This is a genomic window from Anaerobacillus sp. ABA4_114 (assembly GCF_056159065.1).
The window spans coordinates 2,817,470-2,873,153 of sequence record NZ_JBSWUM010000001.1; the positions used below are offsets into that span (position 1 = coordinate 2,817,470).

Annotated in this window: 66 protein-coding genes and 2 pseudogenes (1 of these 68 only partly in view); 16 read left to right on the top strand and 52 right to left on the bottom strand. The window is 43.1% G+C overall.

Annotated features, from left to right (window positions below):
- From ACXAEY_RS14450 to ACXAEY_RS14495, 10 genes are all read right to left on the bottom strand, one after another.
- Positions 1 to 592, bottom strand: partial view of a glycine betaine ABC transporter substrate-binding protein gene (locus tag ACXAEY_RS14450; RefSeq protein ID WP_474812787.1) — the 5' portion only. 317 nt of this gene lie to the left of the window's left edge; 592 of the gene's 909 nt are visible here — the first part of the coding sequence; the start codon lies at positions 590 to 592; the stop codon falls past the left edge of the window.
- Between the two features lie 23 nt (positions 593 to 615).
- Positions 616 to 1,353, bottom strand: coding sequence for an ABC transporter permease (locus tag ACXAEY_RS14455; RefSeq protein WP_270181340.1), 738 nt, complete (start codon positions 1,351 to 1,353; stop codon positions 616 to 618).
- Positions 1,354 to 1,357: 4 nt separating this feature from the next.
- The gene (locus ACXAEY_RS14460; RefSeq protein WP_474812789.1) at positions 1,358 to 2,350 is read right to left on the bottom strand and encodes an ABC transporter ATP-binding protein; all 993 of its coding nucleotides are present in this window, start codon (positions 2,348 to 2,350) and stop codon (positions 1,358 to 1,360) included.
- A 16-nt stretch (positions 2,351 to 2,366) separates the two neighbouring features.
- Positions 2,367 to 3,020: an ABC transporter permease gene (locus ACXAEY_RS14465; RefSeq protein ID WP_474812791.1), complete on the bottom strand. Its 654-nt coding sequence runs from the start codon at positions 3,018 to 3,020 to the stop codon at positions 2,367 to 2,369.
- 365 nt (positions 3,021 to 3,385) lie between these two features.
- Positions 3,386 to 4,237 (bottom strand): arylamine N-acetyltransferase, encoded by an 852-nt coding sequence (locus tag ACXAEY_RS14470; protein WP_474812793.1) that lies wholly within the window; start codon positions 4,235 to 4,237, stop codon positions 3,386 to 3,388.
- A 97-nt stretch (positions 4,238 to 4,334) separates the two neighbouring features.
- The gene (locus tag ACXAEY_RS14475; protein WP_474812795.1) at positions 4,335 to 5,138 is read right to left on the bottom strand and encodes an MBL fold metallo-hydrolase; all 804 of its coding nucleotides are present in this window, start codon (positions 5,136 to 5,138) and stop codon (positions 4,335 to 4,337) included.
- A gap of 98 nt (positions 5,139 to 5,236) precedes the next feature.
- On the bottom strand, positions 5,237 to 6,400 hold the full coding sequence (locus ACXAEY_RS14480; protein ID WP_474812796.1) for an iron-containing alcohol dehydrogenase: 1,164 nt from the start codon (positions 6,398 to 6,400) through the stop codon (positions 5,237 to 5,239).
- A 63-nt stretch (positions 6,401 to 6,463) separates the two neighbouring features.
- Positions 6,464 to 7,423: an HAAS signaling domain-containing protein gene (locus tag ACXAEY_RS14485; RefSeq protein WP_474812797.1), complete on the bottom strand. Its 960-nt coding sequence runs from the start codon at positions 7,421 to 7,423 to the stop codon at positions 6,464 to 6,466.
- Positions 7,410 to 7,754: a PadR family transcriptional regulator gene (locus tag ACXAEY_RS14490; protein ID WP_270181332.1), complete on the bottom strand. Its 345-nt coding sequence runs from the start codon at positions 7,752 to 7,754 to the stop codon at positions 7,410 to 7,412. Before ACXAEY_RS14490 ends, ACXAEY_RS14485 begins: the two co-directional genes overlap by 14 nt.
- 94 nt (positions 7,755 to 7,848) lie before the next feature.
- Positions 7,849 to 9,336: a DHA2 family efflux MFS transporter permease subunit gene (locus tag ACXAEY_RS14495; protein WP_270181331.1), complete on the bottom strand. Its 1,488-nt coding sequence runs from the start codon at positions 9,334 to 9,336 to the stop codon at positions 7,849 to 7,851.
- Positions 9,337 to 9,523: 187 nt separating this feature from the next.
- On the opposite strand from ACXAEY_RS14495, the gene ACXAEY_RS14500 reads away from it, so the two are divergent.
- Positions 9,524 to 10,411: a TetR/AcrR family transcriptional regulator gene (locus tag ACXAEY_RS14500; protein WP_474812798.1), complete on the top strand. Its 888-nt coding sequence runs from the start codon at positions 9,524 to 9,526 to the stop codon at positions 10,409 to 10,411.
- A 181-nt stretch (positions 10,412 to 10,592) separates the two neighbouring features.
- Positions 10,593 to 11,444: an STAS domain-containing protein gene (locus ACXAEY_RS14505; protein ID WP_474812799.1), complete on the top strand. Its 852-nt coding sequence runs from the start codon at positions 10,593 to 10,595 to the stop codon at positions 11,442 to 11,444.
- 37 nt (positions 11,445 to 11,481) lie between these two features.
- On the opposite strand, the gene ACXAEY_RS14510 is transcribed toward ACXAEY_RS14505, so the two are convergent.
- The 6 genes from ACXAEY_RS14510 to ACXAEY_RS14535 all read right to left on the bottom strand — a co-directional run bounded on the left by ACXAEY_RS14510 (position 11,482) and on the right by ACXAEY_RS14535 (position 14,967).
- Positions 11,482 to 11,958 (bottom strand): hypothetical protein, encoded by a 477-nt coding sequence (locus tag ACXAEY_RS14510; RefSeq protein ID WP_474812800.1) that lies wholly within the window; start codon positions 11,956 to 11,958, stop codon positions 11,482 to 11,484.
- Complete coding sequence (locus ACXAEY_RS14515) at positions 11,955 to 12,743, bottom strand: hypothetical protein (RefSeq protein ID WP_474812801.1); 789 nt, start codon at positions 12,741 to 12,743, stop codon at positions 11,955 to 11,957. The genes ACXAEY_RS14510 and ACXAEY_RS14515 overlap by 4 nt, the downstream gene beginning before the upstream one ends.
- 108 nt (positions 12,744 to 12,851) lie before the next feature.
- A complete protein-coding gene (locus ACXAEY_RS14520; protein WP_474812803.1) occupies positions 12,852 to 13,202 on the bottom strand; it encodes a DUF805 domain-containing protein in 351 nt (116 codons plus the stop codon).
- An 88-nt stretch (positions 13,203 to 13,290) separates the two neighbouring features.
- A complete protein-coding gene (locus ACXAEY_RS14525) occupies positions 13,291 to 13,773 on the bottom strand; it encodes a competence protein ComK (protein ID WP_270181325.1) in 483 nt (160 codons plus the stop codon).
- Positions 13,774 to 14,133: 360 nt separating this feature from the next.
- Complete coding sequence (locus ACXAEY_RS14530) at positions 14,134 to 14,643, bottom strand: NUDIX hydrolase (RefSeq protein ID WP_474812805.1); 510 nt, start codon at positions 14,641 to 14,643, stop codon at positions 14,134 to 14,136.
- A gap of 15 nt (positions 14,644 to 14,658) precedes the next feature.
- Positions 14,659 to 14,967, bottom strand: a complete 309-nt coding sequence (locus tag ACXAEY_RS14535) for a hypothetical protein (RefSeq protein WP_474812806.1) — start codon at positions 14,965 to 14,967, stop codon at positions 14,659 to 14,661.
- Between the two features lie 193 nt (positions 14,968 to 15,160).
- On the opposite strand from ACXAEY_RS14535, the gene egtB reads away from it, so the two are divergent.
- Both egtB and egtD read left to right on the top strand, forming a co-directional pair.
- On the top strand, positions 15,161 to 16,444 hold the full coding sequence (gene egtB, locus ACXAEY_RS14540) for an ergothioneine biosynthesis protein EgtB (protein ID WP_474812808.1): 1,284 nt from the start codon (positions 15,161 to 15,163) through the stop codon (positions 16,442 to 16,444).
- Positions 16,441 to 17,402 (top strand): annotated as a pseudogene (gene egtD, locus ACXAEY_RS14545) (L-histidine N(alpha)-methyltransferase). Before egtB ends, egtD begins: the two are co-directional and overlap by 4 nt.
- A 51-nt stretch (positions 17,403 to 17,453) precedes the next feature.
- Here the strand turns inward: egtD and ACXAEY_RS14550 are convergent.
- Genes ACXAEY_RS14550 through ACXAEY_RS14560 form a run of 3 tightly spaced genes read right to left on the bottom strand, consistent with a single transcriptional unit; the run spans position 17,454 to position 19,028 of the window.
- Positions 17,454 to 18,011 carry a DEAD/DEAH box helicase family protein gene (locus tag ACXAEY_RS14550; RefSeq protein WP_474812810.1) on the bottom strand — a complete coding sequence of 186 codons (558 nt, stop codon included), beginning with the start codon at positions 18,009 to 18,011 and terminating at the stop codon, positions 17,454 to 17,456.
- Positions 18,008 to 18,466, bottom strand: a complete 459-nt coding sequence (locus ACXAEY_RS14555) for an NUDIX hydrolase (RefSeq protein WP_474812812.1) — start codon at positions 18,464 to 18,466, stop codon at positions 18,008 to 18,010. The genes ACXAEY_RS14550 and ACXAEY_RS14555 overlap by 4 nt, the downstream gene beginning before the upstream one ends.
- 4 nt (positions 18,467 to 18,470) lie before the next feature.
- The gene (locus tag ACXAEY_RS14560) at positions 18,471 to 19,028 is read right to left on the bottom strand and encodes a GNAT family N-acetyltransferase (RefSeq protein WP_474812814.1); all 558 of its coding nucleotides are present in this window, start codon (positions 19,026 to 19,028) and stop codon (positions 18,471 to 18,473) included.
- A gap of 123 nt (positions 19,029 to 19,151) precedes the next feature.
- On the opposite strand from ACXAEY_RS14560, the gene ACXAEY_RS14565 reads away from it, so the two are divergent.
- Positions 19,152 to 20,936 carry a M3 family oligoendopeptidase gene (locus ACXAEY_RS14565; protein WP_474812816.1) on the top strand — a complete coding sequence of 595 codons (1,785 nt, stop codon included), beginning with the start codon at positions 19,152 to 19,154 and terminating at the stop codon, positions 20,934 to 20,936.
- A gap of 256 nt (positions 20,937 to 21,192) precedes the next feature.
- On the opposite strand, the gene ACXAEY_RS14570 is transcribed toward ACXAEY_RS14565, so the two are convergent.
- Positions 21,193 to 21,564: a VOC family protein gene (locus ACXAEY_RS14570; RefSeq protein ID WP_270181316.1), complete on the bottom strand. Its 372-nt coding sequence runs from the start codon at positions 21,562 to 21,564 to the stop codon at positions 21,193 to 21,195.
- 137 nt (positions 21,565 to 21,701) lie between these two features.
- Between ACXAEY_RS14570 and ACXAEY_RS14575 the strand changes: the two genes are divergently transcribed.
- Entirely contained in the window at positions 21,702 to 21,926 is a 225-nt protein-coding gene (locus tag ACXAEY_RS14575) for a hypothetical protein (RefSeq protein WP_474812819.1), read from the top strand.
- Here the strand turns inward: ACXAEY_RS14575 and ACXAEY_RS14580 are convergent.
- From ACXAEY_RS14580 to ACXAEY_RS14620, 9 genes are all read right to left on the bottom strand, one after another.
- A complete protein-coding gene (locus ACXAEY_RS14580; protein ID WP_474812820.1) occupies positions 21,923 to 24,379 on the bottom strand; it encodes an EAL domain-containing protein in 2,457 nt (818 codons plus the stop codon). The two genes, ACXAEY_RS14575 and ACXAEY_RS14580, sit on opposite strands and share 4 nt — an antisense overlap.
- Before the next feature lie 352 nt (positions 24,380 to 24,731).
- Complete coding sequence (locus ACXAEY_RS14585; protein ID WP_474812822.1) at positions 24,732 to 24,983, bottom strand: hypothetical protein; 252 nt, start codon at positions 24,981 to 24,983, stop codon at positions 24,732 to 24,734.
- Between the two features lie 40 nt (positions 24,984 to 25,023).
- Complete coding sequence (locus tag ACXAEY_RS14590; RefSeq protein WP_474812824.1) at positions 25,024 to 25,470, bottom strand: hypothetical protein; 447 nt, start codon at positions 25,468 to 25,470, stop codon at positions 25,024 to 25,026.
- 20 nt (positions 25,471 to 25,490) lie between these two features.
- Complete coding sequence (locus ACXAEY_RS14595; protein ID WP_474812826.1) at positions 25,491 to 25,727, bottom strand: hypothetical protein; 237 nt, start codon at positions 25,725 to 25,727, stop codon at positions 25,491 to 25,493.
- A 105-nt stretch (positions 25,728 to 25,832) separates the two neighbouring features.
- A complete protein-coding gene (locus ACXAEY_RS14600; protein WP_474812827.1) occupies positions 25,833 to 26,240 on the bottom strand; it encodes a carboxymuconolactone decarboxylase family protein in 408 nt (135 codons plus the stop codon).
- A gap of 186 nt (positions 26,241 to 26,426) precedes the next feature.
- Positions 26,427 to 27,353, bottom strand: a complete 927-nt coding sequence (locus ACXAEY_RS14605) for a helix-turn-helix domain-containing protein (RefSeq protein WP_474812829.1) — start codon at positions 27,351 to 27,353, stop codon at positions 26,427 to 26,429.
- Positions 27,354 to 27,560: 207 nt separating this feature from the next.
- Complete coding sequence (locus ACXAEY_RS14610) at positions 27,561 to 28,091, bottom strand: chromate transporter (RefSeq protein WP_474812831.1); 531 nt, start codon at positions 28,089 to 28,091, stop codon at positions 27,561 to 27,563.
- Positions 28,088 to 28,648 carry a chromate transporter gene (locus ACXAEY_RS14615; protein ID WP_474812833.1) on the bottom strand — a complete coding sequence of 187 codons (561 nt, stop codon included), beginning with the start codon at positions 28,646 to 28,648 and terminating at the stop codon, positions 28,088 to 28,090. The genes ACXAEY_RS14610 and ACXAEY_RS14615 overlap by 4 nt, the downstream gene beginning before the upstream one ends.
- Positions 28,649 to 28,674: 26 nt before the next feature.
- Positions 28,675 to 30,285 (bottom strand): gamma-glutamyltransferase family protein, encoded by a 1,611-nt coding sequence (locus tag ACXAEY_RS14620; protein WP_474812834.1) that lies wholly within the window; start codon positions 30,283 to 30,285, stop codon positions 28,675 to 28,677.
- Positions 30,286 to 30,488: 203 nt separating this feature from the next.
- Here ACXAEY_RS14620 and ACXAEY_RS14625 point away from each other — a divergent pair, with 203 nt between their 5' ends.
- Positions 30,489 to 30,956 carry an Lrp/AsnC family transcriptional regulator gene (locus tag ACXAEY_RS14625; protein ID WP_474812836.1) on the top strand — a complete coding sequence of 156 codons (468 nt, stop codon included), beginning with the start codon at positions 30,489 to 30,491 and terminating at the stop codon, positions 30,954 to 30,956.
- Between the two features lie 9 nt (positions 30,957 to 30,965).
- Here ACXAEY_RS14625 and ACXAEY_RS14630 read toward each other — a convergent pair whose 3' ends face one another.
- Together ACXAEY_RS14630 and ACXAEY_RS14635 are read right to left on the bottom strand one after the other, a co-directional pair.
- On the bottom strand, positions 30,966 to 31,244 hold the full coding sequence (locus ACXAEY_RS14630; protein WP_474812838.1) for a hypothetical protein: 279 nt from the start codon (positions 31,242 to 31,244) through the stop codon (positions 30,966 to 30,968).
- A 247-nt stretch (positions 31,245 to 31,491) separates the two neighbouring features.
- Positions 31,492 to 31,560: pseudogene (locus ACXAEY_RS14635) on the bottom strand (YjcZ family sporulation protein); the annotation flags it as partial.
- 207 nt (positions 31,561 to 31,767) lie between these two features.
- Here ACXAEY_RS14635 and ACXAEY_RS14640 point away from each other — a divergent pair.
- A complete protein-coding gene (locus ACXAEY_RS14640) occupies positions 31,768 to 32,007 on the top strand; it encodes a hypothetical protein (RefSeq protein ID WP_474812840.1) in 240 nt (79 codons plus the stop codon).
- A 187-nt stretch (positions 32,008 to 32,194) separates the two neighbouring features.
- Positions 32,195 to 32,281 carry a YjcZ family sporulation protein gene (locus tag ACXAEY_RS14645; protein WP_270182026.1) on the top strand — a complete coding sequence of 29 codons (87 nt, stop codon included), beginning with the start codon at positions 32,195 to 32,197 and terminating at the stop codon, positions 32,279 to 32,281.
- A gap of 170 nt (positions 32,282 to 32,451) precedes the next feature.
- Here the strand turns inward: ACXAEY_RS14645 and ACXAEY_RS14650 are convergent, their stop codons facing one another.
- The 8 genes from ACXAEY_RS14650 to ACXAEY_RS14685 all read right to left on the bottom strand — a co-directional run bounded on the left by ACXAEY_RS14650 (position 32,452) and on the right by ACXAEY_RS14685 (position 37,645).
- Positions 32,452 to 32,925, bottom strand: a complete 474-nt coding sequence (locus ACXAEY_RS14650; protein WP_474812842.1) for a DUF4489 domain-containing protein — start codon at positions 32,923 to 32,925, stop codon at positions 32,452 to 32,454.
- Positions 32,922 to 33,455: a DUF4489 domain-containing protein gene (locus ACXAEY_RS14655; protein WP_474812843.1), complete on the bottom strand. Its 534-nt coding sequence runs from the start codon at positions 33,453 to 33,455 to the stop codon at positions 32,922 to 32,924. Before ACXAEY_RS14655 ends, ACXAEY_RS14650 begins: the two co-directional genes overlap by 4 nt.
- Complete coding sequence (locus ACXAEY_RS14660; protein WP_474812845.1) at positions 33,452 to 33,940, bottom strand: hypothetical protein; 489 nt, start codon at positions 33,938 to 33,940, stop codon at positions 33,452 to 33,454. The genes ACXAEY_RS14655 and ACXAEY_RS14660 overlap by 4 nt, the downstream gene beginning before the upstream one ends.
- Before the next feature lie 96 nt (positions 33,941 to 34,036).
- Positions 34,037 to 34,243, bottom strand: a complete 207-nt coding sequence (locus ACXAEY_RS14665; protein ID WP_474812847.1) for a hypothetical protein — start codon at positions 34,241 to 34,243, stop codon at positions 34,037 to 34,039.
- A gap of 91 nt (positions 34,244 to 34,334) precedes the next feature.
- Positions 34,335 to 34,802, bottom strand: coding sequence for a GNAT family N-acetyltransferase (locus ACXAEY_RS14670; protein ID WP_474812849.1), 468 nt, complete (start codon positions 34,800 to 34,802; stop codon positions 34,335 to 34,337).
- Positions 34,803 to 34,826: 24 nt separating this feature from the next.
- Positions 34,827 to 35,033 carry a hypothetical protein gene (locus tag ACXAEY_RS14675; RefSeq protein WP_474812851.1) on the bottom strand — a complete coding sequence of 69 codons (207 nt, stop codon included), beginning with the start codon at positions 35,031 to 35,033 and terminating at the stop codon, positions 34,827 to 34,829.
- 360 nt (positions 35,034 to 35,393) lie between these two features.
- Entirely contained in the window at positions 35,394 to 36,947 is a 1,554-nt protein-coding gene (locus ACXAEY_RS14680; RefSeq protein WP_474812852.1) for a flotillin family protein, read from the bottom strand.
- 116 nt (positions 36,948 to 37,063) lie between these two features.
- Positions 37,064 to 37,645: a YdeI/OmpD-associated family protein gene (locus ACXAEY_RS14685; RefSeq protein WP_474812854.1), complete on the bottom strand. Its 582-nt coding sequence runs from the start codon at positions 37,643 to 37,645 to the stop codon at positions 37,064 to 37,066.
- A gap of 187 nt (positions 37,646 to 37,832) precedes the next feature.
- On the opposite strand from ACXAEY_RS14685, the gene ACXAEY_RS14690 reads away from it, so the two are divergent.
- On the top strand, positions 37,833 to 39,641 hold the full coding sequence (locus tag ACXAEY_RS14690) for an LTA synthase family protein (protein ID WP_474812856.1): 1,809 nt from the start codon (positions 37,833 to 37,835) through the stop codon (positions 39,639 to 39,641).
- A gap of 112 nt (positions 39,642 to 39,753) precedes the next feature.
- On the opposite strand, the gene ACXAEY_RS14695 is transcribed toward ACXAEY_RS14690, so the two are convergent.
- From ACXAEY_RS14695 to ACXAEY_RS14740, 10 genes are all read right to left on the bottom strand, one after another.
- Positions 39,754 to 40,110, bottom strand: a complete 357-nt coding sequence (locus ACXAEY_RS14695; protein ID WP_474812858.1) for a hypothetical protein — start codon at positions 40,108 to 40,110, stop codon at positions 39,754 to 39,756.
- A gap of 20 nt (positions 40,111 to 40,130) precedes the next feature.
- Positions 40,131 to 40,553 (bottom strand): FosM family fosfomycin resistance protein, encoded by a 423-nt coding sequence (gene fosM, locus ACXAEY_RS14700; protein ID WP_474812859.1) that lies wholly within the window; start codon positions 40,551 to 40,553, stop codon positions 40,131 to 40,133.
- Positions 40,554 to 40,586: 33 nt separating this feature from the next.
- Positions 40,587 to 40,775, bottom strand: a complete 189-nt coding sequence (locus ACXAEY_RS14705) for a hypothetical protein (protein ID WP_474812861.1) — start codon at positions 40,773 to 40,775, stop codon at positions 40,587 to 40,589.
- Positions 40,772 to 41,275: a GNAT family N-acetyltransferase gene (locus tag ACXAEY_RS14710; protein WP_474814848.1), complete on the bottom strand. Its 504-nt coding sequence runs from the start codon at positions 41,273 to 41,275 to the stop codon at positions 40,772 to 40,774. The genes ACXAEY_RS14705 and ACXAEY_RS14710 overlap by 4 nt, the downstream gene beginning before the upstream one ends.
- A gap of 41 nt (positions 41,276 to 41,316) precedes the next feature.
- Positions 41,317 to 41,874, bottom strand: coding sequence for a 2'-5' RNA ligase family protein (locus ACXAEY_RS14715; protein WP_474812863.1), 558 nt, complete (start codon positions 41,872 to 41,874; stop codon positions 41,317 to 41,319).
- A 9-nt stretch (positions 41,875 to 41,883) separates the two neighbouring features.
- Entirely contained in the window at positions 41,884 to 42,363 is a 480-nt protein-coding gene (locus ACXAEY_RS14720) for an N-acetyltransferase family protein (RefSeq protein ID WP_474812865.1), read from the bottom strand.
- 60 nt (positions 42,364 to 42,423) lie between these two features.
- Entirely contained in the window at positions 42,424 to 42,969 is a 546-nt protein-coding gene (locus ACXAEY_RS14725; RefSeq protein ID WP_474812867.1) for a GNAT family N-acetyltransferase, read from the bottom strand.
- 126 nt (positions 42,970 to 43,095) lie between these two features.
- A complete protein-coding gene (locus ACXAEY_RS14730; RefSeq protein ID WP_474812869.1) occupies positions 43,096 to 43,845 on the bottom strand; it encodes a phosphotransferase enzyme family protein in 750 nt (249 codons plus the stop codon).
- 17 nt (positions 43,846 to 43,862) lie between these two features.
- A complete protein-coding gene (locus ACXAEY_RS14735) occupies positions 43,863 to 44,645 on the bottom strand; it encodes a class I SAM-dependent methyltransferase (RefSeq protein WP_474812870.1) in 783 nt (260 codons plus the stop codon).
- The gene (locus ACXAEY_RS14740) at positions 44,642 to 45,685 is read right to left on the bottom strand and encodes a beta-carotene 15,15'-monooxygenase (protein ID WP_474812873.1); all 1,044 of its coding nucleotides are present in this window, start codon (positions 45,683 to 45,685) and stop codon (positions 44,642 to 44,644) included. Before ACXAEY_RS14740 ends, ACXAEY_RS14735 begins: the two co-directional genes overlap by 4 nt.
- Before the next feature lie 194 nt (positions 45,686 to 45,879).
- On the opposite strand from ACXAEY_RS14740, the gene ACXAEY_RS14745 reads away from it, so the two are divergent.
- The 6 genes from ACXAEY_RS14745 to ACXAEY_RS14770 all read left to right on the top strand — a co-directional run bounded on the left by ACXAEY_RS14745 (position 45,880) and on the right by ACXAEY_RS14770 (position 53,434).
- Complete coding sequence (locus ACXAEY_RS14745; protein WP_474812875.1) at positions 45,880 to 47,955, top strand: helix-turn-helix domain-containing protein; 2,076 nt, start codon at positions 45,880 to 45,882, stop codon at positions 47,953 to 47,955.
- Positions 47,956 to 48,083: 128 nt separating this feature from the next.
- Complete coding sequence (locus tag ACXAEY_RS14750; RefSeq protein WP_270181280.1) at positions 48,084 to 49,109, top strand: TRAP transporter substrate-binding protein; 1,026 nt, start codon at positions 48,084 to 48,086, stop codon at positions 49,107 to 49,109.
- A 67-nt stretch (positions 49,110 to 49,176) separates the two neighbouring features.
- Positions 49,177 to 49,674: a TRAP transporter small permease gene (locus ACXAEY_RS14755; RefSeq protein WP_270182024.1), complete on the top strand. Its 498-nt coding sequence runs from the start codon at positions 49,177 to 49,179 to the stop codon at positions 49,672 to 49,674.
- Entirely contained in the window at positions 49,671 to 50,942 is a 1,272-nt protein-coding gene (locus tag ACXAEY_RS14760) for a TRAP transporter large permease (RefSeq protein ID WP_270181279.1), read from the top strand. The genes ACXAEY_RS14755 and ACXAEY_RS14760 overlap by 4 nt, the downstream gene beginning before the upstream one ends.
- Before the next feature lie 16 nt (positions 50,943 to 50,958).
- Positions 50,959 to 52,143: an amidohydrolase gene (locus ACXAEY_RS14765; protein ID WP_474812877.1), complete on the top strand. Its 1,185-nt coding sequence runs from the start codon at positions 50,959 to 50,961 to the stop codon at positions 52,141 to 52,143.
- Positions 52,136 to 53,434 (top strand): allantoate amidohydrolase, encoded by a 1,299-nt coding sequence (locus tag ACXAEY_RS14770; protein ID WP_474812879.1) that lies wholly within the window; start codon positions 52,136 to 52,138, stop codon positions 53,432 to 53,434. The genes ACXAEY_RS14765 and ACXAEY_RS14770 overlap by 8 nt, the downstream gene beginning before the upstream one ends.
- A 135-nt stretch (positions 53,435 to 53,569) precedes the next feature.
- Here ACXAEY_RS14770 and wrbA read toward each other — a convergent pair whose 3' ends face one another.
- The 3 genes from wrbA to ACXAEY_RS14785 are packed head-to-tail and all read right to left on the bottom strand — an operon-like array spanning position 53,570 to position 55,556.
- Entirely contained in the window at positions 53,570 to 54,235 is a 666-nt protein-coding gene (gene wrbA / locus ACXAEY_RS14775; protein ID WP_474812880.1) for an NAD(P)H:quinone oxidoreductase, read from the bottom strand.
- A 60-nt stretch (positions 54,236 to 54,295) separates the two neighbouring features.
- Positions 54,296 to 55,150 (bottom strand): VOC family protein, encoded by an 855-nt coding sequence (locus tag ACXAEY_RS14780; RefSeq protein ID WP_474812882.1) that lies wholly within the window; start codon positions 55,148 to 55,150, stop codon positions 54,296 to 54,298.
- Positions 55,140 to 55,556, bottom strand: coding sequence for a DoxX family protein (locus tag ACXAEY_RS14785; protein ID WP_474812884.1), 417 nt, complete (start codon positions 55,554 to 55,556; stop codon positions 55,140 to 55,142). The genes ACXAEY_RS14780 and ACXAEY_RS14785 overlap by 11 nt, the downstream gene beginning before the upstream one ends.
- Positions 55,557 to 55,684: the final 128 nt, after the last annotated feature.

A 55,684-nucleotide genomic window follows, 5' to 3' on the forward strand; every position in this document is an offset into this window, starting at 1 on the left:
CGATGTCCATCTGCTTGATTTGACTCGAATCAAATTCAAAGCCATACGTTTTTTCTACGCCAGGAATACCGTCCGGTCGGTTTGCGAACTCTGCATCTGAAGCGATCGAAAGCTCTCCTGGGTTCTCATTGATATACGCTGCGAGATCACTGATCGATTCGATTCCGAGTTTCTTTGCCTTCTCTTCTTTCATCGCAATCGCGTACGTATTGTTCACGTTAGACATGTTCATCCAGTCGATATCATTCTTCTTATCGAGTTCTTTTACTTTTTCGAACGCCTTAACTGGATCAGAGATCTTATCTTGTCCCATGTACGTGATCAGAGCTGTTCCGGTATATTCCCACATCAAATCAACCTGTTCGTTTTCGAGTGCTTTTCGAACAACCGAGCTTCCAAGGTTGTTCATCTGCTTCACATCAAACCCCTCTTTCTCCAAAAGAAACGTCGTCATTTCAGAAAGAAGGTACTGTTCAGTAAAGTTCTTACCCCCAACAGAAACTTGCTTCCCACCGATTCCGAGCGTGGAGCATGAGGTCAGCATCGAAATGATCGCGACGAGAAGGACGCCGCTCATAAATTTTCTCTTCATAAAAACACCTCCTGTCATTACCGTTACAATTCTTGCGGTGGACGAGACCCTTCTGGCACGATCCGTCGCTCGAGTAGACGCAGTAAGTAGTCAACAAAAATGGCGAGTAGCGTGACAGGGATCGCCCCTGATATTAAGTAGCCGTTATCGAAAAGTTGAATTCCAGTGAAGATCCAAACGCCAAGACCTCCGCCTCCAACAACATAGGCAAGGGCTGCCGTACCGATGTTCAATACGATCGCCGTTCGTACTCCAGCTAAAATCGAGTACGCAGCATTCGGAAGTTCGATTCTTAAAAGAATTTGAAGGGGCTTCATCCCCATCCCTCTCGCAGCGTCAATTAAATTCTCATCGATCGAGTCGATGCCAGCTACCGTATTTCGATACATCGGTAACAGTGAATAAACGAACAGGGCGAAAACCGCTGTCTGAAATCCGATACCAAGGATACTGATCATCAAAGCGAGTACAGCGAGACTCGGAATCGTCTGACCGAGGTTCACCGTATTCGAGACGATCCACTCAGCTCGTCGAAAGCTTTTCCTCGTAACAAGAATGCCAACAGGGATCGCTACGATCAAAGCGAGTCCAGAAGAGAGTAAGACAAGCTGCATATGCTGCTTCACAAGTAATAGAAACGTCGATGTTTCACTGAAAATATAGCCGAAATAATTGTTACTGATCGCGTAGAAAAAGAACAAAGCGACCAGTCCATAAACAGAATAGCGAACGATTTGACTAATAACCTTCTTCTTATTCATACCATCACCCTTTCTCTACCAGGGTCGGCTTCGCTTTGATTTCGAAGTGTAGATACTTCTGCACGATATCGATCGTAATCGCACCGAGCTTATCTCCTTCATCATCGACAACGATCACCTGATCGGCTTCCTGGTTTAATAGCATCGAGAGCGTATTACGTAGGTCATGGTTTACATTGATCGTGATCGTATCTGTGATGCCCTCATCAAACTCCGCAAGCCCGATGATGTCTTGCAGCTCACGGATGGTATGGAGGCTCAAGCTCTTGATCGCACGGTCCTTCCCAAAAAATTCTCGCACGAATTCACTCTTCGGTCGAACGAGCATTTCGGATGGCGTGTCGTACTGCATTAGCTCGCCTCCACGTAGTAGCACGATTTTATCCGCCATTCTGATCGCTTCATCGATATCATGACTAACGAACAGAATCGTTTTCTTCACTTCTTTTTGAATCTGTAGAAATTCATCTTGAATCTTTTCACGAATGATCGGATCGAGCGCACCGAACGGTTCATCCATGAGCATAACGGGAGGATCTGCAGCGAGCGCACGGATGACGCCGATTCGCTGCTGCTGACCACCAGAAAGTTCATGCGGGTAGCGCTTACCGAATTTCTCACTATCCATGCTGATCATGTTCATCAACTTTTTGAATCGTTCTTTCTTATCCTTTTTGCTCCATCCTAGAAGATCTGGAACGATCATGACGTTTTCTTCGATCGTCATGTTCGGAAACAATCCGTTACTTTGAATCACGTACCCGATCTTTCTTCGTAATTCGATCGAATCTAGTGACATCGAATCTTCCCCATCGATCATGATCTTCCCATCAGATATCGATTCCAGACGGTTTACCATCCGGAGCAGCGTCGTTTTCCCACACCCAGATGGTCCGAGCAACACAACAATTTCTCCTTTTTCAACTGTAAAATCCACACCTTTAACAGCAGTGACGCCGCCATCGTATGTTTTCGTCGTTTTATCGAAAGTTATCATCTCTGCACCTCACTCTTTAATTCGCAATGCTTTTTGGTGTGTACCTTTTTTGAATCCACATCAAGAATCCATCTGCGATCATTGCTAATATTGCTACTGCAACAGACCCAGTTATGATTAAGTAATTATCTCCACGCGTGATTCCCTGCGTGATCAGAACGCCGAGACCACCTGCACCGATATAAGCTGCGATTACACCGATTCCGATGTTGATTACGACTGCCGTTCGAATACCCGCCATAATGACTGGGAAAGCATTCGGTATTTCGACGCGAAACAGCCTCTGAATCGGTTTCATTCCAAGCCCGATCGCTGCATCCCTCATCTCGGGATCCACGTTACGGATTGCGGTATATGTATTCCGTATAATGGGTAGCTGCGCGTATAACACAAGCGCAACGAATGCTGGCACGAATCCAATACCAAGATTCACAATCGAAAAGATCGGAATCATGACGCCGAATAGCGCGATACTCGGTATGGTTAACATGACTGACGCGATTTGAAGGACCGTCTCAGCCAGATAATCATTCGTTGTTAAATAAATGCCAAGAGGAACTCCGATCAATAGTGCAACAAGGATCGCTGCTCCGACCAAGATGGCATGTTCTATCGTTAAATCAAAGATTCGCGGTGCATTAATCTCAAGAAACTTAAACCATTTATCCAATATAATCCCTCCTTAACCTTTAATTCCCTATAATTACAACAGGTACCATGTTAACATAATAACTGTAATTCGTCTTCTTTCCCAAGAATACGCTCTTTAGAGAACGTAAAAGAGCACATTCCTCAGCTTGGAATGTGCTTTCCTAATCAACTTGTTAAATCTCTTAATAACACGATCAAAAGAGAAGAGGTTACTCTTCTTCACCCTGACTCATGTCCCACTTTTGTCCGGACTTCCCCATGTAATAAAGGAAGCCTGCAGATGATAGGATCGTTAAAAGTGCAATGATGAATCCCACCGCACTCCCTCCTTTCATGCATTGTTTACCATAAATTTTACCACATTCTGGGATTAACATAAACTTCTTAAACTTTCGTCGCGTTCTCTCTATTAAAAACATCGACTCCTAATTCACCTAGGACGTCGATCGCTTCTTTTACAGGAAGATTATTGAGGTGAAACTCTTTCTCCATCACTTCCTTAACTTCTTCAGGCGTAGTTAGCATTACTTCTTCCACACGCTGGTCGTCATACTTGATCGACAGCTTGTTGTTGATGAGAGAAAGCGTCCGGTTTTGTTCTAACTGATAGTGGTGACAGCGCAAATGAGTAAGAAAGAAAGCACCTGGTTTATTGGATTGCTCAACCGTTTCAGTGAACTCTCCAAACTCCTTCCCTTCATCCGGCTTGAAGTCCCAGTCATCTTTCACAACCTTGCCATCTCGATAGCGTACGAAGCGATAAAAGCCTTCTTGGTTAGGGTCCGGAATAATTCTTATTTCCTCGATATCATATGCGGTGAGATTATCATGGTCTTTCTCAAAGTTAACCGGCTTGAAAAAAGGAGAGGCAGAACCAAAATCTGCATACCACCTTTCTCCATCGAGCTCGATGATAATGCCGATATGAGAAGACCCTAACTGTACGTGATAGCCTTTGAATCTTAACTCTTTTAATAGAGTCAATGCATGAGAGTTGTTTGTGTAACATGTGCCGCCATAATCGAACTGAAACATGTTTTCTACGTATACGTCGATCGGCGGAATATGAAAGCCATTCTTCTCAAAATCTCTCAAATACAGAAGCTTACTAATGTTTTCAAAGGGGACAGCGTTTAGGTGTGCTCGACACACTTTTTCAAGAAAAGATAATGTTGGCGGCTCCTGTTCGATCCCTAATCGCTCTAGATATCTCTGTGCCCAATACGGTAATGTCATCGTGTTCCTCCTCTCTGTCTTCTATCTTATTTCAAAAAGACTCATTGTTCAGCCTTCTAAAGGAGGAAATTCATCTTAGACTTTGTATCTAGACATTTCACTTTCCGAGCTCCCGCTTAGCGACCATTTTATTATCATCATGAACACCACTCATAAAATTGAAGAACGTAAACTTCTCCTTCATGTGTTCTCGTAATCCATCATCTTCATTTGGTAGTTGTTGAAGGTAGTGCTTCGTAAAGTCGAGGCGGCTCTCCATTTCACGCTTCTCTTCCGTTGTTCGACCGTGTCCTGGCACATGCAGCTTGATATCGTATCGAGAAAAAATCATCTCAGCTTTCTCGATCGTCCGAACATAATCGAGATAGCTCCCTGTTATGAAAGGAAATTCGACGTCTGATAAGTAATCACCCGAAAGAAAGATGCCATACGGTTCGACGACGGTGAAGATCCCATCGTCTGTGTGTCCCGGCGCTTTGTAAAACGTTAACGTGACGTCTCCCACTTCAAGCTTCTGTTCATCATGTGTTACGACCACATCGACTTCAGGATAAACATGCTCATACGAGCGTTCTAAATAACGCGCTTCATCAAACTCTCGGTTTTCTTGAACGATTTTCTCTTTATCTGGATACGTAGCGAACGTTTCAGAAGCGATTACAACCGCATTAGGAAAGGCACCCGCTCCAATGATATGGTCATAGTCGTTATGTGTGTAGATGATATAAAGTTGCTTGCTGCCGAGAATACTTTCAACGTATTTCTTAATCCCCTCTACCTCAACCGGTAGCCAGTTCGGATCCGTCATGATCACGGCATCATCTGTCTCGATCACTGCTGAGGTCGTCATATATAACGAACTTTGAAACACGGTTACATTCTTCTTCTGGAATTGAATCATACCTTCACGCTCCTATAACTAACATTTCTCTTTCCTATTCCACATTCCCTTCGACAAAAAACGGGTGGTACCTGTGAAAGATACCACCCTTTTCTTCATTACTTCGAACGATTCAATATATCCATTACACTTTCACCATCAAGCTCTTTATACGTCCCTACCCCTGGCTTGATGAACGTCTTTTCTACGATCGTTTCGAACTCACTGTCATCGATGTCATAATCACCTAACGTGCTCGGTGCTCCGATCGAGTTCCAGAACGCTCGAAGTTTGCGCGCTCCTTCACGTGCAACCTCTTCATCGCTCTTGCCTGATGGATCGACATCCAACACGTTAACCGCAAGCTGCTTCACACGAGATGGATCTTCTTCAAGCACATGCTCGAGCCAGTTTGGGAATAGGATCGCAAGTCCTCCACCGTGCGGGATATCGTACACGGCTGAAATCGCATGCTCGATGCGGTGTGTCGCCCAGTCCCCACCGTCAGTACCGTTCATCAGCGTACCATTAAATGCTGTCGTACTGATGTACATCATCGTTTCTCGATGCTCATACGAGTGAAGCTCGTTTACGAGCTTCGGCCCAGTTTCGATCGCAGTACGTAAAAGAGATTCGATGAACCCATCGATCATCGGCGTGTTCTCCGTTCGATGGAAGTAGTGCTCGAGTGCATGAGACATGCTGTCGACAATACCGTACACCGTCTGATTTTCTGGTACTGAGAATGTATTCTCTGGGTCTAGAATCGAAAACGTAGGATAAACAAGCACAGATCCCCAGCCGAGCTTATCTTTCGTTTCCCAGTTGGTGATTACTGATACGGAGTTCATTTCTGAACCTGTAGCGGCTAGCGTAAGTACCGTTCCGATTGGTAGTGCATCCTCAATCGGCGCTTTTTGCGTGATGAGCTCCCATACATCACCATCATACTTCGCACCGATTGCGATTGCCTTCGTGCAATCGATCACGCTACCTCCACCTACTGCTAAAAGAAAATCGATTCCTTCATTTTTACAGATCTCGACCCCTTTACGAACTGTGGTTAACCGCGGGTTTGGCTCTACGCCTGATAGCTCATGAATCTCTGCACCTACAGAATAGAGCTGCTCCATCACTTTATCGTAAACACCGTTTTTCTTAATGCTTCCGCCTCCGTATACGACGAGCACGTTCGATTGCTTTTTGATTTCAGATGATAGCTGCTCCATCTGACCTTTACCAAAATAAAGCTTTGTTGGATTGTATTGTAGAAATGTATTCATTGTTGCACCTCAGTTTTAAGTTTGATTACGTTAGTTAGTTTATCATATTGAAACAGAAAGGAGTCAGGCACGTGCCTGACTCCCTCTTTTGAATCCTTTCCAAGCTTCGTATGCGTTGATCCCAACCACCACAATCGCAGTGATGATGAGAGTACGTTCTAGATAACTTTCCGGTAATGGAAAATAAGTTGCGATCTTGGAATGAATAATGTTGTTATTAAAAATGATCAAGAGGAAGACGGTTGTCGAAAAGGCAAGTTGAAGCGTATTTAGAATCGCCATTCGCTTCGTCCAAACCCCAGCCACTAGCTTATACGCTGCGAGGAGAACCTCACCGATCAAAGCAGCTACGACAAGCGGCCAATATGAAAGCAACACATCGTTATTGAATAGAGGTGCGGCCATTTCTCCATTTTGGATTACACCGATCAGACTCGATGCATTGAAATAAAGTGCCGCAAGTACAGCCGTCCAAAAAAGATCCCAAAAGATCTCCATCTTCTTAACAGCTTTCTCAGTTAAATAACTCGGTGATTTTTTCAAGTCGTCAGGTGACCATTTCTTTATCGTTTCCTTTTTATGCTCTGTTCTTTCGAAAATCACAAACCCAAGCGTCACCCAGAAGAGGACCTGGAGCGTAACATCAAAGAAGACAGCGAACGCATTTCCTATCGCCATCCAGAAGATCTCGATTACCGAGATGACTCCGGAATGCTCGATGAAATCCACGGTTAATAACGAAAGAAAAGAGATGAGGAGGACGATTGGCAGAAGAATTTTCAGTAGCGAAACGTACGACTCAAAATACTTCGGCCCAATAAGATGCATGGGCCAATTTTTATAACCGTTCGCCAACATAAACGGACTTCCAAGTTCACGTAATGCAGCCTTCTCCTCTTCTTCACTGTAATCTTCAGGCAGCGTATCATAGATCGTTGACCTTAGTTCTAGGGCGATATCTTCCCGCTCCTTTTCTGGCAGCCTTCTCGTCACTTCTCCAATATACGCTTCAATCAACTTCACGTGATTCGTCTCCTTTCAGAAGGGAGTGAAGTTCCGCAGAAGTCTTCTCCCACTCTTCCTTTAATTGGCCATAAATTTCTGTTCCAAATTCACTCAGTACATAATACTTTCTTGGTCTCTTCTCCGTCGTATCCCAACTGCTCGTGACAAGCTCTTGCTTTTCTAGCCTTCGTAGAAGTGGATATAACGTGCTTTGTTCGATCGTGACCCCTGACTTTTCAAGAGACTGAACGAGTGAATACCCATACTGCGGAGATCTCAACTGACTGAGCACAGCAAGGGTTAATGTCCCCCTTCTAAGCTCGGTTACTAAAGAATTCAACAACGTCATACCATCACTGCTTTCTATTACTGTATGTCGTACACTATCTATACTATGTATCATACAGTAATGTGTGAGAAACAGCAATAAAAAAAAGAAAGGATCAGGCACGCGCCTGACCCCTTACGATGATTGTTTCGTCTGATTGTTTGTCTGATTGCTCTTCGACTCTTCCTGGTCTCCTAATGAAGAATGCTAACAGCAGTGCGACACCCGCTATAAATGTTGCGACGAAGAAAGCAAAGTTAATCCCTTCAAGCATCGCTTTCATCATGATCTGCTGCTCACTAACTCCCGATACAGCTAGCTCTGAAGCTGTTGATTCGGTTCGAGTCGACATCACCGTAACGAGTAGTGCTGTACCGATCGCACCAGAAACCTGATTCAACGTGTTGTTCATCGCTGTGCCGTGCGGATAGAACTTCGCTGGCAGCTGATTCAGCCCATTCGTTGAGACAGGCATCATCACCATCGACATTCCAAACATTCGTACGGCATGAAGAATCATTAAATACGTGTAGGTCGTTTCGAACGATAGCGTGCTAAATAAGTAAGTAGTCGCTACCGTAATCGTTAGACCGGTCATCGCTAGGATGCGACCACCGTATTTATCAAAAAGTTTACCGGTTATCGGTGACATGAGTGCCATCACGAGCGCACCTGGTAACATCATGAGGCCAGCATCAAACGGCGAGATACCACGAATGGTCTGAACATAAATCGGCAATAGCAGCATGCCGGAAAACAGTGCCATATTGATCACCATCGTAATCGAAGACGATAAGGCGAACATTGGATATTTAAAAATCGTAAAGTTCAGCATCGGTCGTTCTAGTTTCGACTGTCTGACGATAAAGGTAACGAGTGAAATCACGCCTACTGCAAGTGTGACCGTCACGTGCGGGCTTTCCCAGCCTTTGCTGCCTGCAGAACTGAATCCATATAGAATGCCTCCGAAACCTGCACTCGATAGAACGAGTGACAGAAGATCGAGCTTTAACGTTACTTTCTCTTTTTTATCCTTTAATAAGAAGAAACCTAACAGTAACACACTGATTGCGATCGGAGTGACGAAGTGAAACAGCATTCTCCAGTCGTAATGTTCGATGATCCACCCTGATAGCGTTGGGCCGATTGCTGGTGCTGCCATCAAGATTAAGCCGAAAACCCCCATCGCTGCGCCGCGCTTTTCTATCGGAAAGCTAACAAGCATTACGTTCATCAGTAGCGGCATCATGATTGCTGATCCTGACGCTTGCAGCATTCTTCCTCCTAACAGAACAGGAAATACATCTGCCATCCCAGCAATAATCGTTCCAATTGAGAACAATCCCATCGCTACTAGAAACAAGCGTCGTACAGAAAATTTTTCAATTAAAAAAGCTGTGGCAGGAATCAGGATTCCATTCACGAGCATAAATCCAGTCGTCAGCCACTGAACGGTAGCTGTACCGATTTGTAAATCCGCCATAATGGACGGAAGTGCGATATTCAAAAGTGTATTATTTAAAAATGCAATGAACGCTCCGACGATGAGTACAGCAAGAACGCCATACTGTGGACGAGGTGTTTCATTAACTGCTGCATTCATGTTGATCCTCTCCTATACTACCAGTTCATTTTTTATACTACAAGTTCACTACAACTATTTTATACCATCGGTTCATTTTAATCAACACCTTTGTATCTCCTTCTACAAAGGCATTTGTTCTTTATCAGAAAATGATGTATTATCAAATTTATACAGGTAGTACATTAATACACAGGGTGATGATACAGTGAACGATCGAAAACAACAGGTAATCATTAAATCTCATGAACTTTTCATCGACAGAGGCTTTCACGCAACGTCGATTCAAGATATTCTCGACTATACAGGTATTTCAAAAGGAACGTTCTATAACTACTTTTCATCAAAGAACGAGCTTTTGATCGCGCTCTTCAAAACGTTATTGAATGAAATGGAGGCAAAGCGCGATCGCTTATTAACTGGAAAAGATTCTGCAAATATCGAAGTTTTTAAGAAGCAGATCGAAACACAAATGAACACGAATCGAAAGAACCGCCTTCTCACGCTTTTTGAAGAAGTTGTTCTATCACCAGATGAAGAGATTAAAGAGTACATCAAGGAAAGTCAGGCGAGGATGCTGCAGTGGGTTTATCATCGTTTTGAGGACTTGTTCAGCGTGGATGCTAAACCTTACTTACTTGATTGTGCGATTATGTTTCTAGGCATTCTTCATCACAACACAAAATATTACGCGCGTACCCACGGTTCTACCGTGAACATTCAGCTCGTCGTGAACTACACGGTTAACCGAATTGAGAGAATCGTGAAAGAAGTAACTGAGAGCGGTGAACAGTTGATTGAACCAGATGATCTCAAAAACTGGCTTCCTGATGCAGAGCTTAAAGACCAATCTCGGAAAGAGTTACTGAACGACGCGATCCTTTGTATGAAGAAGAAGCTAAAATCTTCAGATGATTATGCGCAGTACAGTGAGCTTCTTGAATTTATTAGAGACGAATTCACGCAGTCGAAAGACCCTCGTCATCACTTGATGAAGAGCGCCCTCACAACACTTCAATCTTCTATTCCCTCCTCTGTTTCTCGCGACCTTGAGAAAGTAGAAAAGATTATTATAGGGAGTCAGGCACGCGCCTAACTTCCTTTTACTATTTAATGTTTGCACTTCTCCATTTTCTTCAGTAACATGAGAAGGAATGATGCAATCTTTTGACGAATGCACGCTCATTTTGTCTTCTATTGAATGATATACCACTGTACATCTAGACCTAAGGTTAAATCAGATACGAGATCGAGAAGGTTTGAGAGGAGAAAATGATATGCAACGGAATATAGAGCTCCATGATTTTCTGTTAAGTAAAGCAGAGCAGCTAAACGAAGAATGGTACCAATCACTTGATAAATCAGATCCAGAGGGCGTTTACTCATCAAATGATCCGAAGGTGATCGAGAACCTTAAAGCTCAGAACATGGCGTTTCATCACCATCTTTGCAAAATATTTGTGATGGAAAAAGAACAGTTTTTCAAAGAATTCGATGAATGGATCATGGAGATTGCTACGGATGCAGAGCACATTAAAACCCCTACCCATTTGATTATGAGGGAGTTTTTAAGGGTTCGTGAGCAGTACCTTACGTACATACAAGAATTTATCAACCAGCAAGACTACCCGATTCCACAAGAAAAGATCGATCTTTGGAAAACGGTGATCTATGACTCGTTTGATATCGTCATGATGCGTGTGTTTGAAGGAAAGGCGGAGCATCTCAACAAGAGAATTGAAGAGCAGCAGAAAACGATCAACGATCTAAGCTCTCCATTGATTTCTCTACAAAAAGGACATGCACTTCTACCAATTATCGGCGACATCGACGATGAACGCGCTTCAGCCATCATCGATAACACGCTGACAGGCTGTATTGAAAAAGGCGTCAATCATTTGTTCTTAGATCTGTCAGGCGTCTACATGGTCGACACGATGGTCGCTCAACAAATCTTCCAATTGCTCACAGGTCTCAAGCTCATCGGTGTATCAACTACACTTTCAGGTATTCGCCCTGAGATCGCTCAAACCGCCGTACAGCTCGGTATCGACTTCGGATCAGTGAACATCACATCGAACCTTGCTCAGGCAATGACAAATAGTACAGAGATGGAAAATGAAGAATAATATTAGGCTGTAGAGAACATCTCTACAGCCTTTCTTGTTACGTTCCACTTTCAACTTTTGCTAGTCCCATCGCAAAATGTTCCCATAAGATCTTCTCTACTTTTTCACTAATGGAAGGCTCACACTCTACGATCAAAATCAAATCCGCTTGTTTCCCCCTCACTCTTTTCTTCCCCTTCTCTGTTTGCCAAAAGATGATTAACCTGATGATAACGCCTAATACGAAACCTGCCCCCGCTCCGATTAGGCCCCAATAGATCGGTCCCCATGCTAACTCAAATCCGATGCTTGCAGTAATGACGGAAAATGCAGTAGCTAACGGTAAGCCAATGTCGATAAGGGATATACCATCAGAGCTGTGAAGTGTATCAAAAAGCTTTTTCGTTTCTGCTCGTTTGTCAAGCGGCACTGCGTATATTTTTTCACTTGGGATGCCCTGCTTTTCAAGGTTTGTAATTGCAATTTCAAGGTAGGAATGATTTTCGAACGTGGAGAATAGTTGCACACGCTTCATGACATCTTCGTTCCTTTCTTAATAATGAAACTTGGAGACTGATACGTATTTAGGAGATATCTCCTTTGTTCTTTTTTATAAAGCTTATTATTTTCAACGGTATTTATATATGCATCGAAAATCGCAAAGCCATAAAGAGAAGGAAGCATCAACAGCCAATCAGGCTTTATTACTGAAGTCGCTTTACTCGTTTCACCTAAGAAAAGTAAGGAGACAGCCTCAAGAGCTTGTGAATAGTAGAAAAACGTTACCCCCCATACAACAATAAAAAAGGCTGTGAAAATGCGGTGTATATACAACTGCCCTAGGCCAGGCATTAAGAAAGACCATAATGCAGCCATGATTGGACTCCGTTTATCCAAATAGTTCACCTCAAACGCACCCATACTAAATGTATTGATTCGATGATCCTCCATATCAGCTAAAATATACACTTTATTCATATCTACGGTCGTTCGGTAAGTATCCCATATCGCAAAAAGGTAGACTGGTATGTAGATAAGTAACCACCTTGTATCCAATACTTCCTTCGCCTGCTGTATTTCACCTTGAAATGAATAAATCATAGCGGTATTGACATGAGCATTCATATTTACGATAACTTCCCAAGCAAATAACATGAACCCTCGTATATATTTTGAAAGCAGCAAATGACCAAACCCGGGAAACGCTGCTGACCACCATGCCATTACATACGGATTCCGCAAATGAAGTTGTGTGGTTCCCCACGTACTCACATGTGCCCTATAGCGCCTTGCTGTATTGTCGTTCGAATAACTGTCCATGTTTTAAACACCTTCTACTTATCAGTCATTCTTTATTTTACTTATATTAGAAAATACTATCCATTTCATAAAAAAAAAACGCCAGCACCGAAGCACTGGCAGTTTTCCTTAAATCTGAGCAAGTTTAGGACTTGAACCGTACTTGTTTTCATCCTCACTATCGAGTACTAGGAAAACGATCAAAATGATCGAACCAATGATCGGGATGAGTGAAATCAGTACCCACCAACCACTTTTACCGGTATCATGCAAGCGTCTAACGGTGACGGCTAACGATGGCAGGAAAACGGCGAGTGTATAGATAGAAGTGAGCGCAACCCCCATATCCGCTGCAGTTTGAATCCATGAAAGAAGAACACAAATGATGACGTGAACAAGAAAAAACATCCAATACTCTTTCCGTCGAGCTCTTCCTTTAAAATTCACATAATCCTTTAGCACCTTCAAATACCAGCTCATCGCGATTCCTCCTCTGTCTCACATTGATGATTTGCAAGCTACAACTAAATGTATATTCGGACAGAGAGGAATGTACGACTTTTTTGTGCTAACAATAGACCGGATTATTTGAGTAGTGACTGATACACCGTCCCATCCTTTCCATTTGTTTCTGAAGCCTCGAAAGCGATACGGGGACTTCTAGCTTTAAACCACTATGAAAATGGACCATCGACGAATTCTTAGTTAGTGATGTCATGTTCCTCACATGGTGATAGAAGATCCAGGAACACTCAAGATTATCAGGGGATTCAGTAGGAAAGGCGCATATTCCGTTTGAGGTAGAGATGACGATTGGCGTTTGGTGCTCATATTTCAGATGATATACCATCGCTTTTCGTCGTCCTTCATATGTAGATCCCCCTTCAAGGCAAGCATCTCGAATCAAATCGATCTGAGTTCGTTTCGATAAATAAACGCCTGATCGATCGTAGATTCTCGTTTCGTTCACAAGTTCTTTTGCCGGTAGCAACGCTTCCGTTGTACGGCTGATTTCGTACTCTAAAACCATTTCTTCGCATAAAATTGTCATTCTCTTTTTATCCCCTTCAGTATATTGTTCAGGAACACCCATTTCAGTTCCACTTATGGTTAAGAAGCGGTATACTTATGAAAGTTGGTTTCTTAAACCAGCGACGCCTCTGAATGTACTCTTACCAGGAACTGCATTCAGAGGTCTCTTATGTACCAGTCCATCCTCCTATCGACATCAAAAATTGCACACTTCAAAACCCTCATGCGAACACGAGGACTGCCAACTCCTTTTTCAATTTCTGGAATATTTTCACACCTCCTAATCCGATTATAATGAACTATCTGAAATTTAGGAATACTTTTTAGGTAGATTTTACCTATTTTATTTTCAGTGTAAAATAAAACAGCTGATAACCGTTCAAAGGTTACCAACATTAAGACTTTCTCTCGATTCATGAATGATTTCTTGGTACACGGCATTCCATTTCGGATAGTAGGCACTTACTTTTTCCGGGGAGATGAAGCGCCTTTCACTTGATTCATACTCACCGCCAAAAGGATGAACGTCCGTGATTTCCATGCTGTAGAACACTTGATAACCTACTTTAGGATAGCGGCTCGACTCATTCCACTGTTCATTTTCACTGTGATCAACGACGATGGAGCCGAGCAGCGTACAGTTTCCAGACACATACCCCTCTTCAAAAGCTTCTCGTCGAAAACATGTCTCAGCTGTTTCTCCCTCTTCAATGTGCCCGCCCGGGAAATCCCATCCTCTATCATTCAGATTCACAAGAAGAAGCTCACCATCCTTAAAACAAAAGCCGTGTACGCTCGTAATGAGCTCACGTTCGGGAAGCTCACTGCCCGGTCTCCACGTTAACGTTAGACGTGACTCTCCCCATGTTACGACCGTAGATGTTAACACCTCATCACCATCCTCTTATCTCGAATCCCGCTTCCCTATCCCAACCGCTAATCCAATGAAAATATACGCATACGAAAGAATGATCATCTCAAGAAATCCAATTCCGAAGAGCATCGGTCCTTCATTATGGCCATCGGTGTAATAACCACCACCAATCATATACATGCCAACAAGAAGATAAATCATTACAGAAATCGAGATGAGAATCTTCCCAGAAAGCGCGAACCGGTATTTCATCACGACCGTCGAAAATACAACAAGGTAACCGATTCCTAACAAAAGCAACAAAATAGGAATATACATTGGCTCATATACATCATTCATACTGTTTCTTCACTCCATCCAAGTTTGGCAATTCCCACTTTATTATTCCAAACTTATCCAACTAGAGCAACAGAATAATAGATTATCGCACATCACACTTGAAAAACAGGATTTTTAAGAGACGGTGTGTAATTGTAAGAATGCAGGAAAGTATTTTCTTTTGATAATCCATAACCGATTCGAGGAGGAACACATGTTACAACACATTGAATCCACTGAGTTACGAAATCATTTGCGAAAGTCTTATAGAGACGTAAGAGAGATGACGATGAAACTCGTTCAACCACTCGAAACAGAAGATTATGTGATCCAGTCGCACCCTGATGTCAGCCCTCCTAAGTGGCATATGGCACATACGACATGGTTTTTTGAAACATTTATTTTAAAAGACTACCGTGAAAACTACGTTTCCTTTCATGAGGAGTTTGAGTATTTGTTCAACTCCTACTACGAAAGCGTCGGCAGCTTCTTTCCGAGACATTCAAGAGGACTATTAAGTCGACCAGGCGTTGAAAAGGTAAAGCAGTATCGGTCTGATATCGATTCCGAGATTTCTCTTTTGATCGAAGAACTCGACGAAAAGAAATTACGTGAAGTAGCGAATTTAATTGAAATCGGACTGCATCATGAGCAGCAGCATCAGGAACTTCTTATGACGGATGTTAAATACAATTTCTCGATCAATCCGTTAAAGCCAGTTTACCTTGAACTCGAAACGACCACAAAAGACGTAGCACCTCCGCTCGAATGGGCACGTTTTGAAGGTGGACTCTTTGAGATCGGAATCGATGAAGGAGAGCGTTTTTCGTTCGATAACGAACGGCCAGTACATAAGGTTTGGCTAAACCCGTTTGAACTAGCGACAAGAACGGTTACGAACGGAGAGTTCCTTGCTTTTATAGAAGACGGCGGGTATGAACGAGCTGAATTCTGGCTGTCAGACGGCTGGGCAACGGTGAAGAATCAACAATGGAAGGCACCGCTTCATTGGGAAGAGCGAAATGGAGAATGGTACACGTTCACACTGCATGGCTTCGTTCCCCTTAACAAAGAAGATCCCGTCACACACGTCAGCTACTATGAAGCAGAAGCATTCGCAAGCTGGGCAGGGAAACGTCTTCCAACTGAAGCGGAATGGGAGGTTGCCGTCCGAGATCAACCGATTTCAGGAAACTTTGTTGAAGACGGTATCTATCATCCTGTCGCTTCTATCAAAGACGACGAAGGCCAGATCAAAAAAGCGTTCGGCGACGTGTGGGAGTGGACGAAAAGTCCATACATGGCGTACCCAGGGAACAAGCCTCTAGATGGCGCGCTCGGTGAATACAACGCAAAGTTCATGAGCAGTCAGATGGTCTTACGCGGCGGGTCTTGCGTTACGTCTGCGTCTCATATACGACCAACGTACCGAAACTTCTTCGGACCTGACAAACGCTGGCAGTTTACAGGTATTCGCCTTGCAGGAGACGAGTCATGATTAAGGCCGGCCTCACAATCATCGACCAGCTCACTACACAGCCCGATCGTTTTCATGAAGCTCTTGAAGGCTTAACAGCACAAAAGAAAACCCTGCATCCTAAGTTTCTCTATGACCAGACGGGATCAGAGTTGTTCGAGGAGATCACGAAACTCGAAGAATATTATCCGACTCGAACAGAACTCTCAATTATGGAAGAATCGCTCGATGAGATGATGTGTCTCATCGGAAGGGGACAATCATCGAGTTTGGTAGCGGCGCAAGTCGAAAGATCCGTCTGTTGCTCGAGTCTGGTATGATTTCTGAATACGTACCGATTGACATCGCAAAATCGTTCCTTAAGGAATCTTCAGAGCAGCTTGCTTCTGATTATCCTAACGTCGACATTACCGGAATCGTGGCCGACTATACCGGAGAGCTGAAGCTCCCTAAAGAAATCCTTGATCCTTCAAAGAAAAAAACCGTCTTCTTTCCAGGTTCGACGATCGGAAACTTTGAGAAAAAAGAAGCGGAAAGCTTTCTATCAACTATCGCGAATCTACTATTGCCAGGAGATGGGTTATTGATCGGAGTCGATACAAAGAAAGATCCTTCCGTTCTCCATGATGCTTATAATGATAGAAAAGGTGTGACATCACGTTTTAACCTCAATATGCTTGAACACGTAAACCGGGAGCTCGACGCCGATTTTAACCTCGATACGTTTAAACACTATGCGTATTACAACGCGCCGATGGGACGGGTCGAGATGCATCTCGTCAGCATGATCGAGCAGATCATTACGATTGGAGACGAAACGATTTCTTTCAAAGAGCATGAGACGATTCATACCGAGAACTCCTATAAATATAGCATCGATGAGTTTAAGAAACTCGCATTGCGTTCAGGGTTCCTGTCTGAAGCGATCTGGACAGATGACGATCAATTGTTCAGCATCCACTATCTTAAGGTTGAATAACTTCTCAATCTAGTAAAAGAGAGCGAATCACATCGATTCGCTCTCTTTTCTCTATAACATAAATCGTTCCTTTATCATTCGTGCAACTTCTTCTGGTTTCAGGTTTTCATTATTGATCCGTAGATAGTGTTGCTGATCGATCTCACCTTCAAACGAATTTAACCTGTTTGTTTTCAACGTTTCAAGCAGGTTATGCTCAGACTGTTCGATGTTTCTTTTCGTAGGCTTTTGTTCAAGACGATACGGAGTACGGTTACGTTTTAACCGCTCGTCAACATTCGCTTCTAATTCTACGAAGTAGAGCTCTGCGCCTTCTGAGGTAAAAAACCCACACATCTTCTCCACGCTATCCCAATCCTTCTTCTCATCGAAGGCCCATACGTATGTAAAGATCATGCCATATTGCTCGCTGCGCGCGAACGTTTTAAATATCTCTTCGCGAAACAATGAGGAGAGTTGCCACATTTCTGAACTGAACCCAAATAGCGGCGCGAGTGGATCGATGGTCATGTGATTATGAAAAAGCTTCAGTCCCGTTTGTTTTGCTAACTCAGCACCGACCGTCATTTTCCCAACGGCCTGCGGTCCGAATATCAAGACAAATTTCATGCGCCTCCTCCCTTCTTTCTTACATACGTTTCAATGTAATGACGGTACTCATTCGTTAAACCATCTGGGAGATTCTCTACGTAAAAATAGCGCATGTCTAAGGACTCCGACTCATCCATCGTGATCGTACCCTTAACATCCCTCGTTACATAAACCGCGGTGACCGAATACAGTTCATCACCGTTTGAAACCTTGAGGTAATAATCCGATCCCGAAAAGACATCCACGAGCTGCAGACTCCCTACCGTTAATCCGGTCTCTTCTTTCACTTCTCTTCTTGCAGTATCTTCAAGACTCTCACCGAGTTCCATGATGCCACCAGGCAGTCCCCATCCTCCATCTGTTCGATGCTGAAGCAGCAGTTCATCCTTATCATTCAGGATAATCACAACAGACCCAGGTAAGATGAGCGGTCTATGACCTACAAGCTCTCTTAATTCTTTTACATAATCCAATGATTCACCTCCTTCCGCGACTCCATTCCTTATTCAAGATCGCATACAAATATTCGCTTCCCCACTCACCTTTAAACCAGATGTTTTGAACAAAGTGACCTTCTCTTCTCATTCCGAGGTTTTCTAATAACCTTACCGACCCTTCATTTTTCACATCCGTAACAGCGAATGCGCGGTGCTTCTTAAGGTCTACAAATAAATAGTCTAAAAGCGTTGTTAACGCTTCGTAAGCATACCCTTTTCCTTGAAACTTGCGTGCTAGTGTAAATCCGATCTCAACCTGACGTGGATCTTCTGCTAAAGGATGCACAACGCAATCTCCGATCAAATCATTCGTTTCCATGAGCTCGAATGCAATTTGATAATACTCACCGGGTGCATCAAAACGAGCATTCGCCATCTCTTCAAAGAACGCGATGCCATCTTCTTTCGTATAATCGTCCCACGATTGATATCGCGCGACGTCAGGATCAGCGCGGTACGCGACGAACTCATCGAGATCGGACTCTTTGAACGGTCTTAATGCCAATCGTGCACTTTGGATCGGACTAAATTCTTTCATACTCTCACCTCACACCTTCATTTTACACTACATACAAAACTATCATAATTTTCTCTCAAATACATGAACTTTTTTCCTTTTTCTAGTAACCTAGTACGTAGAGTGAAAAAAGGGGGATTATCGTTGGAACATACATTAACAAAACAATGGGATTTAGACAGTATTTATCCAGATGGAAAACACTCAGACAAACTACACCAGCACTTCAATGAACTAGAGAGCGAGATACCAGTTTTAATCGATCAGATGCATTGGCCCCTCCCTACAAAAGAGATTGAGCAGCTTTTACAAAAGGTTCAACACATCATCTTGAAGGCTTTTCAAATCGATGAGTACTGCATTTGCCTCTCCTCACAAGATACACAGGATCAAGAATCGATGAAATTAACGGAGCGAAGCACGAAGCTTCAAACGAACGTGAAAACGTTAAAAGCGGAGCTTGATGGCTTGTTCTCGAAACTAAATGAAGAAGAATGGCATCAATTATTGGAATGTGAATCGCTTCAATCCGTTAAGCCTTACCTTTTACAGAAAAAACAAAGCAAAAAGCTGCCACAGTCAATTGAAAATGCGATCAACACGCTCTCGATCAACGGCATTCATGGTTGGGAAAATCATTTCGAACAGCTTTTATACAAGCTAGAAGTGCCTCTTTCTGAAGGAGATGAAACGAAGAATCTATCACTATACGAAGCATTCATCCAATCTCATTTTGATCAAAACCGGGACAAAAGGAGGTCTGCTAGTAAAGCGATCCGTCAGGTGCTCGAGCAACAAAAAGATACATTTGCGTCGATCTTCAATCACTTTGCTGGGTTTCGCCTCGATACATACGCTTTAAAAGGCTGCGAAAAGACGCAAGCTGAATTCTATGAAAAGAATCGGATCGGCGAAGAAGCGATCACAAGCATGATGAATGCTCTTCGAGAACACAATGAGAAGGAACAGCGTTTTTTACAAAGAAAAGCGGAGCTTATGGGCGTTGAGAAACTCAGTTACTACGATATAGACGTCCCGTACTTTTCTTCGAAAGCAAGCATCGACTATGAACAAGCGGCAGAAATCGTGAAAAAACAGTTTCATCTGTTTAGTGAGGATATGGGGAGGTTCGCAGAGCGTGCGTTTGATGAACAGTGGATCGATGCCGAGAAGAGGAAGATGAAACAGTTCGGTGCATTCTGTGCGTCGATGCCGCTTGAAAATCAAAGTCGTATCCTGCTTTCTTTTAACGGTGATTATCAAGATGTCGTAACGCTAGCACACGAACTTGGGCATGCTTATCACAATTCGATTCTACAAATGGAAGAAGCATTTTCACAAGAAACCGGGTCTGCCCTTGCCGAGAGCGCGTCAACGTTCGCTGAAAACCTTGTTCTAGACGCTGCCATCCAACATGCCGTGACAGTAGAAGATCAACTGTCACTTCTCGAAATGAAGATTACGAATGGAAATAAATACATCTCTAACATCCCTTACACATTCGACTTTGAAAAGCAGTTTTATGAAAAGCGCAAATCAAACAAGCTCAGTGCTGACGAGCTTTCAGACCTTATGGTTGAAACGGAAAAGCGCTGGACGAATCATGCGTTAGCTGAATACAATCCATACAACTGGATGACGATTTCACATTACTACTCTCCTGAAAAGCCGTTCTACACCCTTTCGTATACGGTAGGATACCTTTTCAGCAACGGAATCTACGTACAATCGAAGCAAGAGAGCGAAGGTTTTTCCGACGAGTATGTAGAGCTTCTTCGACACACAGGTAAAATGTCGATCGAAGAGCTAGGCGCAACGTTTCTTAACGAGGATCTTACTAAAAGTGAATTCTGGAAACAGTCTCTTCAACCGATCAACAACGCAATCGATCAGTTTATCGAACTAACAGATAAGTATGTGAAGGAGTAACTCCGGCAAAAGAAGCCCCTATGCGAGGGGCTTCTTTCATTCTATTTACGGCGTACTTTCTTATCATAGAGCGATACACCCCATAGAGAGGCAATCCCAATGAAAAAAATACCTAACCCTACAAAAAATGCACCGATGTATAACAAGCCCATCTACTCAACCTCCTATTGGAGTAGCTTTTTTAATAAACGTGCAAATGAAAAGCAGTTCGCAAAGGATACCGCGTACGATATACCTTTTCTGAACTGCTTAGAATTTATCGATGCTGATCGAGAAGAATTGGGTTTCCATCAGGATCTTCAAGGGTGATGCTTGCAGGACCTTCACCAGATTCATCCGCTTCAGAAATCAATTCGATGCCGCTTTCTTTCAGATGCTTCTGCAACTCGCGGATATCTGTGAAGGAATCCAAGTTCTCCGCATTTTCATCCCATCCTGGATTGAACGTGAGGATATTCTTATCGAACATGCCCTGAAATAAGCCGATGATGCAATTACCATTCTTCATGATGAGGTAATTATGAGACATATCTCCGCCCATGTCACTAAAGCCAAGTTTCTCATAAAATGCCTTTGACTTCTCAAGGTCTTTTACCGTTAAACTGATCGAGAATGCTCCTAAATTCATAGTTCCTCCTTATGTAATACGTATTTTAACGATGGTTCACTTCCACTTATTCAATAAAAAGACCGCTACTCCTTCTTGTATTTAGACATGCACCTATACTTCCACTTTCAATAAGATGATGTGAAGGAGTGTTGCGTATGCCTTGGCATCAGAAGATTCAATATTTAATCGGTCACCCTGTTGGCGTCTCATTAACGAATGGACAGGGGACGTCTGGCGTGTTATGCGGTACGTCACAAGGTAAAGTGTTAGTGATGGAATATTTGTATCAAGCTCAATTCGCCCTGAAACAATACGATTTTTCGATGATTCAGGATATCAATGGTTTTCCACCTTGTCAGAACCAACAGCCGTTATATTAACTGGATGCCTCTTGATTGAGAGGCTCCTTTTGTATGTTTAGGCTCAATTCCTTTTTAATAAACTTCGCTGCGATCTGATGCTGCGGCAAAGGCGGACTACACAGATACCCCTGATACTCATGGCATTTACTTTCAATGATCCGATTCAACTGCTCAGGAGTTTCGATACCTTCCGCAATCACATTCAAACCAAGCTTCAGAGCCATATGCACGATTGTCTCCACAACAGCTTTGTCCCTTTGACTCTCATGAATGGCTTGCGTGAACGATCGGTCGATTTTCAACGTATCTAATGGAAAGTCTTTTAAATAACTAAGAGAAGAATAACCAGTTCCAAAATCATCAAGTGATAGCTTGACGCCCATCATTTTCAAACGATGCATGGTAGGAATTGCGCGTTCAGGTTCTTGGACACTACTTTCTGTTAGTTCAAGCTCCAAATAAGATGGATCTAAATTGGTTTCTTTCAAAGTCGCCTTGACGATGTCAGGAAAGTTTGGTTGTTTAAACTGGATGGCTGAAATGTTCACTGAAATATGAGTCAATGTATGATCATCATCTACCCATTCCTTAAATTTAATGCAAGCTTCCCGTAAGATCCACTCTCCCATCGGAATGATTAAGTTTGCTTCTTCAGCGAGAGGAATAAATTCTCCTGGTGAGACGAGACCAAGCACAGGATGATTCCAGCGAACGAGTGCTTCAAATCCTATAACCTTCTGTGTGGCCACATTGACCTGCGGTTGATAATAGACTTCCAGTTCTTCTCGTTCGATCGCCTTACGAAGGCCTGTTTCAATCATCATTTTCCTTGAAATCACTTGGTCGAGCTCGTTCGTAAAAAAGGAATACTGATTCCCGCCTTCCTTCTTCGCTTCATACATAGCGGTATCCGCATGCTTTAACAACGTGTCCGCATCCGTCCCGTCCTTCGGATATAAGCTGATGCCAACAGATGTTGATGTATAGAGTTCTAAATTATCGATAAAGAAAGGTTCAGCGATTGCTTGAATGATTTCCTTCGCAACGTTTCTAACCTGATCCTCACTCGTTTCCGTTAATACGATCACAAATTCATCTCCGCTTTGTCTTGCTAATAAATCGTTTGAAGTGAGGCAAGACTGCGTTCGTCTCGCAACCTTTTTTAAAAAATGATCCCCAACGCGGTGACCGTAAACATCATTTATTTGCTTAAAACGGTCTAAATCTAAAAACATAACAGCGATGGTTTGAGCACGATCAGCTGCTTCTTCAATACATGAAGATAAGTGATCATACAGCATCCTTCTGTTTGGCAAATGCGTTAAGTCGTCACGATAGACGAGCTCTTCAATTCGCTTTTGGCTTTCGATTCGTTCCGTGATATTTCGAATGATACCTGTAAAGTAAACATTCGCTCCATCTTTGATCGTTGATAAAGAAAGTTCGATTGGAAATGCGCGGCCTGATTTATGTATGCCTTCTAGTTCTACGGTTTGACCTGTTCGTTCATCGTTTCCCTCTCCCTGATCCTGGTGCGCATTTTGAAAACCAGTTGGCAAGATTTTCTCAAGAGGTGCCTCGATGACTTCCTTCGAATGATACCCAAAAATTCTCTCCGCAGCTTTATTCCAAGATAAGATGTTCCCATCATGGTCAGCAGTTATGACGGCATCATTCGCGGATTCGATGATCGAACGATGCATACGGTCAATAATCGCGAAACGATGATTGCTATCTTCAATCCTTGCCTGGTATTTAATGACGATGACCGTAAACGCCATGATTAATAAAACGCCACCAACGACTAGATAGCCTAATGTATCTTGGTCGATGCTTGAATCCATTTGAGGAAGAATAGCTACGCTCATTCCGTCAAAGGAAGCCGCTGCCATCCCTGTATAATGCATCCCTGTGATCGCGACTCCCATGACGCACGCACTTGTCCATAGCCTCCACTTGCAACTAGCTGTTTGAGCATAAGAAAGAAAAAGTTTTAACGCAGTATAAGAAGCAATAAATGCAATACAGACAGAGAGCGCTACTAACTTCCCATTGTATGTAATGGCTGCTGGCATCTGCATCGCAGCCATCCCAATATAGTGCATCGAAATGATCCCCATTCCGATAAGACCAGAACCAAGTATATAGGTACTCGTTTTATTAACCTCTAAACTGATCACGTAAAACGCTATCGCACTTGAGACGATGGAGAAAAGAATACTGATAGACATCAATAACGGGTCGTAGGTTACCGTCATGTGGGTGTCATAAGCGAGCATTCCAACGAAATGCATGGACCAAATCCCAGCACCCAGCGTAAAACTCCCTATCGATACCCAAACGATACGATCGTTCCCTTTCGAACCTAGCAAGCGGCTCGCAATATGTAACGATGTAAAAGCAGATAGGACCGCAATTGCGAAAGACAATGATACCAACCAAACATTATACTGACTAAACTGATCCCCCATCATCCATCTCTCCCTAATCCCTAACGACGTTGTTCGATATGTTGTAACCAACCTAACTCCCTTATAAGATGGATGAACGTTCTCCCCTTGTAGGTTGCTAGTAGTTAATATTATCATTAGTTTTGTATAACGACTATTTTGTAGGTGAAGCAAATGTGTTTTCATGTGTTGACGAATCTTCCAATACAAACAATTGGAACGGACTTTATCAAAAACACTCACCAACCCATATTCTACCATACTAAAGCATACAAAAATGCCCTGTATTGATATACAGGACATTTTACATACGTACGCTAAACCCTTTCGCGACGGGGTTCGACATCAATCGAGCTAAACCGGGTGGTACCTGTCACCTGAAGTATAGCGCAACCGATGTCACGATAAGTCCAAATGCAAACATAATTCCTCCAGCGACTATGAAGTTGTTGATGAAGCCCTGGACAGCAATATGGTAATACTCCATATTTGCCCCTCCTTCTTCAGCTAACCAGTTCTCAGCTATCTCTGTACCGAAATCCACACTAAAGAAAAGCATGATGATGCCAATCAATCCTATTAATGGACCTAAAATCAAGGCAGCTCGAAGCTTATCTTGATCCATCGTATACCTCCTAACTTGTCATCGATCACATACCCGAACCCTAGAGTGAATGCTGTATAACGTCCTTAATGTCATTGATGCTCCCAACCAACGTTAAAGTAGGAAATAGCATAAATGCCCCTGCCTGAAGCAAGCTCCTTTTAAGGGAACGCCTTCTAAAAAAGTCGATTCCTGCCCAAAAAATTGCCACGGTCACCGATGTGAAGAAAAAGAAATAGTCTTGTGGCAGTTGATCGATTCGCTCACTCAGGAAAGTAATCTTCCACTCATTTTCTTCTTCCGGGCGGTAGGTGATCTCTTCATCTTTCATTCCCATTATTGTATAAGTTTGTAGGGTCGCTTTGTCTTCTGTTGATTCTATCAATTCGTAACCATTAGGTGCGAACCCAACCGGATATGCAATAAAATAAGACACTGAAACCGCAATAATTAAAAATCCTATGTAGAAAAGAACAAGCCTGATTTTCTTTAAGACATCTTCACTCATGTTTCACCTCACATGCTATCTTACTCACAACGACACTCATACTCTTTGAATGTAAATTCTCTATGAAACGTGATGTTTTTAAAATCACTCGTCTCTGACTCATACACTCTTACAAGTGGTGCAACATCTTGCTTCGAGAAATCCTTTACCTGAGCTTCCATTTCTGATGACGAATGAATAGGATACTGATTCATATCTACAAACAAATCATTATGTTCACAAACATCATAGGTCACAGCAATGTAATACTTTTTCATAATGTTTCTTCCTCATTTTTAATAGTTTTGTAGACCGCATCACTGTTTTCACACCACAGTTCGCGAACCTTGTCATCACAAAAATAAAATAGGTCCCCTCTTCGTTTAAGGCTGCAATTTCATTAACGCTCCGAAATGCTGTTGAGCAGTGGTGAAGCAGATAAACGCGAAGAGCTCGCTTATCTCTTCCTCAGAAAAAGACTCCTTTAATACATTGATTATGGAGGAAGACACATCTCCGTTTTGTTTTAAGTATACTTCAGCAAAGCCGGCCGCAAGAGAGGTTTTCTCATCGAAAAGGGATGGATCTGGTTCCCCTTTCGCTTTACAATATTCACAGCCATTCTGTTGAGCCAACGTTCTTCTTACTTGTTCTTTTAACGTTGAAGTAAGGACACCATCTTTTTCAAGTACATCTCCTAACGATGACCATGCCTTCATCACATCAGGATTATGTCCTAGAAGCTTTTGGAACGGTGTGTTCCCTACATCAGATTTTTGTATGATCGCCATCTTCATCACCTATAAGTTCAATTTATCTTCCAACCACATTTTACCATAATCAAGGATTCTTTTATGAATAAAATAGGAAGTAACCATTAGCAATCTACCAAACTCAAAAAATTACCCTGTGCTAATGCACAGGGCAATAAAACTAGTCGACACCAATCGAGCTAAACCGTGTGGTACCTGTCACCACTACTTCCTCATTTGTTCCTCGATGGCTGTTAGGTCGATGAATGGCATGATGGCATTCACCTCTTTTATGCCTCCATTCGCTATAGCTTCTAACGCAATATGATTTAACAGCTCTTTCTTCAAGAATGGGGCGATTGCTGTGATGGAGTCCACTCCATTTGTTTCAACGCTCCTCTTCGCAAGCTCACTCAAAGCTGATTCACTCATAAATGGTGCGAGTGCCGGTAAGTGTTGTACGCCGCGAAATTCGTATTCCCTTCTAGCGCACTCGTCGATAAACTCTTTGTTTAAAAATGCGGCGACCGTTGATAATGTCTTTATCCCTTTATGCTCAAGTTCTTTCCCTGCTAATTCCTCAAGGACCTCCAGACTTACAAATGGGACGATTGAAGTGATCGATTGAAGACCATCCTGTTCAAAACCCTTTACGGCAATGTAATCAATCGTTTCATCACTTAAATAAGGCGCAACAGAAGACAACCCTTCAAGACCACTAGATTCCATATGCTTCTTTACGAGCGTATCGATAGACGCCTGGCTAATATAAGGGGCGATATGAGAGATATCATCTATTGAAAATTCACTGTTTAGCTGCTGATACACACGCTCTGCTTGATCTGTCGTAAGAAGGGGTGCTGCGTTCAACAACTCTTCTTTTTCCACCGAGTGTATGATGAGGGTGTCATTTTCAGAAATAGTCTTAACTAGTTCCGTTCCAATATCCCCTTGCAAAATGTGATCGATCGAAACACCAAACTCACTAGCCAGCTCCGGAAGTTTTGCGATATCAGGCATCGTTAGCCCTCGCTCCCAGTTACTGATCGCTTGGTAACTTACTCCTAACCTGTCTGCTAGTGCCATCTGTGTGATGTTGCTTTCTTTCCTTAAAAACGCAATTTGCTTTCCTACCTTCTTCATGTCGAACATGTGAATCACCTCTTTGATTAGTATAGATTCATCGTATCGTTTTCATAGAGGTCTGCCTATCAACTTCTGCTTGAGTGATAGACGGTACATAACTCAACTAGAAATTGAGTAGTATTGAAAAAGAGACGATGGAAACAAATATGGAGGCTCTCAAGATGAGAACCTCCTTCAATCCGACATTCTTTGACTAAAACCGTTTGGTACCTGTCACCCTAAGAACACGGCGCCATATACAAGCGAGCCCACGATTACGAAGGCAGGGTGTACCTTCATCCGTTCCATCAGTATGAAGCTGGCGGCGATCAGAAAGATCGTTTGCAATAAGCCCGCTCCTTCGTAAGAGCTAGCAAAAAACTGAAATGCCATAACGCCGAGTAGGATGGCAATCGTAGGTCTGATGAGCGCTGTCATCAGCTTGACCTTCGGTGAATCCTTAAATTTATAGAGAATGCTCAATAAGACGACCATTAAGATGAGCGACGGAGCGACCGTTGCGAATACGCCTACGAACGCACCGAGAACGCCTCCCTGTTGAAAACCGATATAACCTGCCATCTTCGTCGCGATTGGCCCTGGTAATGCATTCGCCATCGCGAGCATCTCACTGAACTCGTTTACACTCATCCAACCGAAGCGTCCGACTACTTCATTTTCGACGAGAGGGATCGATGCAGGGCCTCCCCCATAGCCAAGAATCCCTGGTATGAAAAAGGCGACGAAGATTTCCCAATAAATCATGACTCCTCCCCTCCTTTTTCATCCTTTTTTGAAGGCTTAAGAAGCGCATAAAGCAACAACACCCCGATGACGATTCCAGGGTGAACGCCTGCGATTTCGATTACTACAAACGAAACGAACGTCATCACTAACGTAAGGACCCACCCCAATTTCCCCTGTGCTTTACGAAAGAAGTCATACGTTAATACGGCAAGCATCACACCGACAACAGGAACAACTGCCTGCGTCATTCCCTGAACCCAGGCTTTGTCACGGAAACTGGACAAAAAGGTTAAGAGGACGATCATGATCGTGATCGTTGGTACGATCGTTGCCAGAACGGCATTCATCATTCCAGTGATTCCGGCAACGCGGTGACCGATGTAGCCGGCCATCTTCGTTGCGATCGGCCCAGGTAGCGAATTACCTAGAGCTAGAATATCCGCAAACTCATCATCACTAAGCCATTTATACTTTTCGACCACTTCTTTATGCACAAGAGGAATAGAAGATGGCCCGCCTCCATATCCAAGCATCCCCACTCTAAAAAAGGCTAGGAATAGCTGCCACTGTTTCATGAAGTACCACCTTTCTACTTCTCGCGTTAGTAAGCTGCGATTGAACCATCTGTTCGAGATTCGGTTCCACCGTACAGTGTACCAGTTTGGTGGTCGCGCCAAATAATTTGCCCTCTTCCAAACGCACCTTTTTCGAGCTGAACTTCAATCTCATGTCCTTTTCTGCTGAGTGATTCCGCAAGGTATGGTGGGAATGTAGATTCAACCCATACCTTCTTCCCCTCGGTCCATTGCCACCTCGGGGCATCGAGTGCAGCCTGTGGATTTAAATGAAAGTCGATTAGATTTGAAACGACCTGTACATGACCTTGCGGCTGCATAAAGCCACCCATGACACCAAACGGTCCGACGGCATTCCCATCCTTCGTAAGAAATCCTGGGATAATCGTGTGGTACGTACGCTTACCGCCTTTAAGCGCGTTGTCGTGGTCTTGATCCATAGAAAAATTATGCCCTCGATTTTGCAGAGCAATTCCTGTACCTGGCACGACCAACCCTGAACCGAAGCCCATATAGTTACTTTGAATGAAGGACACCATATTGCCTTCTGAATCAGCCGTCGATAAATAAACCGTTCCTCCTTTTGGCGGCTCTCCTGGTGCTGGCATCAGCGCTTCGTCAGAGATGAGCTTCCTACGTTCATCACCATACTTCTTTGATAACAACCCTTGAACTGAAACCGACATCTCACTTTGTTCTGTGATATATTTCTGTCCATCAGCAAACCCAAGCTTCAGCGCTTCGATCTGCTTATGGTATGTTTCCACCGAGTCTTTATAATTGAACTCGAATCCGTTCAAGATATTAAGTGCAGATAGTGCGATCAACCCTTGGCCGTTTGGAGGGATTTCCCACACATCATAGCCCTTATAGTTAACAGAAATCGGGTCAACCCATTCTGGTTTATAGGAAGCGAGATCATCCTTCGTGAGGTATCCATCATATTCTTTTGAAAAAGATGCGATCTTATCAGCTAGTTCACCTTTATAAAACGATTCCGCATTCGTTTCGCCAATTTTTCGTAAAGTGTCTGCGTGTCCTTGAGACCTCCACACATCACCTACTTCAGGTGCTCTACCATTCGGCGCAAACGTTTCGAACCAATGCTCGAACTCTTTATCTGTCAGCGCTTCTCGAAACTGTTCGAACGCATTCTTCCAGAACTTCGCTAGTATCGGCGATAACGGATATCCTTCTTCTGCATAGCGTACTGCAGGTTCGAGCGTCTCTTTAAGAGAGAGCTTTCCGAACTCGCGAGATAGCTCAGCCCATGTTCCCGGAGCTCCCGGAACGGTGACAGGCACCCATCCATGCTTTGGAATTTCATCGTAACCTCTACTTTTTAAGGAATCGATTGAAATCGATGCTGGCGCAGGACCACTCCCGTTCAGACCGTAAAGTTTTCCTTTCGTCCAAACAAGCGCAAAAGCGTCACCACCGATTCCGTTCGATGTCGGTTCAACAACAGTAAGCGTTGCAGCCGTTGCAATCGCAGCATCGATCGCATTGCCCCCTTTTTTCAAAATATCCAGACCCGCTTGAGCTGCAAGAGGCTGAGACGTTGCGACCATGCCTTTGTTGGCGACGGTCGTCATTCGTTGAGATGTATAAGGATGGTGAAGATAGTCGGTAGTCATCGTTAATAAGCTCCTTTCATTCTCTGTTTGCTCATTCACTTATTTTCAATTTGATTATAGTTGTTCATATATCTATACTTTTTGTTAATCAAATATGTTATTTTAATTAACAAACGGATACTCCAATTATAGATGAAATGTTTTGAAAATTGAATCCTTTTTATAAAATGGTCGTTACAAAAATCGAGTTAGGATGTGAAACGATGAAAGAGGACGGTAAGCTCAAGATCGATGACATCGATAAGCAAATCATCGAGCTGCTCGTTGAGGATGGCCGTATGTCTTACGCGGACATCGGAAAAGAATTAGACCTCTCCCGGGTCTCGGTGAGGTCTCGTGTGAATCAGCTAATGGAATGTGGGGTGATCGAGAAATTTTCATGTGTGGTAAACAGTGAAAAAGTAGGTAAAGGGGTGTCAGCCTTTTTCGAAGTGGATTGTGAACCGAGGGCGCTCGTTGAGGTGGCAGAAAACCTGGCAAACAATCCATATGTTGCGAGCTGTTACCAGATGACTGGACCAAGCACCCTTCATATGCACGTACTCGTTGAAGATTTTATTGAATTGGAGTCGTTTGTAAACAATGAATTATATGCACTTGAGGGAATCACAAGAGTGGAATCGCATATCTTGCTGAGAAGGTTTAAGAGCAGGAGTGGATTAAAGTTATAGTTTAAGCCTTTAAACAGTAACTGTTTTTTTGTTATCATCTCTTTTTAAACAAATCTCTATGTAAAGATGAGTCATCGCGTAAGAAAGTGTTTTCTTACTCAAAAGGATATCAGGCGATCTCCATATCGTTCGATAAAAATCTGTTATCGTTGCCTCGATTACCGCCTCATCGAATCCCATGTTTACGGCGATTCGATAGAGATGGGTATCATATTGATCATAGAGGAGTGTCAGTGCGTCCTTCTCCTTATTCATGATGCGACTGATCAGATTAAGATCTGAAATCATTTTTACTCCTCCTAGGTACCGAATACTATGATAAATTCCCTATTCCGAAAAACTCAAACTAAAGATATTTGAATTCAAGATTTTTTTATATAAAAAGAGGGCGCCACTGGCACCCTCTTTTTGTACGGACCTTTTTGTATGTTTGGTCCGATTCTTCCGGCGATTAGTAGCCGTATCCGCCACCGTATCCGCAGCCTTTTCCATATGCAGGCGCTACATTGTTACATCCATAAGCACCGCCAAGTGCAGCTGCACCTACGATGATTAGAAGGATAAACAATACAACGATCAAAGCAAAGCCTTTTCCAGCTCCACCTCTGTAAGCTCCTTGAACATCACACTTTTCACTCATTCTGATTCCCCCCTTTTCATTTCTTTACAGCGTATGAAATGGGTGAATGGTTTGTTCGGGCACTCAGCAAATTTATATTTTTAATTGAATACCGGCTACCCGTCCATGCGAATGATGGCTTGGTTACATAAACTAGTACCGAATACTACGAATTATAGAAGAGGTGAAATTATGTCTTATCAAGATCATTTCGGTAGTAACGTTGGCAGATGCGTAGAAATTCGCTGTCATGATGGAAATGTCCACCGTGGGTATGTTGATCACTGCGACAACAACCACGTCTACCTTCGTCCATTAGACGGTGGAGACAGTGGTCCAGGGTATGGAAGCTACTTTTTCTTCGGTGCTGCGCTTATCGCAGTAGCATTCGCTTCGATCGCTGCTTTTAGCTACGGACCTTTCTTCTGGTAATCTAGAAGTAGCCTTTAGTAGATTAGATAGTCCTATTCGTCGCACCCCTCACCTCCCGGATCAGCATCCGAGAGGTTTCTTTTTTTATTAAACTAGTTTTAGCTTGTCTTCACATCTTTCAAACTTCTACATAATCTAGTAGTAAGAGAGGGAATTTCCTCTTATTTAGGATTTGGGAGGGATATTCATGTCAGGATACAACAAAAACTTCGCGTTGATCGTGGTATTGTTCATTTTGTTGATCATCGTTGGTACTGCTTACTGTAAATGGTAAGATTTCATAAAGTGAAGGCACCTAAATAGGTGCCTTCATTCGTATTGGATAGTGGGGAATTTTGTTTCGCGGATATAATTTGATATTCGCGGATAAATAGCGAAAAGCGCGGATATATCCTGGTTATCGCGGATATCATGAATTTTTCGCGGATATCCCTATCATTTACACTAGCGTTGATCCATTCCACTGATCACAATGGCTGAAAACTCCTCATCATCGATCACAAAACGCACGTTATTCGGCACGATTTCAACGAGCTGCATGCGATACATAACTGGACTAGAAAAATGATTGCAATCGCAGTTGTTAAAGACAATCGGTTCGATCGTCTTCGTACTCGGAACATCAGTCGGAATAATTTCAGCACCCTCGAACTGCCATTCTTCGAGTACGGTCGTCTTCTTTGTGGCTTTCGGTGTTCTTACCAACTGGAAACGGAGGCTAATAATAGGCTCAACACCCTCAGTAACGAACCTTATATTCAACGAATAATTCAACAGCACGCAAGGAGACGAAACGGTGCGAGGATTCACCACAACTTTAGCGAGCGTGATCGGTGGATTTTTTCTCGAGAGCTCAGAAGGAATCTTTTTCTTAAGAATCTCACCGCACGCTAATGTTGGAATGCCAAATTCCTTCATATCCTTTCATCCTCCCTTTTAATCGGGGCAGGAAAAACGAGTCCCGTCATGCTCTTGTTCGTAATATCGTAAAAGGATGATTTCGATACATTTGCTTTTACAAGAAAAAGTGTATACGTACACGTCCTCATCGGCGGATTCTCATCACAAAAATTGTAGACGAGCGGCTCCTTTATATCAGTAGGAGATGGCAGCTGCCTTTGAAACGAATACTCTCTTAACGGTACTTTCATTGAGGAACATTCACGGACGAGACGAAACACAAGGTTGTTGAATGCCCCCGCTTCTCTTAGAGCTGATGTGATAAAACATGAGAAATTAATAAGAACATTTGTAGGTAGCGAACTCTTCACCGTGATCGATACACGCGTTAATGGTACAGGTCGATCATCTTGAGAAAGTTCAAAAGGTAACACTGGATTAAATACTTTCCCGCACGCAATAAAAGGGTTTACGTATCGTTGCTCTTCGGACTCCACGCTTGGGACAGGCTTATACGACTTAACAACGGAAGGACGCTTTTTTCTCATCGAGCTCCCTTCCTTTCATGCTGAGACTCACCTGTGATGGCAGTCGCAGTAAAGCTTTGATTTTGAAGACGATAGCTCCGAACGCCATTCGTCTCAATCTCAACGATTTGAATGTGATATGCGAGCTTTCTTCTCCCCTTCTTCAAGCAATCACAGTTATTGAGAACCGTCGGTTGTATCGCATTTATATCTCCGAATCCCACTCGATCGGTAGCATCGTATAAAAACTCCCATTCTTGTAAAATTTGTGCGTCTCTAACCCCTTTTCTAATCAGTCGGTAACAAATACGCAGCTTCGGATTCAATCCGAATAGCGTAAACTGGATAAACTCTGAATACTTCGTTAGCACACATGGGGTTTGTATCGATTTCAAATCGACTAAAACTTCTGCTATGGTGATCGGAGGCTCACTTCGATCAAGCTGCTCTGGCAAATCCGGAGCGAACGTTTTTCCGCAAGTTAATAAAGGTAGTCCACTTTTCAATAAAATTCCCACCCTTCATCGATACGCTATTACTATCAGCCTATGCGAAAGGTTAAGGGCTTTACGACTATATTGATGCAAATAAAAAGAACTTCCCTAACGAGGCAAGTTCTGATTTGTACGGTGGATTCGATTTCGTCTAACTGCGAAGACGATCGCAGTGATCTGACTCGCGAGTGCCATTAGCCAACCAATCACGATTGAAAAAGGAAAAACGTCACTTAATGCCATACCACCTGCGATGAAGGCAGGTGCGAGCATGAGGAAGAAAATTGTATAGTTACGGTTCTTACTTACCGTCATGTGAAACAGCCTCCATTCAAATTTAGCTTTTCAAATACGCACACGCAACTATCCGCTGTGTCTGCTCTAATACTATCCAGTGTTTCCACCGTTAGCCCCAGCACTCATAACGCATCTTCAGAAATTCATATGTACTCCCATTCGTATCCTGCATATACGTTTCTACATCTTGAAAGCCTAGCTTTCGATACAACGAAATCGCTCGCTGATTAAAGGTGGCTACAGCAAGCGTGATGTATTTTGGTTCATATGTAGATTTTACGTAAGAAATGCCAGCCTGCAAAAACGCTTTTCCATGCCCTCTTCCAGTAAGATCCGGCCTCATCCCTAATCCGATGTCGGTCGTGTCAGCAATCTGGTTCGCACTAAAGAACCCGATCAGCTCATCGTTATTCGTCACAGCGTACATCGATTCTCCCCGCGCATTTGGATCAAGGAATTCAGCAAGATCCTCTTTATCTGCTGCCATATCATAAAAGGCGTACTGCCCATCATAATGCCAGTTGCGCGCGATTTCCTCAGCTTGATTTTGTGTCATCACGTTAAATTCGTATTTCATTTGTGAACTTCTCCTTTTTAAACGTTACATGATCCAACTTGCGATGACTTGAACCAATCCAAATCCTACAGCAATCACACCACCGAACAATAGACCGGTCAACAGCGACTTTATCATACTAAAAACAAGGTTTGATGGTTGTTCTTCACTTGCCTCTTCCATCTTCCCTAATCGATGGTTTATTTCTTTCAATTCTTCTAGAATCTTTTCGTCTGTGTTCATTCTGCTCAACGTTCCTCCTAAGGCGTAAAACATACTCTACTCCTAATTATTCCAAACTATTCCATATGCCGCAATACTGTTATCGAAAGACGATCAACTTACATAGCATTAGCTATGACCATTTACTTTTCATGGAGATAACTTCTCATCACTTTGATAGATAACATACAGTAACACACAACAAAGCAACATGTTGTATAAAGGCGTTAAAGATTCTAAGGTCGTCACCACAATAAAAGTGATAATGAATAATCCGCTACTTAAGAGACTTTTGATAGATACACACTCTCCTTATCGATCGTAACGATTATCTTAATGTTGGTCGCATGTATAAAGAAAAGGCGTCGAACGAATTCGACGCGCTTACCGTTACTCTTTCTGTTCTTTCTCTAATTCTTCTTCATACGCAGAAGCGACTTCACTTTCATACTGCTTTTGCTCACGCTCGTGCGCTTCAGCATCTTCAGCTTCTTCCGTTTCTTCTGCTTCAGACTTCTTCTCCTCTGAAGCGAAACTATTATAGTTTCCTCTCGATACGAAGCTTTCAAGCATGGCTTTTAAGTCCATACCTGTCGACTCTTTAAGACTCGCTTGAAGTCCCGTCATCGTTTTCGTTACGTTATCGGTGATCTTCGCAGAGCCATTGCTGCTTCCTCCGCCCATATCGATCACTTTCATGTCTGAGATTTGAGAAAGCGGCTGAGAAATTTCATGCGCATACTTCGGCAGCATCTCTACGACCATTTCGATGATCGCTGCTTCTCCGTATTTCTCCATCGCTTGAGCCATGAGTTCTTTTGCTTCTGCTTCGGCTTTACCACGTTCGCGAATAACCTCAGCTTCTGCAAGCCCTTTTTGCTTCTCGATTTCTGCTTTTGTCTCACCATCGATGCGATCTTTCTCAGCTTCCGCCTCTGCTCTCGCACGGATATCGTATGCGTCCGCATCAGCTTGTGCTCGTCTACGCTTCTGTTCCTCAAGCTCTAGTTCAACCTGACGCTTACGCTCGATGTATTGAACCTGCATCTCTTCTTCTTTTACCTTCTGGTTAAGCGTAGCTTGCTCGAGGTTGTAAGACTGCTCAGAACGCGCACGTCCACGTTCAACCTCTGCTTTGTATTCCGCTTCTTTCACATCTTTATCTTTTTGAGATTGCGCGATGTCGATCTGGCGTCTGATCTCATCTTCTTCTGCTTCTTGGTCTGTTTTTGCTTTATGCATACGCGTTTCACGTCTCGCGTTCGCTTCAGCGATGTCCGCATCTTTACGTGCTTCTGCGATTCTTGGACGTCCTAGCGCTTCAAGATAGCCGTTCTCTTCGTCATCATCTTTTAGTTCCTTCAGCGCGAACGATGTGATCTCAAAACCTAGGTTCTTCAGATCTTCTTCTGCGATGTTTTTAACCTTTTTGTTTACTGAATTAAAATCTTTGTAGATTTCATCGACGGTAAGGGAAGAAATGATCGCACGAAGGTGACCTTCTAGAACTTCCTTCAGCTCACGTTCTTTTTCCTTCTGTTCCTTACCGAGAAATTTCTCTGCATAGTTCGCAACGATCTCGAGCTTGCTTCCGATACTGATCTCCGCAACACTCGTCGCTTTAATCGGTACCCCTTCAGACGTGTATGCTTTTGGTGAAGCGATCTCGAGCTGGAACGACGTAAGGTCGATCGGCGTACTCGTTTGGAACATCTTGAGGCGAATACCGCCACCTCGCACGATCTTCATGCTTCTGCCGTTGTCATCGACGAAAATGCGATTGTCTTTTTCTGCATCTCCAAGTTTTGGCCCCGTGATAATCAGCGCTTGATTGGAGCTTGCCGTCTTATACCGCTTTTTGAAAATAAAAAAGCCGATTCCGGCTGCGATCAATAAGAAAAACAAAATGACCGCTGAAATAATCAGTCCGATAAATTCCATCATATCCCGTTCATCATCCTCTCTTGGTTTGCAATCTATGTAATTGCCTTACCTTATCTACGGACTAGAACAAAAAAAGTTTCAGATTTTACCGAATTACCCAGAAAAAAGGAAAGTGATCAATCATTCAATCCTTTTCCTTCAAGAATATGCGGAACGTATTTCTCAATGCGAGAAACCCTCGTCTTCGATTGTTTCGCTTTTGAAAAGTAAAAGCCATACGCGCGCTGACGTCCTGGCGTCAGTTCTTCAAACGCTTTTTTCAATTGTGGACTCTCATTAAATTTTTGCTGAAGCTCTTCAGGAATTTGAATATCTTTGTTCATTTCAACCTTCAGTCCTGCTTTCTCCACCTCGATCGCTTCCTTAATATAGTCTTTCAGTATCGGCGCTAATTCTACAATTTCGTTCACGTTCGTAAACCGAACCTGACGTGCAGCCTGCACATTTTCCGTCTGCTGAATGAGGATGCCATGAGGATCCTTAAGTAACGCACCTTTGTGAAAAAGGATCGCGCAGTACTCATTGAATCCGTGGATCAGAACGATATTCTTATCATCATACATGTAGCAAGGGTGCATCCATTTCATGTCTTCTGTTAAGCCGCAGTCTAAAATGATCTCTCGCAACGTCTCAAATTCTTCTTTCCACTGCTTCGCTTTCTTAAGAAAACCATCTACTTTTCGACTTCTACCATCCATTTGAACACACTCCTTTTTAGATCGTGCACCTCTTCACGTCTCACTACTACTATTTCTCATCTTCATCCATACTCCTTCTTCAATCTCGTATGATTTTCTGTAAGCACATCCGAATGTTTCCTAGTTAACTAAAAAAGGAAATTTAGGAGATAACTTAGTACAAGGACTAATTATAGGAGGTGTTGAAATGGAAACGCTCGATTATTGGATTTATCTCATACTATCACTTTTAAAATTGTTTCTATTTAGTTTGTATACGAACACAGCGTTTCAGTTTGATTTCCTCCTTGTAAATGTAGCAGGCATGGTGATGATCTCCTTCTGGACCCTTTTCTTAAAACCGAAAAAAAGACGATGGATTCTGTTCATCCTTCTCTTCTTACATAGTACGCTCATTCTCTCTGACCTCTGGTACTACCGCTACTTCGACGACCTGTTGTCGGTCGCTTTGATCTCACAGATGCTTCAGATGAGTGACGTTGGTGGCGCATTTATGGAACTCATCATGGTAAAAGATTTTCTCATCTTCACCGATCTCATTATCTTTGGAATCGCGATTTTTCTATTACGTCATAAAGAAAATCCGCTACCGAAAAAGAAAAAGCGCTTGATCGCTGGCATTTCGTTATCCGTGGCAATCATTATTTTCGCGACACCGCTCGTTATGAGTTTCGTTAACAAAGAAAAATGGCTGATGGATGAATCGATTTCGAACATGCGCGAGTATTACCAGCTTGGATTTTGGGGCTATCATGGACTGGATGTTGTTACTGAAGTAAAGCGGCAAATCGACGACGAACCGAACGTTTCGAGCGAAGTAAAATCAGATATTAAAAAGTCTCTCAACAAAGAGACAGACCCTAAAAAGGTAACTGATAAGCCAAACATCATTCTTGTGCAACTCGAATCGTTTCAGGATTCTGTCATCGACCAATTCGTGAACGACCAGGTGTTAACACCGAATCTAAACGAGTTGAAAAAAGAATCACTTTACTTTCCATCTTTCTATCACCAAACCCATGAAGGGCGAACATCGGATTCTGAGTTCACGACAATAACATCACTTTACCCGCTGAAATCAGGGTCCGTATACACGCGCTTTCCAACGAACGAATACAAAGCGCTTCCTGACCTTCTTAAGAACTACGGCTATGAAACGGCAGCGATGCATGCCTTTAAGGAAGGGTTTTGGAACCGGGATGATGTGTATGAGAACGTTGGATTTGATCACTTTTACAGTGAAAAAGATTATCCAGACGGAGATAAAGTGGGGATGGCGTTGAACGACCAGACCTTCTTCACCTCATCGATCGATAAGATGGAAAAGTTGAAAAAGCCTTTTTTCGCTTTCATGGTCGCTCTCTCTAGTCATACGCCGTATGATATCCCGAAAGATAAGCGAGAATTAAACCTTGAAGGATATGAAGACGAGCAGCTGAAGAAATATTATCAAACGGTTCATTTTGTCGATAAAGCAGTCGGGGTGATGATCGAGGAGCTGAAGCAGAAGAATATGTGGAACGATGCACTCGTGATCTTTTATGGAGACCACGACAGCGGCCTTACGATGCCAGGCGATGAAATGGCAGAAGAAGCAAACGTTGAGAACGATATCGATGCGTTCGAACTCGACCGTCAAGTGCCGTTATTCATCAAGCTACCGAATGAAGACGGAGGAAAAGTGATGGAAGGAAACGGAGGACAGATCGATATTGCACCTACGATTCTGGATGTATTAGACATCGAACCAACATTCATGCTTGGAAACTCATTACTCGATGACAAAGAAAACATGACCGTTTTCAGAGATGGCTCGTTCCGTTATCAAGACCTTTATTACAAAGCCAATTTAACGGAAGCGTCTGGAGAAGGAACATGTTACTCTGTTTCCGCTGAAAAAGAAGTTTCCCATAGTAAGTGTGAGGAACAAATTGAGAAGTCCGCGGAGCAACTGCGCTTATCAGATGCTATCATCGAGAATAATGCGCTTGAGTAAATGAAACATATACCGTAAAATCGCAAAAATAACGGTCAGCTGGCCAAATGCCTCTGATCGTTATTTTTATATAGGTTTTTAGCTCTTTTTTCTAAAACGGTTAAGGGAAGGTTTAGTTTAGACGTTGCTCCAACGATTCGATTGCTAGTTTAAGCGCTGTTAAACGGCGCTCATTTATTGTTTTTTGCGCACTACCTTTTTTTGCTCGTTCAATCTGTTTTTCAATAGATGGAATAATACCTTTTAGAACGTCTTTAGAATTCCTTATTGGTTCTTCGTCATAAAAGAACCCCTCACTGTTCCAATTGTCTTTTAAACTTTTTATTCCGTTCTCTACGGCGTTAAGTCTCTTTAAGACGAGCGTCGTATTTGAACCTTTTTCGCTTATGCTTTTGTAAGCATTTGAAAGTTTATTGTAAGTGGACTCCAGCGATTTAATGGACATCTCTTTGGTTTCTGGGCTAGTCATCAAATACAAGTCACCTTTCTTTAATCATAGAATTCCATATGTGTTTTTTCTTTTCTATAATAATCTAATCTGTCCTTCATCGTTCCTGAATGAAATTCAAATTTATGGCCATCTGGATCAGTGAAATAAATCGATTTCTTATCTTCATTCGCTCTTGGACGGCCAGGTAAAATCGTCACTTCAAGATCGACTAGTTTAGTAACCATATCTTCGAAGTCGCCTTCATCTACCGAAAAGGCAATGTGTGTATAGGATTGCGTTATTTCATTTCGAGGAATGTCCTTTTCTTCATTGAGAGCAAGCCATATTCCATTTAGATCAAAGTATGCTGTTGTTTTACCTTTCACTAACAATTTAGCGTTAAATACGTTCTTGTAAAACGTAATAGAATGTTCCAAGTTAGAAACCGAAAATAAAAGATGATTTATACCCGTTATAGACATCCTACCACCCTAACCTTAATAACGATCTCAGCTTCATTTTACTACGCTTTTTTTAATCTGTATTGAAACAAACCGATAAACAAAATACGAAACACCGCTTAATCCTAAGATACCAGTGATCGTTAATAGTGGCATCTCATTTAAGAAAGACATGCTCACGACAAACAATAAAAAGAAAAAGACGACCCCTACCCCATTCAATACGTTCTCATTGTTTTTCATCGTTCGATCTCTTCCAAAATAGATTCCGATAAACGTCTGCTCAGAATTTCACCTGGTAATCCGTCTATTTCACAAACTTTTTCTGATACGAACTGCTGATTGACCAATATTTTTCTAGAAGCTATATTATTTTGATCAATCGTCGCCATGAGCTTTTTCACATCTGTTTGTTCAGCAAGCTCGATCAGCATTCTTACCAGTTCAGTTCCATATCCTCTCCCCCAAAATGGCGGCAGCAGCATATAACCGATTTCAGCTTCGTAAGCTTCTTTCAACGTGACGTGACCAAGACCTAGGAATTGGTCCTCACTCATGATCTTATAAGAGCCTAGTAAATCACTACCCTTGTTACTCAATAATATCTTCTCATAATTCGACCGCGCTTCTTCTAACGGAATCGCACGCTCGGTGATTTGAGCCATCACGCTTTCATTGGAAACAAGTCGATAATAGTCTTCAAAATCATCCTTTTGAAACTTCACTAAATTCAATTTAGATATGATCTTTCACCTCTCATTGGTCAGAATCGCTTGTACCCACTCTAAATCCCGTTACCTAAAGGCACATCCAGTAACGGCTCATACTTACGCTCATCGGCATTTAGCTCATAAATCCGAATGAACGTCACGTCAAACGTAGGATAAGGCGTCAGTTCTCCCTTAACTTTTTTCTCCATTTCCTTAAGATCAGATCTTGAGACACCTTTAGAAATACCGCCACCATACGTCTCTTTTGCTAGCGTTAAGTGTGGGACAAAATCCTCACCTTCAAAATACTGCTTGATCATCTCGTTTGATGGAGAAACCGCCCTCACAAGCTGATGGTGCAGTTGGATCAATTCATGTGAACGAACTTGTAAGTATAAAACGATATCTCCAAAATACGCAGGACCCTCGAGCGTTAGTTGAAACGGCGTACTTTTCGAACACACTTCCTTCACTTTTTCGATCCACTCTCGATCACCAGTTAAGCCACCTTGCGCTTTTAACGTAACGTGAGGCTCAACACCTGTATGTTCATTCCACTTTTGCTGGAAATGCTGTATTCTTTTTAAATAATCTTCCGGCGGTACGATGCCGATAAAGTAAGCTCTCTCCATGCTACCCCTCTATTCATCACATAGTTTCTTTACTAATAACACTCGATCTTTTCCTTCTCCATCATAGTTTGAATGAACCGGTACCCGATCGACCAATCGATCCCCTTTAACGATCTCGAAACCCATCTTCGTATGATAAGCGATGGAAGCTTTGTTTACCGGGGACGTCACCGCTCTTACAGTATCTCGATTTTCGATTGTTACTGCTTTAAAAAATCGCTCGTAAAGCGAACTACCCACCCCGTCTTCCCTAAATTCCGGATGGACGCCAACAAAGTGTATGTATGCTTCCTTTAAGTTCGATTGAGAAAGAAATCCGATGAGGAAGCCGATGATATTATTCTCTTTTTCTATTACAAAACTAGTAGGTTGAAAATGATCAAAAAACAGTTTTGGTAAAAGGTCAGACATCTGCCTGCCACCCCACCACTCGTTGATCAAAGGGGCAAGCCGGTCATAATCTGAACTTCTCACATTCCGCACGTGCAACGTGATCTCCTCCTTTCAAAACTCGAGCGCAAAATCGCACTTGTTTTTTATATTGATAGATTAGCGATTCCACGACCTATCAAACTCACTTCTCAACATCCCATACACTTCAGCATCTTCATATGTTCCTAACACGATTCGATCCTCTCTCAGGACGCCTTCTCGTACCATCCCTGCATGCTGCAGCACCTTGATCGATCCTTTGTTCCGAGTGATCGCTGTTGCCCACACCTTGTTTAGTTCAAGGTCAGTAAATCCAAATGTGATCATTCGTTTGACGGCTTCTGTCGCAAAACCCTCTCCCCAGTATGACCTTCCGATCCAATACCCGAGCTCACCTCGATTGTTTTTCTGATCGATCCGTATACAGATCGTCCCAATCAGTTCATCGTGATCCTTAGAGTACATAACGAGCGGGTACTCTGCGCGGCTTCGAATCAATTCCGGCTGAATCTTGATCCACTCCTCCGCATGCTCCAAGCGATACGGATAAGGTAAGCCAATGATGTTCGCCACATCTTTATGGTTGGCTAACTGCTGGATGCGAGGTGCATCTTCCATTTCAAATGGTCTTAATGTGATTCGATCTGAATCTAGTGGCTGCATCACGGTCCCCCCTTTCGCTAACATAAAAAAAATCCCGCCCCTCGCTTTGGGACGAGATTATCTGTGAAGCTGCACGCCATCATTTTTTAAAAATTCTAACACGATTAGAAATTCTTGTAAACGAAGTTACTTCCACGCATGCCCATGGTTTATAATAAACGCGATTTCTTCCTTGTAATGTGTGACATGCCCCTCCTCGATCATTTTTTGAAACGCCTTGTCACCTTCTGACGCTTTTCTCGTAATGGTCTGACAGAGACCTTCTAATCGATCCACCACAACCTCTACCCAATCGTCTTCAAACGTTTCGCCATACGCTTCGAAGAACATGGAGACCCGCCTCTTGATCTCAGAACCTTCCTTAACCATGAACCTGCTCAAAGGTACGCACGTGTAAAGGGTATAAGCGATATCCCAGATTCTTGGACCTGGTGCCGCCATATCGAAATCGATGATTCCAACTGGTTCTTTATCGTGAAAAATAATGTTATAGATGGCAAAATCATTGTGACAGATCACTTCATGATGTGGAGGTGTATGATCTAACGGTGGCCAGTCGGGATCATAGGCGTAGTCACTCACAGCATCATGATACGTGCGAAGCATCCTCGCGATCTCGACGAGTGCATCTTCTGAAAGCATGTACTCTTTTAGAGGGTAGTTTCCCGCCTCTCCCTTAATAAAAGTCAGCACTTCTCTCCCTTGCTCATCGATACATAGGAACCTCGGTGAATGAAGATATCCCTTACGTTCGAGGTGATCGAGCAGTGCATGAATTCTGTAGCTGCCTTCCTTCAATTCTCGTCTCACCGTTTGACCTGATCGATAGACGTTCGACACGTTTCCACCTTCTAAAACTTCTTCTTGGTCTCGCATAAGCTCTCTCCTTTCTACTACTGCGAAACAAACAATCCAGTAGATTTCGTAATCGGTATCGCACCGCCATTCGCTTCCTTTTGTTTTTGTAAATACTCTAGAAAACCAGCCACTTCTTCCTCACCGAATCGGTGTACATTCGTTGAGTGCAAATAGTCGATGATGGCGTGCTCATCGGTGATGCTGAGATCACCCGGAAAATCGATGAGATCGACGTTATCAAAGAAACATCTCAATTGATCCGATCCATTTTCTAATCCAAACTCCTTTGCGTGTACGGTGGCGGATGGATAATCCAGTTGAGGAGAGAACCCTTTTAAAAGGTCTCCAAATCCCCTCATGTGCTCTTCTCCAATTGTAGAAGAAAAAAACGTACCACCATCCTTCAACACTCTCCGCACTTCAGATAACGCTTTGTTCCGATCAGGTACGTGGTAAAGCATATGATTCGCAATGACGACATCAAAAAGGTTCTCTTCATAAGGAATGTTTTCGATCTTCATTTGCTCCACAGAAATGTTTGCCAGCCTGCTCACGTTCGTTTTTGCTGCCTCCACCATACCTCTTGAAAAGTCAGACAGTGTGATGCTCCATCGCTCTGATACCCGCTCGCGATTTTTCACCCAGAATGTTGCATCTCCACATCCGATTTCTAGAATGCGCAATCTTTCATCAGGAAGGTTGTATCGGTCGAAGAGCCATCGATGCCAATCTTCTTTGTTTGTGCTGAATCGCTCGTGAATACTGATGCGTGTACGTAAGTTCGTCGATTTCTTATACTGCTCCTCTATGTTGTTCACGCCTGTCCCTCCAATTGATTAACTAATCTATTCAGAAACTCGTGATGCTCATCGATACGTAACGCAACTCTCGTATAAGACTTTTGGATCCCGAAGAGGTGCGTGGCCTTACAAGGATTTTTTAGTTCTAAAATTAGTTCTGGCTTTACTTCTTCAAAATCTTTTGCGATGAATGCGATGGTTGTCTTCTTGTCGATCACGCTATCCAAAGAAGCACGATCAACCGTAATTGACTCAATTTCATCCAACGAAACGATCATTCGTTTCGTTAAACCAAGAGATAAGTAAAGTCTTTCACCTTCTAATCTTGCTGGGTTTAAGCGAATCGCCTGGATTTCTCCAACGAGGAAGGCGATGGAATACACATTTAAGATGAGTAACACGAGAGAAATGCTCGCTGACTGCTCATGTAACCAATAGTGAAGTCCGATCGTTTCGATCGCGATCGCGTGGATCGTCATGATGTGAATCATGATAAGACTTGATTTTTTATGTAACGTAAAGTTCGTTTCATCCGCACTCTTTTTCCATGAGAAAAACGCATAATAGAACATGAGGATTTCTGAGACGAGGATGCGGATAACGGAATGATCACGAACGTTTTGTTCCATAGCAACTGGAAAAGAAAATAAAAAGGTTTCTTTACTTTGTTTCACTCCTCTAACAATAGAAGGAACATAGCGGATCAGCGCGATAAGCAACCCGATTTCAAGCGCGAAAGCAAGGACTCCTAACACCATATCGATTTGAGACATGTTAAAAACTGAAGAAAGGTATTCTAGAGGAATAACCCACCTGACGAGAAGGAGTCCACCTGCCATCGTGAGGAGCAGCCGCTTCACAGAAAACATTCCTACGATCGCTAGTATGAAAATAGGCGTGACGATGGCTAGGTCAACGATCGAAGCCATCACGAGCAGCTGGGCCTCTCGAGGAACGGGCTGCGAAACTGGTAACCTGTAGACAAGGAAATTTGCTGCGAGCACAAAAACAAGAAGCATCGATAATACGTAATGTTTTGTATCAAAACGCCATGCCACCATGACTCCACCTCATTTTTCCATATTTAGCTATCTACTCTATGTTATTCTCCTCGAAAGTCCGACAATCCTCTAGCCTTTCTCTATCTAAATTCCTCTCTTCCTTCTATAAAAAGTGACTCCCTGTTAAGTTTCGAGATAATTCGACATGATAAGATAAAGATAAAAACTTGTAACGGAGGAATCGTAGAAGAATGGTCTATCCTTTACTCGCCGACTCAATTATCCAATATGCGAAAGCAATTGCTTTACCACTATCCGAAATCACTATTTTTTACAAACAAACGAACGTGTTCACAAAACAATTCGACACAAATGGCGGTGCGACTACCAAGATTGAGAATGACCGCTATACGATCGTGATCAAAGCAGAACAAGAATCCTCTGACCTCACCGAATTCGTCAAAAAGCAAAGCGAGCTCATGTCCACGACGGTAGGAGTTGAACAAAAAGGCAAGGATCTCCTCCTAAACCTTTCAAGAACGCTCGCGCTCTATCAACGGCTCGATGAAATCCTGAGAAGAATCATGGACATGGCGATGGAAGTTCTCCCACTATCCGATTCATGCAGTCTATACATATATGATGCCAAGGAAGATACCCTGATTCCACGGGTGACGCGAGGTTTTAAATGGAAGCATCTGCAGCATATCCGTTTTAAGCCGGGCGAATCGTTAACAGGGTTCACGTTTCAATCGAAGCGTCCGCAGATCTTCCATCACACTGATGAGGTGTACCAAGGGATGGAGTCGATGTCGAAGGAAAACTGGAAGCACTTCGAGGAGTCGACGCCGATCGAAGGCGGCGAACGAATGAAAGCACAAAGCGCGATGTGTTGTCCTCTTATGATTCAAAACGACTGTATCGGTGTCGTGAGCATCAATTCGTTCCGCCAGACAGGACATTTCACAGATGAAGACCTCGATCTCTTAAAAGCGATTTGTAACCAGGCAGCGTTCGCTGTTCATCGAGGGTACCTCTTCACTGAACTAGAAAACCAAGCCGATAAATTGATGAAGCTGAATCATGACATCCAGCTAAAAAACCAGACGCTCGAACAGACGCAGCACAATCATAATGAATTGATGAAGATCGCGATCGACCAGCAGGGAATGGATCCGATCATCGCTTTCCTAAGCGAACGGTTGAATGCCTCGGTATTTATGTACGATGAGTTCAGACAGCTCGTGTCGTCGTATGAAAAAGACGGTGTTCTGTTCGAAGCTGCGATCCCACCATTTCTAGATACGTTGACGCCTGACTTGTTGAAGCCGGTTCATCTAGATACCTACGACGTCGTCGTCATTCCGATTATCACAAGAAGGGAACCTAGAGGTTTCCTCGCAATCTCAAACAAGGAGCTTCCTCTCGACCATCTTGAAAAAATGCTTATCGAAGAAGCGCAGAACATCATTTCCATCGAGCTTTTAAAACAAGAAGCGGTTTACGAAACGAAACAGCGAATTCAGGGAGAGTTTCTAGAGGATATTCAAGGAAAAGTGGACATCAGCGTATTGATCGATCAGGCAAAGCTTCTCGGTTTAAGTGATCGAGAAAACTACCTGTTCTTCGGACTTCATATCGATCAACAGCAGAACGAATGGAGCGTCAAAGAAACGAAGAGTCTTCACCACATCGTTGAGAAGTTTATCGCACACTACTACAACAGCAACATCATCTTCAAACGAAACAACGGCCTCCGAGGCATCATCGGATTTCCACCTGATACAACTGAAGAGTCTGTACGAAGTCAGATGGATACGTTCATCGATCAGCTAGACCTGTATATCCGTAGACATTTCGAGAAAAGAACGTTTTCCTATGCGTTAGGAAGATTAACCTCCCTAGAAGAAATCAGGACGTCCTATAAAGATGTGTGGTACTGCATCGAGATTTTTAACCGGCATAAACGCCCCAATCAGCGGATGACGTATCGAGAAGTCGGCGTTGCGAAGATGATGATGAACAGTTCGGAAGAAGAGCTCTACCAATTTGTCATCGATCAAGTGAAGCCGCTGATGGATTACACGAAGCAGAATAAGCGCGAGCTACTCGATACACTCGAACACTACTTATTCAATCATCAGCATTTAAAAGAAGTTGCGGATGCATTACACCTTCATAGCAATACGCTCAACTATCGACTAAGACGAATCAGCGATATTCTATCCGTCGATATCCGAGATGCCGAGGTCATCTTCCACCTCCGTATGGCGTGGAACATTATGAATTTATTAGGAACAAAAGAAGAGTGGCTCTTCTGTTCTTAACACCTATTTGTTTAAAATTCAGTAAAATTATTATTTTTTTGTTGAAACACACAATAAAAAGAAAGCGCATGTCCGATACAATGGTTTTAAATATTCAAAAAACATTATAAAAATAAGGAGTGCGTGAGATGAAACGATTACTTGTTTTACTATTAACTCTAACTGTTTTCCTCGGTGCATGTGGAAGCGGCAGCGATTCTGCTTCTAATTCAGGAGACGGAAGTTTTGAAGAAAGAACGTGGAAAGTTGGCTTTAACACAGTTGAAGGCTCTGTCCGCGATGTCGCTGCTAAGAAGTTTAAAGAAGTTGTAGAAGAAGAAACAGACGGCGCAGTCACAGTTGAAATCTACCCTAACGAAGAGCTCGGCAGCGCGCAAGAAATGATCGAATCGGTACAAGTCGGTGCACTAGACATGCAGATCGCTGGTGCCAACATGATGGCGAACACGATTCCTGAATACGCGACGCTATCGCTTCCTTTCTTAGTTAAAAACTTCGATGAAGCACATGCAGTACTTGAAAGTGAAACTGGCGATAAATTGAAAGAACTCGGTTCTGAGCAAGGATTGAAAGTATTGTCTGATGTTGAACTTGGCTTTGCTCAAATCACGAACAACGATCACCCGATCAATACTCCAGAAGATCTAGAAGGCTTAAAGATGCGTTCACCGAACGACGTAACGTTGATCGAAACATTCAAGACACTAGGAAGCTCTGTTTCAACGATGCCGTTTACTGAAGTTTACCTTGCCCTATCCCAAGGAGTAGTCGATGGTCAGTTCAACCCTCTCGATGCGATTTATGAAACCAAGTTCCATGAAGTACAAGATCACCTTGCGATCCTGAACTTCACTTACTACTATTCATACTTCATCATGAACCAGGGCACGTTTGACGGCCTTGAGCCCGAGCTTCAAGAAATCGTACAAAAAGCATCGAATGCAGCACGTGATGCATCTTATGAGTTCACAGCAAGCAAAGATAAAGAAATGTTAGATAAAATGCAAGATTCTTTCGTGGAAATCACTGAACCTGACGTAGAACCATTCCAAAAAGCAGTAGAGCCTGTTTACGGAAAAATGGAAGAAAGAATGTCACCTGAAATCATGAACGAGGTTCAAACATTCCTAGAAGAATACCGCTCTGAACAATAACACATCATTCAGCGAGCAGGTCTTCTGCTCGCTGAATTTTCATTATAGGAGAAAGTTGGTGAACGAAATGCTAGAAAAAATCACATCGAGGTTTGTGAAGGTTACTGAAATCATCGCAAGTATCCTTATGGTTCTGCTTACCCTCGTCGTGTTTGCAGAAGTCCTATCAAGATATGTTTTCGACTATCCTATTTCATCTTCTACTGAGTTGACGCAAATCTTCTTCCCTTGGATGATCTTCCTCGGAACGATCGCCGTTACGAAGAATGAAGATCATTTGAAAATTACCGTTTTACAAGAGAAATTCGGCCGAGGCGTTCAGTGGGTGCTACAGATATTCGCAAAAGTCATCATGCTCCTGTTCTCGGTTTATATGGTTTATGCAAGTTACTTACTAGCAGATGCTGTTCGCATGCAGCCTCTACCGATGCTGCAGATTTCAAAGTCGTGGCTATACATCTCTGTAACCGTATCGTTTGCTTTAGTTGCAATCCTTTTAATTCTTCAAATCAGTTTACTTATTCGAAATAAAAGTACGTGGATGGAAGGAGGAGAAACCCAATGATCGCCATAATGATTATCAGCTTTTTCGTTATGCTCTTACTCGGAGTCCCAATTGCGTTCTCCATGGGTATGTCGGCCGTTCTTTTCTTTATCGTCGACGGTATTCCGATGGAACTAGCAGCTCAGCGTTTCTTTTCAAACACGCAATCATTCGCATTCCTAGCGATTCCATTCTTTATTTTTGCCGGAAACTTAATGATCCATGGTAATATCGCTCAACGAATCATCAAAGTCGCAGATTCGATGGTTCGCCAACTGCCAGGTGGTCTTGGCTGCGTATCCGTCATCACGAGTATGGGAATGGCAGGCGTTTCTGGTTCTTCTGTCGCAGACGCCGCTTCAACAGGTAGTGTGTTGATTCCTTCTATGAAAAAGAAAGGATACTCTTCTTCCTTCTCAGCTGCGATCAACGCATCGAGCTCTGTAGTTGGAATCATCATCCCACCGAGTAGCACGATGATCATCATCGCATGGCTAGCAAACCTTTCTGTTGCAGAAATGTTCCTAGCAGGTGTGATCCCAGGAATTTTAATCGGGTTAACGTATCTCATCACGACAGTCATCATTTCCGTTAAACGTGGTTATCCGCGTGAATCGATGCCTTCTTTTAAGGAGTTTTTCGTAAGTCTTTTCAAAGCTTTCTGGGCACTCGTCCTTCCTATCTTCTTGATCGGAGCCATCGTATTCGGAATCGCAACCGTTACAGAAGCAGCTGCCCTAGCGGCGATCTACGCGTTCCTTATCGGGAAATTCGTCTATCGCTCGCTATCGTTCAAAGGGGTTTATGAATCATTAAAAGAAACCGTGTACGGTACAACGGTCGTGATGCTCATGATCTGTACGTCGATGATCTTCACTTATGCGCTGATCTCAGAAGGCATTCCAAACTTGATTTCAAACTGGATTTTAGGTCTTGGCCTTTCTGATGGACTCGTGATCTTACTGTTGATCGTCATCATGCTTGGTGCTGGAATGGTGATGGAACTTGTTCCAAACTTGTTTATCTTTATTCCGGTATTTTTCCCGATCGCAACTGGTGTCGGAATGGACCCTACCCACTTCTCAATCGTGATGCTTTGTTCATTCGCATTGGGACTATTCACACCACCAGTAGGCTCTACCCTATTCATCTCGTGCCACATCGCTCGAGTTAAAATTGAAAATACAATTAAAGATATATTTCCATTCTTCATCACTGGAATCATCGCAATCCTACTGATCGCATACATTCCAAGTTTGACGCTATGGATTCCAAGTCTATTTGATTAAAGAAAGGACGCTGTTCATGTACGGAAAAATGATCGAACAACTAGAAACAGAATACCCACAAATGGTCGAATGGCGCCGTTACTTCCATGAAAATCCAGAGCTTTCGTTTCAAGAAGTCGAAACACCTAAGAAAATTGCAGGTTTTTTACGAGACATCGGGATCGAAGAAATCGAAGAAGGCGTAGGTGGACGAGGAATCGTCGCGAAGATTCACGGAGGTCTTCCCGGTAAAACGATCGCACTTCGAGCAGATTTCGATGCTCTCCCCATTCAGGATGCTAAAGACGTACCGTATAAATCAAAAGTGGATGGTGTTTCGCATGCCTGCGGACACGACGCTCATACGTCGACGCTGCTTCATACAGCAAAAGTTCTTCACGATAATCGCGAACACCTTAACGGAACGATCGTTCTGATCCATCAGTTCGCTGAAGAACAAACACCAGGCGGTGCAAAGCCTATGATCGAAGCAGGATGCCTCGAAGGTGTCGATGAAGTGTACGGAACTCACTTATGGTCGATGTTCCCAGTAGGATCTGTTTTCACGAAAAGCGGTCCATTGATGGCATCGTCCGATCGATTCACGATTGAAATCGACGGAAAAGGCGGGCATGGTGCTCTTCCTCACGAAACGATCGATCCGATCGTCTGTGGATCTGCCGTTGTTCAAAATCTCCAGCAGGTTGTTAGTCGAAACGTCAATCCACTAGAGTCAGCAGTGGTTTCACTAGGCGCATTTGAGTCAGGTGGCCCCTTCAACGTCATTCCGTCTCACGCGAGTATTTTAGGAACGGTTCGTACGTTTTCACGAGACGTTCAGGTTTCCGTGAAAAAGCGGATGGCTGAAATCGTAGAACATACAGGAAAAGCATACGGCGCTACGTGTTCTCTCAACTATGAAGAAGGCTATCCAGCCCTATTCAACCATGAGAAAGAAACGACGTATGTAAAGCGCGCTGCTGAAGACTTATTTGGAGCTGAACACTCACTGGAGATGGATCCTATGATGGGTGGAGAAGATTTCGCTTATTATTTGTTAGATAAACCAGGTGCGTTCTTCTTTACAGGAGCAGGTCATAAAGACGCTTATCCCCACCACCATCCGAACTTCGATATTGAAGAAAAAGCGATGCTACAAGCGAGTAAGATGTTCATCAAATTGATCGAAGTTAGTCATGAGGAGGGTGTTTCAGATGGATAACCGAGTCAGACGATGGAAGGAGGAATATAAGCCTCTGCCTCGTCACACCCACTTACCTATGAATCATTTCATCACCTATTTCGATGCCGTCAATAGTATTGGAGCAACGGAAGCCGGCGGCAATAGCCGCTTCCCCTATACTTCTGAATACAGAGAAGCGATCGAATGGGTTAAGAAATGGATGAGGGAAATCGGAATGTCCGTTCAGGAGGACGCGATGGGCAATGTTTATGGAAAAATTAAAGGCATCCATACACATAAAAGCCTCATGCTAGGCTCTCACATCGATACCGTTCCGAACGGTGGCATGTTCGATGGCCTGTTGGGCGTGCTATCCGCTTTAACAGCAGTTGAATCGTTCATCGAACGAAACGGAATGCCAAAGTGGTCGATCGAAGTCGCTGTTTTTGCCGACGAAGAAGGATCACGCTTCAACCATGGCTTGTTAGGAAGCCGTGCGATGATCGGTGAAATCGACGAAGAAGCGCTCCACACATACCGTGATGATGAAGGTACGACGCTCAGTGAAGCGATGACAGCGGACGGTTTGAATCCTGATGGATTAAAAAGCGCAGAACGAGACATGGACGAATTTATCGGCTACCTCGAGCTCCACATCGAACAAGGTCTTGTGTTAGAAACAAACAAGCAACAGATCGGTGTTGTAGAAGGAATCGCGGGTCCTGCCAGAGAAACGTTTACGTTTATCGGAAGCGCAGATCACGCTGGAAATACTCCGATGAACATGAGGCAAGATGCCCTGATCGGCGCAAGTGAACTCATCACGTCGATCGAACAGCTTCCTGCCAAATACAGCGACACCGCCGTTGCAACAGTTGGAAAGATCACCAACTCTCCAAATGGAACGAACGTCATCGCAGGAAAAACAACGGTAACGGTTGATATTCGAGACATCGACCGAGACGCAAGAGAAAACCTGATCGATGCGATTAAAGAGCGTGCATCTTCTATCGCAAAAACAAGAGGACTCCGACTTGAAACGTCAAACAGCATCCGCGTTGAGCCTGTTCATATGAACGATGAGATGACGAATATGATTGAAGAATCAACGAACGAATTAAACTTAACGTATCGTAGAATGCCAAGCGGCGCTGGACATGATGCCATGCTTGTCGGCAAAAAAATTCCTACAGGTATGATTTTTGTTCCGAGTAAGAACGGGAAAAGTCATACCCCTGAAGAATGGACATCGTTAACAGAATGCTTAGACGGCATTCTTGTGATGGAACGAACGATTGGGAAGATTTTATCAGGTTATAAAGAAAGCTAAAGCTCCACAACCATGCGAGCCCATCACTATTGTGGTGGGCTCGCATTTATTTATGATCATCGCTATTCGCTTATCGATCGTATGCATAACAAAAGGTCGATTCAAGTATTGAATCGACCTAACAATATTCCGTAATTAACGATTTCCGTTCTTAACCCACTCCGCTACAGATGCTGTACGTTTTGCTTGATGCTTCACAGCGGGTTCGACGTTTTCCTGCATCTTCCCGTCTTGACCAACTGTAACGCTCGTACCATAAGGATTCCCTCCAGCAGCGAAGATCGAGTCGTCTGTATATCCTGGACTCGCTACGATCGCTCCCCAGTGGAACATGGTCGTGTAGAGCGATAGAATAGTTTGCTCCTGACCACCGTGTGCATTGCTCGCTGAAGACATCGCACTTACAACCTTATTCGCAAGCTTACCATTAAACCACAGTCCGCCCGTTGTATCGAGGAACTGCTTCACTTGACCAGGCAAGTTACCAAAACGAGTCGGAATACTAAAGATATACGCATCTGCCCACTCCAAATCATCAAGCGTCACTTCAGGCACATCCTTCGTTTCTTCCAAATGCGCTTTCCACGCATCGTTCGATTCGATCGCTTCCTTTGGAGCTAGTTCCGGCACTTTAAGTACCTTTACTTCAGCACCGGTATCTTTCAAGCCCTCCTCTGCCCACTTAGCCATCTTATAATTTGTACCTGTAGAACTGTAATAAATAATTGCGACTTTAACGTTTTCCATTTTATTTTGCTCCTTTTCAGGTGATTTCCCAAAGATTTTTTCTAAAAAGCCCATTCTTGCACCTTACCTTCCCAATGTGAACTGCTACTATTATTTACTCGAAAACTTTTTTTATCAGACGAACGCTACTTTTAAATACATCCGATTTCCAGAAGGATCTTCTGTTCTTACAATCGCACCTTCTTCAACAACCTCTGCTCCGACCTTTCTTAAGTTAAAAGCAGTTTCTTGAAGCTTTTCGTTACTTGGATAAATCAATTCGAACGATTGCAACCCAACACTTGTTTCTGAAGGCTTTGAGCCGCCAAGGCTATTCCACGTATTGAGACCGATATGATGATGGTAGCTTTCTGTTGATAGAAAAAGCGCTTGATTTCCAAACCGATTGACAACTTCAAACCCTAGACCTTCAGTGTAAAATGTTTCAACTTCTCTTAATTCACTAACTTGCAGGTGGATATGCCCCATTACAGTGTCCTTTGGCAGCTCATTCCACGCTTCCCCTCTTCCTTCTTCTAATACCGCCTTCGTATCGAGCGGATCTACGGACATCTTTACCTGTTCACCTTGCCACGTCCAAGTAGAAGAAGGTTTATCGTAGTAAATCTCAATACCATTTCCATCAGGATCATTTAAATAGATCGCTTCACTCACGAGATGATCTGAAGAACCGATCGGGACCCTCTTTTCTGCAAGATGATTGAGAACCCTTCCTAAATCAGCTCGTTTCGGCAATAAGAGTGCAAAGTGAAACAAACCTGTCGTATGCATTTGCTTAGGCTGTGCTTCTTCAGGTTGGTACAACGTAAGTAATGGTGTTACACCATCCGCCGTAAGCTCTACCGCCCTTGAACGATGATTCAAAACTTGAAAACCGATCATTTCTTTATAAAATTGGAGTGATCGGTCAATGTCCATGACGTTCAATGTGACCCCTCCAACATACGTGCTCGGTGCTTTATGAAACATCTGATCGCACTCCTTTATTCGAGAACAGCATGTGATCTAGTGAAAGATCGACCGGTTTTCTCGTAACGAAATAAAATGATAGGACAAGTAATAAAAGATCTAATTCATAGCCCGCCGTTTCACCGCCTAAAAATCCAGCACTTAACTTCACTGTAAAAATTGCTCCGATCATGATGATTGCGAATAACCCTGCAACTATTCTTGTTCCGAGTCCGAGTATGATTGCAATTCCACCTATTAATTCGATGAGTGCTACGACATACGCTGTAAACCCCGGTAAACCGACCGATTGGAAAAATCCAACGGTATTCTCAATTCCTCCTTGAAACTTTGCGAACCCGTGAATCATAAATGTTGTGCCTAAGACGATCCTTAGTAAGAGCACGCCAATTTTTTCTAAGACCATTCTCTGCAACTCCCCTTTAATTATTTTTATTAATTAAGTTACTTTATGTAACTAACTATAAACAAGTAACTTTATTACGTCAAGTAAATAATTTATTATTAATTATTATGTGTGGTATACTATTATTG

Bases quoted from the DNA above. Each gene is read 5' to 3' on its own strand.
- ACXAEY_RS14475 (WP_474812795.1), bottom strand. From the start codon at position 5,138: ATGATTCAATTCCAGAAGAAGAATGTAACCGTGTTTCAAAGTTCGTTA.
- ACXAEY_RS14525 (WP_270181325.1), bottom strand. From the start codon at position 13,773: ATGACAATTTTATGCGAAGAAATGGTTTTAGAGTACGAAATCAGCCGT.
- ACXAEY_RS14725 (WP_474812867.1), bottom strand. From the start codon at position 42,969: ATGCAGCCACTAGATTCAGATCGAATCACATTAAGACCATTTGAAATG.
- ACXAEY_RS14505 (WP_474812799.1), top strand. From the start codon at position 10,593: ATGCAACGGAATATAGAGCTCCATGATTTTCTGTTAAGTAAAGCAGAG.
- ACXAEY_RS14630 (WP_474812838.1), bottom strand. From the start codon at position 31,244: ATGATTTCAGATCTTAATCTGATCAGTCGCATCATGAATAAGGAGAAG.
- ACXAEY_RS14730 (WP_474812869.1), bottom strand. From the start codon at position 43,845: ATGCGAGACCAAGAAGAAGTTTTAGAAGGTGGAAACGTGTCGAACGTC.
- ACXAEY_RS14685 (WP_474812854.1), bottom strand. From the start codon at position 37,645: ATGGATGGTAGAAGTCGAAAAGTAGATGGTTTTCTTAAGAAAGCGAAG.
- ACXAEY_RS14750 (WP_270181280.1), top strand. From the start codon at position 48,084: ATGAAACGATTACTTGTTTTACTATTAACTCTAACTGTTTTCCTCGGT.
- ACXAEY_RS14780 (WP_474812882.1), bottom strand. From the start codon at position 55,150: ATGTTTCATAAAGCACCGAGCACGTATGTTGGAGGGGTCACATTGAAC.
- ACXAEY_RS14640 (WP_474812840.1), top strand. From the start codon at position 31,768: ATGTCTTATCAAGATCATTTCGGTAGTAACGTTGGCAGATGCGTAGAA.
- ACXAEY_RS14520 (WP_474812803.1), bottom strand. From the start codon at position 13,202: ATGAGCTGGTATTTGAAGGTGCTAAAGGATTATGTGAATTTTAAAGGA.
- ACXAEY_RS14550 (WP_474812810.1), bottom strand. From the start codon at position 18,011: ATGAAATTTGTCTTGATATTCGGACCGCAGGCCGTTGGGAAAATGACG.
- fosM (WP_474812859.1), bottom strand. From the start codon at position 40,553: ATGTCTATAACGGGTATAAATCATCTTTTATTTTCGGTTTCTAACTTG.
- ACXAEY_RS14760 (WP_270181279.1), top strand. From the start codon at position 49,671: ATGATCGCCATAATGATTATCAGCTTTTTCGTTATGCTCTTACTCGGA.
- ACXAEY_RS14680 (WP_474812852.1), bottom strand. From the start codon at position 36,947: ATGATGGAATTTATCGGACTGATTATTTCAGCGGTCATTTTGTTTTTC.
- ACXAEY_RS14490 (WP_270181332.1), bottom strand. From the start codon at position 7,754: ATGACGTTGTTGAATTCTTTAGTAACCGAGCTTAGAAGGGGGACATTA.
- ACXAEY_RS14625 (WP_474812836.1), top strand. From the start codon at position 30,489: ATGAAAGAGGACGGTAAGCTCAAGATCGATGACATCGATAAGCAAATC.
- ACXAEY_RS14665 (WP_474812847.1), bottom strand. From the start codon at position 34,243: ATGACGGTAAGTAAGAACCGTAACTATACAATTTTCTTCCTCATGCTC.
- ACXAEY_RS14570 (WP_270181316.1), bottom strand. From the start codon at position 21,564: ATGAATTTAGGAGCATTCTCGATCAGTTTAACGGTAAAAGACCTTGAG.
- ACXAEY_RS14535 (WP_474812806.1), bottom strand. From the start codon at position 14,967: ATGAATGATGTATATGAGCCAATGTATATTCCTATTTTGTTGCTTTTG.
- wrbA (WP_474812880.1), bottom strand. From the start codon at position 54,235: ATGGGCTTTTTAGAAAAAATCTTTGGGAAATCACCTGAAAAGGAGCAA.
- ACXAEY_RS14670 (WP_474812849.1), bottom strand. From the start codon at position 34,802: ATGAAATACGAATTTAACGTGATGACACAAAATCAAGCTGAGGAAATC.
- ACXAEY_RS14510 (WP_474812800.1), bottom strand. From the start codon at position 11,958: ATGAAGCGTGTGCAACTATTCTCCACGTTCGAAAATCATTCCTACCTT.
- ACXAEY_RS14470 (WP_474812793.1), bottom strand. From the start codon at position 4,237: ATGACATTACCGTATTGGGCACAGAGATATCTAGAGCGATTAGGGATC.
- ACXAEY_RS14480 (WP_474812796.1), bottom strand. From the start codon at position 6,400: ATGAATACATTTCTACAATACAATCCAACAAAGCTTTATTTTGGTAAA.
- ACXAEY_RS14755 (WP_270182024.1), top strand. From the start codon at position 49,177: ATGCTAGAAAAAATCACATCGAGGTTTGTGAAGGTTACTGAAATCATC.
- ACXAEY_RS14620 (WP_474812834.1), bottom strand. From the start codon at position 30,285: ATGACTACCGACTATCTTCACCATCCTTATACATCTCAACGAATGACG.
- ACXAEY_RS14705 (WP_474812861.1), bottom strand. From the start codon at position 40,775: ATGAAAAACAATGAGAACGTATTGAATGGGGTAGGGGTCGTCTTTTTC.
- ACXAEY_RS14695 (WP_474812858.1), bottom strand. From the start codon at position 40,110: ATGACTAGCCCAGAAACCAAAGAGATGTCCATTAAATCGCTGGAGTCC.
- ACXAEY_RS14455 (WP_270181340.1), bottom strand. From the start codon at position 1,353: ATGAATAAGAAGAAGGTTATTAGTCAAATCGTTCGCTATTCTGTTTAT.
- ACXAEY_RS14605 (WP_474812829.1), bottom strand. From the start codon at position 27,353: ATGTTCGACATGAAGAAGGTAGGAAAGCAAATTGCGTTTTTAAGGAAA.
- ACXAEY_RS14600 (WP_474812827.1), bottom strand. From the start codon at position 26,240: ATGGCGATCATACAAAAATCTGATGTAGGGAACACACCGTTCCAAAAG.
- ACXAEY_RS14585 (WP_474812822.1), bottom strand. From the start codon at position 24,983: ATGGATCAAGATAAGCTTCGAGCTGCCTTGATTTTAGGTCCATTAATA.
- ACXAEY_RS14785 (WP_474812884.1), bottom strand. From the start codon at position 55,556: ATGGTCTTAGAAAAAATTGGCGTGCTCTTACTAAGGATCGTCTTAGGC.
- ACXAEY_RS14590 (WP_474812824.1), bottom strand. From the start codon at position 25,470: ATGAGTGAAGATGTCTTAAAGAAAATCAGGCTTGTTCTTTTCTACATA.
- ACXAEY_RS14575 (WP_474812819.1), top strand. From the start codon at position 21,702: ATGCCTTGGCATCAGAAGATTCAATATTTAATCGGTCACCCTGTTGGC.
- ACXAEY_RS14745 (WP_474812875.1), top strand. From the start codon at position 45,880: ATGGTCTATCCTTTACTCGCCGACTCAATTATCCAATATGCGAAAGCA.
- ACXAEY_RS14645 (WP_270182026.1), top strand. From the start codon at position 32,195: ATGTCAGGATACAACAAAAACTTCGCGTTGATCGTGGTATTGTTCATT.
- ACXAEY_RS14610 (WP_474812831.1), bottom strand. From the start codon at position 28,091: ATGATTTATTGGGAAATCTTCGTCGCCTTTTTCATACCAGGGATTCTT.
- ACXAEY_RS14690 (WP_474812856.1), top strand. From the start codon at position 37,833: ATGGAAACGCTCGATTATTGGATTTATCTCATACTATCACTTTTAAAA.
- ACXAEY_RS14580 (WP_474812820.1), bottom strand. From the start codon at position 24,379: ATGGGGGATCAGTTTAGTCAGTATAATGTTTGGTTGGTATCATTGTCT.
- ACXAEY_RS14460 (WP_474812789.1), bottom strand. From the start codon at position 2,350: ATGATAACTTTCGATAAAACGACGAAAACATACGATGGCGGCGTCACT.
- ACXAEY_RS14715 (WP_474812863.1), bottom strand. From the start codon at position 41,874: ATGGAGAGAGCTTACTTTATCGGCATCGTACCGCCGGAAGATTATTTA.
- ACXAEY_RS14595 (WP_474812826.1), bottom strand. From the start codon at position 25,727: ATGAAAAAGTATTACATTGCTGTGACCTATGATGTTTGTGAACATAAT.
- ACXAEY_RS14765 (WP_474812877.1), top strand. From the start codon at position 50,959: ATGTACGGAAAAATGATCGAACAACTAGAAACAGAATACCCACAAATG.
- ACXAEY_RS14615 (WP_474812833.1), bottom strand. From the start codon at position 28,648: ATGAAACAGTGGCAGCTATTCCTAGCCTTTTTTAGAGTGGGGATGCTT.
- egtB (WP_474812808.1), top strand. From the start codon at position 15,161: ATGTTACAACACATTGAATCCACTGAGTTACGAAATCATTTGCGAAAG.
- ACXAEY_RS14560 (WP_474812814.1), bottom strand. From the start codon at position 19,028: ATGAAAGAATTTAGTCCGATCCAAAGTGCACGATTGGCATTAAGACCG.
- ACXAEY_RS14495 (WP_270181331.1), bottom strand. From the start codon at position 9,336: ATGAATGCAGCAGTTAATGAAACACCTCGTCCACAGTATGGCGTTCTT.
- ACXAEY_RS14650 (WP_474812842.1), bottom strand. From the start codon at position 32,925: ATGAAGGAATTTGGCATTCCAACATTAGCGTGCGGTGAGATTCTTAAG.
- ACXAEY_RS14515 (WP_474812801.1), bottom strand. From the start codon at position 12,743: ATGGACAGTTATTCGAACGACAATACAGCAAGGCGCTATAGGGCACAT.
- ACXAEY_RS14770 (WP_474812879.1), top strand. From the start codon at position 52,136: ATGGATAACCGAGTCAGACGATGGAAGGAGGAATATAAGCCTCTGCCT.
- ACXAEY_RS14655 (WP_474812843.1), bottom strand. From the start codon at position 33,455: ATGAGAAAAAAGCGTCCTTCCGTTGTTAAGTCGTATAAGCCTGTCCCA.